Below are 55,586 nucleotides of genomic sequence, written 5' to 3' on the forward strand. Positions count from 1 at the left end.
ACCGCACACCGAAGCGGCGGTACTCGACGGCCACCGCGTTCGCGAACGCGACGACCGCCGCCTTGGCGGTGGCGTAGCCCGCCGCGCCGGGGAAGGGGGCGGTGGCGGCCCGGGCGGAGACGCAGACCACCGCGCCGCCACCGGCCTCCACCAGGTGCGGCAACGCCGCCCGGGTGACCAGGTACGTCGGGCGCAGGTTGACGGTGAGCATCCGCTCGAAGTCCTCGACCGGCGTCTCGTGCACCAGTCCGCCGCTGGCGTAGCCGCCGACCAGGTTGACCACCGCGCGCAGGGGCGCGGCGGGATCGTCCGTGGCGGCCGCGACCGCCCGTGCCGCGCCGTCGGGGTCGGTGAGGTCCGCCACCACCCGCCGTACGTCGCCGGCCGCCGGCTCCGCGCCGGGCCGGTCCTCCCGCGCGGGTACGACCACCCGCCAACCCGCCTCGACGAAGGCGGCGGTGACCGCCCCACCCAGGCCGCCCGTTCCGCCGGTGACCAGCACACTGCGTCCCACCATGGGCCACACGCTAGCGCCGCGCCGGTCCGGCCGTCGCTCCGGTGCCCGGGTCGGTGACGCCGGTACGTCCGATCCCGGTCTGCCGGACCGGACGGCGTTCGACGCCGTACGGTTGGACGGGGCCGGATGCCCGGGCCCCGGGCCGACGCGGGGGGCGGCAGGGCCGACCCGGCGGCTGACGCGGCGAAGCGGTGGGGGATGGCAGGCTGTCCCGGACGGCCCCCCGGGGGGCCGGGCGTACTTCCCCTAACACGCGCAGTCATGGTTGACGCTCACGCCTCATGAAAGTAAGTTTCATCCGTGGCGAAGAGTCCGAAGATTTCTGCGAGTCACGAGCCCGGTGGGCTGATCGTCCACATCAGTGGCTTGCTCCCGTCGCTGTCGCCGGCCGAACAGCGGGTCGCCCGACTGGTCGTCGCCGACCCGGCCGACGCCGCGCGCCGGACGATCACGGATCTCGCCACCGCAGCCGAGACCTCAGAGGCGACAGTCATCCGGTTCTGCCGCTCGGTGGGCATGGACGGCTACCCCCAGTTGCGCATCCGGCTCGCCGCCGAGGCCGCCCGCCGGGTCGAGCCGCCCGACGCCCGGGTGGTCGGCGGTGACATCCCGCCCGGCGCCGACCTGGCCCAGATCATCGCGACCATTGCCTTCAACGACGCGCGCGCGGTCGAGGAGACCGCCGAGCAGCTCGACCCGGCCGTCTGCGAGCAGGTCGTCGACGCGATCGCCGGCGCCGGCCGGATCGACGTCTACGGCGCCGGCGCCAGCGGCTTCGTGGCCTCCGACTTCCAGCAGAAGCTGCACCGGATCGGCCGCACCGCGTTCTACTTCCCCGACGTGCACACCGCGCTGACCTCGGCTGCGCTGCTCGGCCGCGGCGACGTGGCGGTGGGCATCTCGCACACCGGCACCACCTCGGACGTGATCGAGGTGTTGGAGCAGGCGCGGGCCCGCGGGGCCGCCACCGTCGCGCTCACCAACTTCCCGCGCTCGCCGATCACCGAGGTTGCCGACTTCGTGCTCACCACGGCGGCCCGGGAGACGACCTACCGGTCCGGCGCGATGGCCAGCCGCCTGGCCCAGCTCACCGTGGTCGACTGCCTCTTCGTGGGCGTGGCCGCGCGCAACCGGGCCCGGGCGAAGAAGGCCCTCGAGGTGACCGCCGACGCCGTCCAGTCCCACCGGGTGGGCGGCGGACGGAGGCGGGCATGACGGCCGGCGCCGTGGAGCCGGATGAGGTGTCGTCGCCCGCCGAGCCCCGCCCGGTCGTCCGGGTGGGCGCCCCCACCGAACGCCGCAACCCGCTCAGCGCCGACCTGGACCTGATGTCCACCCGGGACGTGCTGACCGTGATCAACGAGGCCGACCACCGGGTGCCGGGGGCGGTCGCCGACGTCCTCGACGAGATCGCGGTCGCGGTCGATATGGCCGTGGCGGCGCTGCGCGCCGGGCACCGCGTGCACTACTTCGGGGCCGGCACCTCGGGCCGCCTCGGGGTGCTCGACGCCGCCGAGCTCGCCCCCACCTTCAACTCCCCGCAGGGCTGGTTCTGCGCCCACATCGCGGGCGGCCCCGACGCGATGTGGCAGGCCGTGGAGGACGCCGAGGACGACGATCGGGGCGGGGCGGCCGAGGCGGCCGACTGCGTACGCGCCGGTGACCTGGTGGTCGGTCTGGCCGCCAGCGGACGCACCCCGTACGTCCTGGGTGCGCTCGCCGCGTCCCGGGCCAAGGGCGCCTCCACCGTCCTGGTGTGCGCCAATCCGGAGGCGGAGGCGGCCGGGTCGGTCGACGTCTTCATCGGGGTGGATACCGGACCCGAGGTGGTCACCGGGTCGACCCGGATGAAGGCGGGCACCGCGCAGAAGCTGGTGCTCAACACGTTCTCGACCGCCGTGATGGTCCGTCTGGGCCGGGTCTACTCGAACCTCATGATCCATATGGTGGCGACCAACGCGAAGCTCCGCGGACGGATGATCTCAATCCTCATGGAGGCCACCGGCTGCTCCGAGGAGGTGTCCCGGCGGGCGCTCACCGAGGCCGACGGCGATCTCAAGATCGCGCTGGTCTCGCTGGTCTCGGGCGCCGGGATCTCCGCCGCCCGCGCGGCGCTGGCGCGCTCGGCGGACCAGGTGCGTGGCGCGCTCGCCCTGCTCGCCTCCTGACCTGCGCGAGCGCGCAAGGATCACCACCGTCACACCCGCCCGGAGGGTCGTTGCCCGGGCCCGTGGCCCCGTTCGGGAAGGGCGGGCATAGAACGGGGCTCCGGATTGTTCGATCTGGCGCGGGGTATTACCAACCTCGTGGATGAACCGACCCGTCCACCGGTGCGTATTCGGCAGTGACCAGGATCGCACCGCTGGTGGTGACCGGGGTCGCTGCTCTCTCCGACGCGCGGTGCTGCCATTGGAGGGGCGGACGGCGACCGTCGTGCCACCCACCCGCACGTGGTGCCCATCGGCGAGCCACCCGGCGGGGTGCTGACAGCAAACATGGACCGCGCTTTCAGCTACTACTCAGGCATTCGTGACAGTTTCGACTCACGACATGGAATCCCCGACACGTCTCATCTGTTGTGTAGGTGTCAGCACCGACGGGCACAGCGGAAGTTACGGGGGAGGGCTGATGGACGTGGGGATGGCAAGGAACCGGGCAACCGGCGCGAGCGAGGGGACCGTGGGCAACGTGGACAAGAACATCGGCATGCGTACCGACGAGGTTGCCGAGGAGCGCGACCTGGTCGGCGTCTACCTGCACGAGATCTCCCGGACGCCACTGCTGGACGCCGCCAAGGAGGTCGAGCTCTCCAAGGCCATCGAGGCCGGGCTCTACGCCGAGCACCTGCTCGACGAGGACCGTGTCCCCGCGGGCGTCGAGCGCGACGAGCTGGAGCGGCTGGTCGTCGAGGGTGAGCGGGCCAAGGACCTGTTCATCCGCGCCAACCTCCGCCTGGTGGTGTCGATCGCCCGCCGTTACGTGCGCTCGGGCATGCCCATGCTGGACCTGATCCAGGAGGGCAACACCGGTCTGGTCCGGGCCGTCGAGAAGTTCGACTACGAGCGTGGCTACAAGTTCTCCACCTACGCGACCTGGTGGATCCGCCAGGCGATCAGCCGGGCGATCGCCCAGCAGGAGCGCACCGTCCGACTGCCGGTGCACCTGGTGGAGGACGTCAACCGGATGCGCAACGTGGCCCGTCAGCTCACCCGTGAGCTGGGCACCGACCCCGAGCCGGAGCAGATCGCGAAGGCCCTCGGCGTCACCGTCGAGCGGGTCAACGAGCTGGTCCGCTGGTCGCAGGACACCGTGTCCCTGGACACCCCGGTCGGTGACGACGGCGACACCAACCTCGGTGACCTGGTCGCCGACAGCGACGCGCCGTCGCCGGAGGACATCGTCCTGACCGGGCTGGAGCGGCAGCGCATCGAGGGCCTGCTCAACCACCTGGACGACCGCTCGGCCGGCATCATGCGGGCCCGCTACGGGCTGGAGGACGGCCGTGAGCACTCCCTCACCGAGGTCGCGTCGCGGTTCTCGCTCTCCCGGGAGCGGATCCGGCAGCTGGAGATCCAGGCTCTCGGCCGGCTCCGCGAGCTGGCCCGGGCGGAGGGTCTGCAGGCGGCCTGACCTGCCGACATCGACAACGAACGGCCGGCGTCCGACAGGGGGACGCCGGCCGTTCGTCGTCGAAGCGCGTCAGCGCACCCGACCGTAGCCGTGGATCGGCATCATGTTCATCCCGCGCTTGAGCACGTTGCGTCCGGCGCTCGGCGCGTCGATCACCTGCCCGTCGCCCACGTAGAGGGCGACGTGCCCGAGCCCGCGGTAGAAGACCAGGTCGCCGGGGCGCAGGTCGCCGCTGCTGATGTGGGAGACCGCGCCCCACTGCATCCGGGCGTTGTGCGGCAGGGACCTCCCGGCCGCCCGCCAGGCCGCCGAGGTGAGGCCCGAGCAGTCGTAGCCGTGGGGGCCGGAGCCGCCCCAGACGTACGGCTTCCCGATCGCCCCGTACGCGTACCGCACCGCGACACCGGCCTGGCCGGAGACCGCCGGAGCCTCGCGGGCCGCGGTGGCCGCCGGCCGCGCCGCGGGTGCCTCCGTCGCCCGGCCGTACGCCTGACGGCGCAGGTCGTAGAGGCGGGCCAGGTCCCGCTCGATGCGCTGCTTGGCCGTGGCCAGCGCACGGGCCTGGGCGTCCTGCCGGGCGAGGACCGTGTTGAGCCGGCTCTTCTCGTCGAGCAGCCGACGCTGGCTGGCGGTGAAGCCGGAGATCTGCTCCTGCCGCTGCCGGGTCAGCTGGTCGATGGTGCCCAGTCGGTCGAGCACCGCGGCCGAACCGCCGGGGCGCAGCAGCGCGTCCGCGGTCCGCAGGCCACCGGTCTTGTACGCGGTGACGGCGATCTCGCCCACGTCGGCCCGGCTCTGCTCGGCCTGCCGTTCCAGCGGGCCGATGCGGGCCTGTAATCGGTCCACGGCGGCCTTGTTCGCCTTCATGTCCTCCCGGAGCTTGTTGTAGGACTCGACGACCCGCTCCAGCTCCGCCGACGAGCGTTCGATCCGGCGGGTGAGGTCGGCGGGGGACGGCTCGGCGAGGGCCGCCGTCGCCGGGGCGACCAACGCGGCCGACAGGCCGGTGATCGTCAGGGTGCGCAGCAGGTTTCTCAGGGATGGCAAGAGCGGATGGCTCCTCTCCCACTGCCGCCGGCGGGTGCTGACGCCCCCGGCGGCACCGGTCCGGGGCCCTCCGGTTGGCGGGCACTGGGCCGGGCCGGCTCGCCCAAACTAACCCGGGACGGGAGTGATCCGCAGTGGAAGTCGGGACGAATGTTGGCAAAGTAGCGGCAAGTGTCGGCTGCTACAGGTGACTCACCGTGATCATTAACGAGGTCTCCACGCGGAGGACGCGCCTGGGTTGCGGCATTTAGCCGGACAACGACATTCGTCGTTCTCAGCGAATGCCGCCGGATAACAGCCGGCCATACCCGATAAAGACGGAAATGGATTCCCATTCCCGGCGATGTCCCTTGCCGGGCCCCGCGCCGCTGTCCGGAAAACGGCCGTCCGGGCTGGCAGGGCGGCAACACAATGAGACCGCGGAGCCGGGATTCCCGTCGACCGGCATTGATGCCTCCACCCTCGACGGGGGCCGACCCGGCGGACCGCCGCGGGAGGAGACCGTGAATCCTGAAGGTGCGACCACCCGAGCGCCCGGATCACCGAGGGTGACCGGCGGGAAGAACACTCTGCTCTACGCCCGCCCGGGCATCATCGTGACCATCGACCGCTTCACGGTCGGCCGCAACACGTACCAGGTCGCCCACCTCACCCACCTGCGCAGCACCCGCGGGCCGCACGACCGGATCGCCGTACGGGCCGTGGCGACGAGTGGGGCGATGATCGGCGGGATCGGCCTGCTGCTCGGCTTCTCCGGCGGGCTGCAACGGCTCACCGCCGGCGCGTACCTGATCCTCGGGGCCGTCCTGCTCGTCCCGGCCCTGCTGGGGCTGGCCGGCGACCGCTGGCGGCCACCGGCGTACGAGCTGTGGGGGATCTACCGGGGCGAGCAGGTGCTGTTGTTCAGCAGCGACGACGAGCGGCAGTTCGGCCAGGTCACCCGGGCGCTGGTACGCGCCCGGGAGATGAACCGGTACGGCGGCTTCAACGAGCCGCTCGCCTCGGTCGACCCCTGGCGACCGAGCCGCTGACCGGTCGGCGCCGGCCCGGCCGACCCCGGCCGGCGCCGGCCGGCAGTGCGACGGCTCAGCCGGCGACCGGCTCCGGGGTGCGCTCGGCGGGCCGGTGCACCCACGAGGTCACCCGGCGCTCGGCGTAGAACGAGACGAACGGCACGGTGCCGGCCAGCATCACGGCGAGCATCCGCTTCAGCGGCCAGTCGGCCCGGCGGGCCAGGTCGAAGGCGGCCACCAGGTAGACCATGTAGAGGAAACCGTGCGCCGGGCCGACGGTCTCCACCACGACCGCGTTGTCGAACCCGTACTTCAGCGGCATGCCGATCACGACCAGCACGATCAGGACCACACCCACGATCCACGCGATCGCGCGGTACCGGGTCAGCGCTCCGCCCACCTCTGCCGTCCTTCCGAGCCCGGGCTCAGCCGGGATAGTCACCGGGCCGTGCGCCCGGATTCGCGTTCAACCATGACAGGTAGCGGTTGTAGGCAGCCAGGTCGGCGTCGTCCTCCACGCCGTCCACCGCCGCCGGCACCCGGGACACCCGGACCGGCCGGCGCACCACCGGCCGCGTCGCGGCGCCGTCGACCCCGCCGGTGGCCGGCGCCGCGGATTCGTCGCGGTCCGCGACTACCGGCTCGCCGCCGCGCAGGGTGTGCCGTGCCTCACGCCACCAGACGAAGACCACGAACCCCGCGAAGATCGGCCACTCGAAGGCGTACGCCCAGCTGAGGGTGTTGCCCCCGGCGGCCCGGCTGATCTGCCACCAGCCGAGGGCGAGGAACCCGACGACGAGCACGACCGCGGCCACGTGACGCGCGATCCACGCCGGGGTCCAGAGCCGCTTCATGGCATCGAGGGTACCGGGGCGGTCCCCGCTCTCCGACATGGTGTCGTAGTTGTCGCGGGTGGGGATGGTTTGGTGCCACCCGGTTTGGGCATCCGTCTAGACGCCAGCCCAAACGAGACCAGGGGGGCGCGATGAGACAGGACAGCTACCCACAGGGCGCCAGCCCGGAGCAGCGGGTCATCGAGTGGAGCGGCGACCATCTGGCCGACCCCACCACGCTCGGCCCGGACCCGGACGGCGAGCTGGGTGTCGATCCCGCCGAGCTGACCGACGAGGACCTGATCCGGGAGATGCACAGCCTGCACCGCACCCGGCTGGACACGCTGCGGCACGCGGCCGACTCCGCACTGGCCCACCACCTGCGACGCACGGCGGAGCTGGAGACCGAGTACCTGGCGCGGTACCCGGGCCGGGAGATCGACCCGAGCCGGCTGCGGGACGAGTGATGGCGCACGCCGAGCGCGGCATGTCCGCGCCCCCGGAGGTCGTCTTCAACACCGCGACCGATCCGGACCGGGCCTCGGCGTGGCTGCCCGGCCCGCTGCGCACCGACGGGGCGCCCAGCCCGGAGATCGAGGGGGAGGAGCTGTGCGCCCGCTGGCGCGCCCCGTCCCCGGCCGATCTCACCGCCGAGATCCGGGTGGATCCGGAGGACTCCGGCGGCGCCCGGATCCGGTTCGACATCGGTGGCCAGACCGCCGGACAGGACGCCGACCGGCTGGCCGCGGAGGCGTTGGACAGCCTGGCGCGCGAGGTGTCAGACAACCTCCAGGCCAGCTGAGTGGCGGCCGGCGGAACGGCCGGCCGGTCCAGTGGCGCGGGACATGAGATCGAGGAGACCGGGTGACCCCGAACGGCTTGAAGCAGAAGGTGACGCGGTTGCGCCAGGCGTACGCGCCGCACGAGCACCGCCCGCTGGGCGGCTACCTGGCGGCGATGGGCACGTACGCGGGAGTGACGGCCGCGCTCGCGGGCGTCGTACGGCTGACCGGCCGGCCGGTGCCCGAACGTCCCGCCCCCGCCGACGTGGTGCTGCTCTCCATCGCCACGCACAAGCTGAGCCGGCTGCTGTCGAAGGACGCGATCACCAGCCCGCTCCGCGCGCCGTTCACCCGCTACGACCGGCCGATCGGCAGCGGCGAGGTGATGGAGCAGGTCCGCGACTCCGGCAGCTCTACCCGGCACGCCATCGGGGAGCTGCTCAGCTGCCCGTTCTGCCTCGCCGTCTGGGTCGCCACCGGCCTCACCGGCGGCCTGGTGCTGGCCCCGCGGCTGACCCGCCTGGTGGCCACGGCGCTGACCGCGGTGGCCGCCTCCGACTTCCTCCAGATGGGGTACGCGGTCGCGCAGCAGGCCGCGGAGTCGGGCGGCCACGACGAGGACTAGACCACGGACACGAGGAAGGGCCGGCGATCCGCGCCGGCCCTTCCTCGTCGTGTGCGGGTCCTCGTCGTGTACGGGTCCGGTCAGGTGGGCGTGGTGCCGTGGTCCTCGCCGGCCCACCCGCGGGACGCCTCGGGCTCGCGGTCACCCTCGTCCGCGCCGGTGATCACCCGCTTGTCCACCGCGGTTTGGTCGTGCTCGCCGGCGAAGTCGGGGTCGGGCAGGGTGTCCACGCCCTCCGGGGGCTGCCCCAGCGCCGGACGCTTCTCGTGGTGTTCCTCGTGGTGGGACATCTGGCTCTCCTCTCACCGGGGGTCCCGACGATCGCCCGCCCGCTCAGGTGACCGAGCCGCCCAGCAGGTCGGCCGCCTCGTCGACCGCGTACTCCCCCTCGGGCAGCGCGGCGATCCGGGTGAGCCACTGCGCGGGAAGCTCCGCGGCGACCGCCCGGCGGTAGATGTCCGCCTGGCTGATCCGTTCCTGGCCGTGGTACAGGTCCTCGAGCAGGTCGTCGAGGCGCCGAGTGTCCGGCTCGTCGGTCACGGGTGCGTCATCGGTCACGACGATCAGCTACCCGTGCCGGATTCGGTCAAACGTCACCCCTGCCCGCCCGACCGGAGACGACAGCGGCCTCCGGAGACGACAGCGGCGCCCCGGCCGGATGGCCGGGGCGCCGCTGGTGCCGGTGTGCAGGTCGCCTCTCGGCGAGTGGCTCGACGCGGCTCCAGCCGGACGGTATTCCGCGAAGGCAATTGGGTGAGGCCCGGGGACACTGGACACACCGACACTCCACTCAACGGCGGGACCCCCGCCGGTCTTCCGCCCCGCCCTGTGTCCCGCGCCACATCCCGCGTCCGCCTCCGGGTGCCGCGCGGCGGGAGCGGGTCAGGCGGGGGCAGGCAGGGCGGCGCGACGGGCGCGCACGGCGGCGGCCAGCTGGTCGAGGACGTCCGCCGTGGTGTCCCACCCCATGCACGCGTCGGTGATCGACTTGCCGTACTCCAGCTCCCGCGTCGGGTCCAGGTCCTGCCGGCCGGGTTCGAGGAACGACTCCAGCATGATGCCGACGATCCCGCGCTGCCCGGCGGCGAGCTGACCCGCCACGTCGGCGACGACCACCGGCTGGTTGCGGTGGTCCTTGCCGCTGTTGGCGTGGCTGGCGTCGACCACCACACGCTCCGGCAGGCCGGCCGCCCGCAGCAGGTCGAGCGCCCCCGCCACCGACTCCGCGTCGTAGTTGGGCCGGCCACCGCCCCCGCGCAGCACCAGGTGCCCGTCGGCGTTGCCCCGGGTGTGCATGATCGCCGGGGTGCCCGAGAAGTCGATGCCGGGGAAGACGTGCGGCACACCGGCCGCCCGGATCGCGTCCACCGCCGTGCCGATGCTGCCGTCCGGGCGGTTCTTCATGCCGATCGGCATCGAGAGCCCGGACGCGAGCTGCCGGTGCACCTGGCTCTCGACCGTACGGGCGCCGATGGCGCCCCAGGCCACCGTGTCCGCGATGTACTGCGGAGTGATGGGGTCGAGGAACTCGCAGCCCACCGGCAGCCCCAGACGCAGCACGTCCAGCAGCAGCGCGCGGGCCAGCCGCAGGCCGGTGTTCACGTCGCCGGAGCCGTCCAGGTGCGGGTCGTTGATCAGGCCCTTCCAGCCCACGGTGGAGCGAGGCTTCTCGAAGTAGACCCGCATCACGACCAACAGGTCGTCGGCGAGCCGGTCGGCCGCCTCGCGCAGCCGCCGGGCGTAGTCCAGCGCCGCGGCCGGGTCGTGCACCGAGCACGGGCCCACCACCACCAGCAACCGGTCGTCGGCGCGGTCGAGCACGCCGCCGACCGCGCGCCGACCGGCCAGCACGGCCGAGGCGAGCGGTTCGTCCAGGGGGAGCTCGTGGTGGAGCAGGGCGGGGGTGGTCAGCGGCACGACGCGGTCGATCCGCTGGTCGCTGACCCGATCGGTCTCCGGGGTCGTCACGGTGGGCTTCCTTCCGCCGACCGCGCCCGGGTGCCGGTGCCCGGGGTCGAGCCGGCTGCTCGTACACGAAAGGGCAGGACCGTGAGGCCCTGCCCAGCCGGCTCGAAGAGAGGTGACGTCAGATCATGGTGAAGTCACCGGCTCCTCCAGCCGGCTGCCTAAACCATCGATACGACCGCGTCACGTGGGCCAGCGTACCCGACGGAGCGGGCGTCGTTCACCCGGACGCCGGTGCCGGCGGTCACGGGCGTGCCGGCGGCGGGGCCGGGGTATGGGGGACGGCATGAGCGACGAGCAGAGCGAACAGGACCGGGTCGAGGCCCGTGCCCACCTGCTGCCGGAGGAGACGGCGGTGGGCAGCGACGACCCGGAGGCCCAGGCCGAGGCGATCCTCGACGAGTCCGACGCCCGCGAGGACCGGAACGTGGCGCCCGACACGCTGCTGGAGCACCGGACCTCCGATCAGACGGTGGCCCCCAGCGAGCCGCCCGACTGAACCCCCACCCCGCGCGCCTGCCGCGAGCCCCGGTAGGTCTGCGCCCGAAGCCAGGCCAGCACCCCGACCGTGCGCAGGCCGGGCGGCAGGTTGCCGATCGGGTCGAACGCCAGCGCGGCGTCCTGGCGGGCGCTGAGCTGCGTGCCGATGCTCACCTGACCGAACGGGCGCCACGGCCCCGCGGCGGAGGCCGTCGCGAGCACCAGGCGCGGTTCGTCGGTGCGGGTCGCGGCGGCCGCCTCGGCCAGGCTCCGGCCCAGGTCGACCGACTCCGGGTCGGCCAGCGCGGCCAGCCAGAGCCGGCGCCGGCCGGCCCGCAAGGGCACGATGCTGCTGTACGTCCCGGCGAAGGCGCGCCGGGGCACCGGCATCGCCCGCAGCAGCGGCGGCGCGGCGCTGGAGCTGGCCAACAGGTCGTACGGCCGGGCCGCCTCGGTGTGCACCCGCACCGCCAGGCCGAGCACGTCCGGCCAGCTCCCCGGCGTGGACGTGCCCTTGGAGAGGCGGATCGTCGCCGGATAGCGGGCCGGCTCGTCGAGGAACGCGACGCCGGTCGGCGGGCCGGGCGTACCCCAGATCGTCACCTCGCCGGCGAACGACCGGCCCGCCGGATGGAACAGCCGGGCCCGCCGCAGCCGGGTCAGGGCGGCGGCGGCCCGGCACAGGGCGTCGCCGGCGCGGGCCGAGACGGCGGGCAGGTGGGCGGTGGGCGCGGCCATGACTCCCCGGTACCCGGGCCCGGCCGGTAGATGCCCCCCGCCGCCCGCAGGCCGGTCCGGTCCCGGCTGATGGCGGCGCGTCACCTTTCCGCCCGCGAGATCGGATAGCGTCGTCCCATGCCCGACAGCGGTTACCCCTGGCCCATCGAGACGACCCGACTGGACAACGGCCTGCGCGTGGTGGTGAGCGAGGACCGCACCGCGCCGGCGGTCGCCGTGAACCTCTGGTACGACGTCGGTTCCCGGCACGAGCCCCAGGGGCAGACCGGGTTCGCGCACCTCTTCGAGCACCTGATGTTCGAGGGCTCGGTGAACGTCGCGAAGACCGAGCACATGCGGCTCGTCCAGGGCGCCGGCGGCTCGCTGAACGCCACCACCAACCCGGACCGGACGAACTACTTCGAGACCGTCCCGGCCGAGCACCTGGAGCTGGCGCTGTGGCTGGAGGCCGACCGGATGGGCGGCCTCGTCCCGGCGCTGACCCAGGAGACGCTGGACAACCAGCGTGACGTGGTCAAGAACGAGCGCCGGCAGCGCTACGAGAACGTGCCGTACGGCGACGCGTGGCTGCGGCTGCTGCCGCTGCTCTATCCGCCGGGGCACCCGTACCACCACGCGACGATCGGCTCGATGGCCGACCTGAACGCCGCCGACCTGGCCACCTTCCAGGCGTTCCACCGGACCTACTACGCGCCCAACAACGCGGTGCTCACCGTGGTCGGCGACGCCTCCGCCGCGGAGGTGTTCGCGCTGGCCGAGAAGTACTTCGGTGCCATCGCGCCGCGCGCGGAGATCCCGTCCGCCCCGGACGGCCGGACGGTGCCCGCCGCCGGGCGACCGGTCACCGAGGCGGTCACCGCCGACGTGCCGGCCCCGCGGGTGTACATCGCGCACCGCACCCACCCGTTCGGCACCCCCGGCTACGACGTGATCACCGTGCTGGCCGCCGTCCTCGGCAGTGGCCGGGGCAGCCGGCTCTACCAGCGGCTGGCCGACGGTGAGCGGATCGCCCAGCCGGACCTGGTCGGCGCGTACGGGGTGGACCTGGCGCACGCCCCGGCGCCACTGATCGCGACCGCCACCGCCCGCCCCGGCGTCGGCGCCGACCGGCTCGCCGACGGGCTGCACGCCGTGATGGACGAGCTGGCCACCGTGCCGGTCACCGCCACCGAGCTGGACCGCGCGAAGGCGCTGCTCAGCACCGCCTGGTGGCGACAGATGTCCACCGTGGACGGACGGGCGGACACGCTGGGCCGCTACGCCACCCAGTTCGGTGACCCGGCCCGGGCCGCCGACCGCCTGCCGGCGTGGCTCGCGGTCACCGCCGAGCAGATCGCGGAGGCCGCCGCGGCGGTGCTCGCCGCCGACGACCGGGTGACCCTGACCTACCTCTGCGAGGAGAAGCCATGACCCTGATCACCGCCCGCCCCGGGCCGGGCGCCGCCCGCCCGTACCGGTTCCCGTCGGTGGTCCGTCGCAGCGTCGCCGGCGGTCAGGTCGTCGCCGCGCACCTGCCCGGGCAGAACCTCGCCGTCGCGATGCTGCTGCTGGAGGCCGGCGCCGAGCGGGAACCGCTCGGCAAGGAAGGGCTGGGCGGAGTGCTCGCCAAGGCGCTGGAGGAGGGCACCGCGCAGCGGGACGCGGCGGCGTACGCGCTCGCCGTCGAAGGGCTCGGCACCGAGCTGGTGACCGGGCTGGACTGGGACTCGTTCCAGATCAGCGTGCAGGTGCCGGTCGACCGGCTGACCGCCGCCGTCGAGCTGCTCGCCGAGGCGGTGCGTACGCCCCGGCTCGACCCCGCGGACGTGGCGCGGGTCCGCGACGACGAGGCGACCGCGCTGCGGATGGACTGGGCCAACCCCGGGCCGCGGGCGGAGTCGGCCCTGCGCGCCGACATCTTCGGCGCGGAGAACCGCTGGGGCCGGCCGATGTATGGCGACCCGGACTCCGTGGCCGGCCTCGACGTCGAGGACGTGCGGGTCTTCCACTCGGAGTGGTTCCTCCGCCCCGGCACCCTGATCGTCGCCGGTGACCTGGAGCGGACCGACCTGGACGCGCTCGGCGCCGCGGCCTTCGCCGGCAGCGGCGGCGGTCCCGTGGAGCGGGGCGGCCCCGTCGAGGTGCCGACTCGGGCGGGACGCCGCATCATCCTCGTCGACCGGCCCGGTTCGGTGCAGTCGACGCTGCGGCTCGGGCACCCGGCCCCGCACCGCGCCCACCCCGACCACGTGCCGATGACACTGGCCGGGACGGTGCTCGGCGGCGCCTTCACGTCGCGGCTCAACCACCTGATCCGCGAGGTACGCGGCTACACGTACGGGATCCGCGGCGACTTCGCCTCGTCCCGCCGCTTCGGCCGCTTCGCGGTCAGCTCCGGCGTCCAGACCGCGGTCACCGCGCCCGCGCTGGTGGAGGCGGTCGGCGAGATCGCCCGTACGGCCAGCGGCGGTGTCACCGAGGAGGAGCTGGCCGTGGCCCGCTCGTGGCGCGCCGGGCAGCTCTCGGTCGAGTTGCAGAGCCCTCGGGCCATCGCGTCGGCGCTGACCACCCTCGTGGTGCACGACCTGCCGGACGACTACCACGCCCGGCTGCGCGAGGCGTTGCTCGCCGCCGACGTCGACCAGGTGAGCGCCGCGGCGGCCACGCACCTGCGACCGGAATCGCTCACCCTCGTGGTGGAGGGCGACGCGGCGGTGATCCGCGACGAGCTCGTCGTCACCGGCCTGGGGGAGGTGGTGGACGCCGCGCGGTGAGCGCGTGCCGACTCCGATCGGTCATGTTCGGGTGTGACGTGCGTCGCGTCGCCGCGTCGCCCGGTGCGGATCCGATCCCGGGCGCACGGCGACGAGGCCCGGCAATGCTCCGGCCGGGGGCGGCGCGGTGCGCCGGATCTTTCCGTGACGCGCGGACTTCCGCGGCGACGTTGCGGTGGCGGCGGTCCCGTTCGCGGCGGGTGAGCGGTGTGACGCCGAGCGCGGTCGGTGGGAAAGGGTTCCCGCCCGGGGTGCCACGCTGGGTAGCCTCGCGGGCATGAGGATCGGCATTGTGGGGGCCACCGGGCAGGTCGGTGGCGTGATGCGGCAGGTGCTGGCGGAACGGGAGTTCCCGGCGGAGCAGATGCGGTTGTTCGCCTCGGCGCGGTCCGCCGGCCGCGCGCTGCCCTGGCGGGGCAGCGAGATCACCGTGGAGGACGCGGCAACCGCGGACTACTCCGGGCTGGACGTCGTGCTGTTCTCCGCCGGCAAGGGCACGGCGAAGGAACTCGCGCCGCGGGTCGCCGAGGCCGGCGCCGTGGTGATCGACAACTCCTCGGCGTTCCGGATGGACCCGGACGTGCCGCTGGTCGTCGCCGAGGTCAACCCCCACGCCGCCGCCGTACGGCCCAAGGGCATCATCGCCAACCCCAACTGCACCACCATGGCCGCCATGCCGGTGCTGCGTCCGCTGCACGCCGAGGCGGAGTTGGTCGGCCTGGTCGTCTCGACCTACCAGGCGGTCTCGGGCGCCGGCCTGGCCGGCGTGGCCGAGCTGGACGAGCAGGTTCGCAAGGTCGCCGAGCACGCCTCCGGGCTCGCCTTCGACGGGGCCGCCGTGGAGTTCCCCGAGCCCCGCTCGTTCGCCGCGCCGGTCGCGTTCAACGTGCTCCCGCTCGCCGGCGCGCTCGTCGACGACGGCTCCTTCGAGACCGAGGAGGAGCAGAAGCTGCGCAACGAGAGCCGCAAGATCCTTGAAATCCCCGGGCTGCGGGTCTCCGGCACCTGCGTCCGCGTGCCCGTCTTCACCGGCCACTCGCTGCAGATCAACGCCCGCTTCGCGCGGGCGATCACCCCGCAGCGCGCCAAGGAACTGCTCGACGGCGCTCCCGGCGTGACGCTGACCGACGTGCCGACCCCGCTGCGCGCGGCCGGCCGGGACCCGGTCTACGTGGGGCGGATCCGGGCCGACGAGACCGTCGACCACGGCCTGGCGCTGTTCTGCTCGAACGACAACCTGCGCAAGGGCGCGGCGCTCAACGCGGTGCAGATCGCCGAGCTGGTCGCCGCCGAGGGCCGCTGAGCCGTCGAGGGTCGCTGAGCCGTCGAGGGTCGCTGAGCCGCCGCCGGCAGGCCGCGATCGGACCTCCGGCGTCGACCGGGCCGTTCCACGATCCGCGCACCATGACGCGCGGGGGCGTCCCCGTGTGCCGGAGGCGACACCGTTTCCGGACGTTGGGTGGATCGTGGCCGGGCGGGCCGTGCTTGGATGGAGAGCGACCGGGCGAGGTGGAGGTAACCGTGGCGGACGAGCGTACGCAGAGGGCGTTGACCGACCTGATCGCCGGCCGCCGGCTGGGCGTGCTGGCGACCATCAAGCGGGACGGTCGTCCGCAGCTGTCCAGCGTGACCTACTCCTTCGACCGGGAGGCGGCCCTGATCCGCGTCTCGGTGACCGACGACCGGGCCAAGACCGCCAACCTGCGCCGCGACCCGCGGGCCACCTTCCACGTGAGCAGTGAGGACGGCTGGGCGTACGCGGTGGTGGACGCGCGTGCCGAGCTGACCCCGGTCGCGCGTGACCCGGAGGACGCCACCGTCGAGGAGCTGGTGGCGCTCTACCGGTCGATCCAGGGCGAGCACCCGGACTGGGCCGACTACCGGCGCGCGATGGTCGCCGACGGCCGGTTGGTGCTGCGCCTGCACGTGGAACGCCTCTACGGTCTCCCGCCCCGGAGCTGACCCGGTCGCCCGCCCAACGGTGCCCGACCGGCCGGAACGGGCGCCGGAACGCGTCGCGGGGCGGCGTTACCCCGCCCACGGCGACGGGTAGACGGCCGGTGCCGACACCGAGAGGGGGCACCATGACAACGGTCGGAGAATTCATGACGACCCGGCTGGTGACGATGGACGGCAGCGACACGCTCACCGCGGCGGCGCAGGAGATGCGCGACATGGCGATCGGCGACGTGGTGGTGACCGATGGCGACAGCGTGGTCGGCATCGTGACGGACCGGGACATCACGGTCCGAGCCGTGGCGGAGAACATGAATCCCGCCACCACCCGGCTCAACGAGATCACCACGAAGGACGTGATCACCGTGAGCCAGCACGACGACGCGGTCGCGGCCGCGGACCTGATGCGTACCTACGCCGTGCGACGGCTGCCGGTGGTCGAGGACGGGCGCCTCATCGGCCTCGTCTCGATGGGTGACCTCGCCGTGGAGCGTGAGCCCCAGTCGGTGCTCGCCGACATCAGCGCCGACGATCCCAACAACTGACCGTCCGCCGCGGGCGTCCGCCGGCTTCCCCGGTTCGGGGGAGCCGGCGCGTCACGTCCGCCCCCGGATCGGCCCTCACCCCAAGCGGGCGAGGTTGACGGCGTGCCGTGCGGGGACCCGTGCACCGACGCCGAGCGGCCGCCCGGACGACCCACGGACCACCGACCGGGCGGAGACCGGGACGCGACCGGGGAGGAGGGGAGCCTTGGAGGCCATCACGAAGTTCTTCGAGGAGGTCGACCGACGGGGGTACGAGCCGCGGCTGGCCAAGACGGCCGGCACCATTCGCATCGACCTCCAGGAGGGGCCGCAGACCACGCACTGGCTGCTGCGCATCGACCACGGCCGGGTCGAGGTGAGCCAGGAGAACCAGCAGGCCGACACCGTGATCGGGACCAGCCCCGGGCTCTTCGAGGACATCGCGGCCGGTCGCGAGCACGGGATCGCCGCGATCCTGCGCGGCGACATGACGGTGTCCGGCGACCCGCGGCTGCTGGTGCAGGTGGAACGAATCTTCCCCGGTGACCCGGACTCGCGCGGGCCTCGCCGGCGGTTCCAGCGGGAGGTGCGCTGATGGCATCGAGCGGCACGATCCGGATCCTGGACGGCAACACCTTCGTGGTCTCCGAGGACACGGGGGACATCGAGGCGACGCCGAGTGAGCCGACGGGGCTCTTCTCCCTCGACACCCGTTTCCTGTCCAGGTGGGTGATGACCGTCAACGGTGAGCGCCTCAACGCGCTCTCGTACGACGACCTCCAGTACTACGAGGCCCGGTTCTTCCTGGTGCCCGGCATGGCGACCCACTACATCGACGCCAAGCTGTCGATCATCCGCGAGCGCGCGGTAGGCGGCAGCTTCTGGGAGCAGATCACGGTCCTGAACCACGACGAGAAGCCGGTGGACCTGGAGATCCGGATCGAGGCCGGCTCGGACTTCGCCGACCTGTTCCAGGTGAAGGACGAGATCCTGAACAAGAAGGGTGAGATCTACACCGAGGTCGAGAGCGACCGGCTGCGGCTGGGCTACCGGCGCGGCAACTTCATCCGCGAGACGGTCATCTCCTCCTCCGCACCGGCCCGCTACGACCGGAACGGCCTCGCGTACACCATCCACCTGGAACCGAACGAACAGTGGATCACGCGGATCGACGTGGAGACGCTGGCGGTGGGGCCGGGCGGGCGGGACCTGCGGCTCGGCGTGCAGGCACACGGCCGGGAGCGGCTCGCCCTCCAGCACGACCTGGAGAAGTGGATCAGGGACGCGCCCAAGCTCAACAGCCAGCACGAGGCGCTCGGCAGGACGTACCGACGAAGCCTCATCGACCTGGCCGCGCTGCGCTTCTCGCCGATCTCGCTCGGCGGGGCGACCCTGCCGGCGGCCGGCCTGCCCTGGTTCATGACCATGTTCGGCCGGGACAGCATCCTGACCTGCCTTCAGACGCTGCCGTTCACGCCAGCGCTGTCCAAGACGACGCTGCGGATCCTGGCGTCCCTGCAGGGAACCCGGTTCGACGACTTCCGGGACGAGGATCCCGGCCGGATCCTGCACGAGATGCGCTACGGGGAGACCGCGGCGTTCGAGGAGCAGCCGCACTCGCCGTACTACGGCTCCGTCGACGCCACCCCCCTCTTCGTGATCCTGCTCGACGAGTACGAGCGGTGGACCGGGGACGCCGCGCTGGTCAAGGAGCTGGAGCAGGAGTCGCGGGCGGCGCTGCGGTGGATCGACGACTACGCGGACCTGGTCGGTAACGGCTACATCTGGTACGAGCGGCGCAACACCGACACCGGTCTGGAGAACCAGTGCTGGAAGGACTCGTGGGACTCGATCTCCTACTCGGACGGCACTCTGCCGCCGTTCCCGCGCGCCACCTGTGAGCTACAGGGGTACGCGTACGACGCGAAGATGCGCGCCGCGCGGCTGGCCCGCGAGTTCTGGGACGACCCGGCGTACGCCGAGCAGTTGGAGCGCGAGGCCGCGGACCTGAAGCAACGCTTCAACCGCGACTGGTGGGTCGAGGACGGTGAGTTCTTCGCCCTCGGGCTCGACCCCGACGGACGCCAGTGCGACGTGCTGAGTTCTAACATCGGCCACCTGTTGTGGAGCGGCATCGTGGACCACGACCGGGCCGAGAAGCTCGCCCGGCACCTGGTCGGCCCCCGACTCTTCTCCGGCTGGGGCGTGCGGACGCTCGCCGAGGGCGAGATCCGCTACAACCCGATCGGCTACCACAACGGCACGATCTGGCCGTTCGACAACTCCTTCATCGCCTGGGGCCTGCGCCGCTACGGCTTCGCGGAGGAGGCGGCGACCATCGCCAGCGGCATCCTCGACGCGGCGAGCTATTTCGACGGCCGGCTGCCCGAGGCGTTCGGCGGCTACCAGCGGGAGCTGACCAAATTCCCGGTGGAGTATCCGACCGCGTGCAGCCCGCAGGCGTGGTCGACCGGCACCCCGCTGCTGCTGCTGCGCACCATGCTGGGCCTGGAGCCGCACGAGGGGCACCTGTCCGCCGACCCGCAGCTGCCGATCGGCATGGGTCGGATCGAGGTGCTGGACATCCCGGGCCGGTGGGGTCGGGTGGACGCGTTCGCCCGGGGCCGGATGGACCTGCACCGGCCGGTCGAGTGACGCCGACGCGCCCGCTCGCCGGCCGGGCCGGCAGGCGGGCGCGGCCGGTCAGCCGAGGACGGTGTCGAGGAAGGCCGCGGTGACCGCGTGCAGGTCGACCCGGTCCAGTGGCAGGGCGTGACCGCCGTGGGTGAGCCAGCTGTGCACCGGGTGGCCGGCGGCCAGCAACGCGGCGGTGAGCCCGACCGCCTGGCTGGCCGGAACCGACCGGTCGTCGACGCCCTGGACCAGCAGCACCGGCACCCGGTTGCCGACGTGGGCGGCGACCGTGGCGTCGACCGTGGCCGGGTCGTCGGCGGCCGGCGGGTGACCGAGCAGGTCCGCCCACGGGTCGTCGCCGGCCCGCAGCCGCTTCCAGTCCGCACCCAGCGGGTCGACGGGCGGCCAGTACGCCAGCACGCCCGCCACGTCGTCCGGACCGTCGATCCCGCGCAGCGCGAGGTGCAGGGCGAGCATCGCGCCGGCCGAGTCACCGGCGACCAGCAGCGGCCGGCCGGCCGCCTCGGCCCGGGCGCGTCGGGCCGCGGCCCGCACGTCGTCGAGCTGCGCCGGCCAGCGTGCCTCGGACACGAACCGGTAGCGGGCCGGAACCACCCGTAGCCCGTGTGCCGCCAGCGCGGCGCCGTCCTCGTCGGCGCGGGCACGCCACCCGCCGCCGTGGATCCAGAGCGTCACCGCGCGTTCGGTCATGCGGCCCATGCTGCCGCCGCCGGCCGCCACCACCAAGTTCCTTCGCCGAGGGCAGAAGATCCGTCCCACCGGGCGGGCCGGCGCCGACAGGTTCACAGGTTGAATTCAGGCTCGGTGGGTAGAGTCCGCGGATGCCGGAACTCGTGTACCCGCCCGTGATCGCGTTCGCCAAGACGATGTTCCGGGTCCTCGATCTCAGGATCACGGTGGAGGGCTCCCACCATGTGCCTCGCACCGGCGGTGCGGTGTTGGCCAGCAACCACGTGAGCTACCTGGACTTCATCTTCTGCGGGCTGGGAGCCCACGAGTCACGCCGGCTGGTGCGCTTCATGGCGAAGGAATCGGTGTTCACCCACCGGGTCTCCGGCCCCCTGATGCGGGGCATGCGGCACATCCCGGTCGACCGGGCCGCCGGCGCCGAATCGTACGCGGCGGCCGTCGACGCGCTGCGCCGCGGCGAGGTGGTGGGGGTGTTTCCCGAGGCGACGATCAGCCGGTCGTTCACCGTCAAGGAGTTGAAGAGCGGGGCGGCCCGGATGGCCCGCGAGGCGGGAGTGCCGCTGCTGCCGGTCGCGCTCTGGGGCACCCAGCGGCTCTGGACGAAGGGCCGGCCGCGCGCCCTCACCCGCCGGCACACTCCGATCACGATCCTGGTCGGCGAGCCGATGGACCCGACTGGCTGGCCGGACGCCAGCGCGACGACCGACGCCCTACGGGAGCGGCTCGCCGCCCTGGTGGACCGGGCGCAGCGGAGCTACCCGGAGGCTCCGGCCGGCCCCGCCGAGCAGTGGTGGCAGCCCGCGCACCTGGGCGGCACGGCGCCGACGCCCGAGGAGGCCGCCGCCCTCGACGCGGCACCGCGCCACCCCTCCTCCGCCTGACTCGAGCGCGGGGTCCCGCGCCTTCTGGCCTGACCCGCACACGCACCGGCGACGTGCGTGGCCAGATCGTTCCGCATCCGGGCATGATGGTGTCTGCCCTCCCGGCTCGCGCCGAGCCAGGATTCTCGTCATGAGCAGAGGAGCACTCGTCGTCATCGACGTCCAGGAGTCCTTCCGCCAGCGCCCGATCTGGGCGTACGGCTCGAACCCCGACATCGTGGGGCAGGTCGGCCGGCTGGTGGCCGCCGCCCGCGAGCGGGGCGACCTGGTGATCTGGGTCCTGCACGCCGAGCCCGGCACCGGCGGGGTCTTCGACCCGGCCCTGGGGCACGTCCGGCTCATCGCCGGGCTGGCGCCCGCCGCGGGGGAGCCGACCCTCGTCAAGACGGCGCACAACGCGTTCACCACCACCAACCTCCAGCAGATCCTCACCCTCGCCGGGATCCTCGACGTCACCGTCTGCGGCATCCGCACCGAGCAGTGCGTGGAGACCACGACCCGGGTCGGCGCCGACCTCGGCTACCGGATGACCTTCGTGACCGACGCGACCATGACCTTCCCGATCCCGCACCGCGACCTGCCCGGGACCGCCGACGTGGCGGAGATCCTCGCCGACCCCCGCACCCTGTCGAACGAGGAGATCATCCGCCGCACCGAGTACGCCCTGGCCGGTCGCTTCGCCACCGTACGGACGGTGGACGAGGTGACCGGCGCGACCCTCGCCGGCACGCGGGGCTGAACCGTGGCCCGGGTCGTCTTCCTGCTCGTCCCGCAGCTGCACCTGCTGGACCTCGCGGGGCCGGCCCAGGTCTTCTCCACCGCCGCCGACCTCGGCCACGACTACCGGCTGCACTACGTGGCGGAGCGGGCGCAGGTGCCCACCGTGCAGGGCGTACCCGTGGTGGCGGGCACCGGATGGCCCGACCTCACCCCGGAGGACCTGGTGGTGGTGCCGGGCTGGCGGCCGGCCGCGCACCCGTCGGCCTGCCCGGTGGGCGCCGACGACCTGCGCCGGCTCGCCGCCCACCACGCGGCGGGTGGCACCGTGGCCAGCGTCTGCGCCGGGGCGTACGCCCTCGGCGGGGCCGGGTTGCTGGACGGCCGGCGCTGCACCACCCACCACGACGTGCAGGACGACCTGGCCCGCCGGCATCCCGCCGCCCGGGTGGTCCGGGACGTCCTCTACGTGGTCGACGGGCGGGTGGTCACCTCGGCCGGCATCGCCAGCGGCATCGACGTGGCGCTGCACCTGGTGGCCGTCCGGCACGGCCCGGCCGTCGCCGCCGCCGTGGCCCGCGAACTGGTGGTGTACGCCCGCCGCAACGGGCACGAACAGCAGGCGAGCGTGATGCTGCGGTACCGCTCGCACCTCTCCGACGCCGTGCACCGGGTGCAGGACCTGATCGACAGCCGGTTCGCCGAGCCGCTGCCGCTGGCGCGGCTCGCCGCCGCCGGTGGGGTCGCCGAGCGTACGCTGACCCGGCTCTTCCGCCAGGCGACGGGCCTCACGCCGCTCGGCTACCAGCAGCTGATCCGGGTCGAGCGGGCCGAGCACCTCGTCGGGCACGGCGCGACCGTCGAGTCGGCCGCGCGCACCGTGGGTTTCAGCGATGCCCGGATGCTGCGCCGCCTGCGTGCCCGGGCCAACCGGGTTCCCGGTCCACGGTCCGGCGGTAGTAGTCGTCCCGCGACCGGAACTCCACCGGCAGCGACCCCGGCAGGGTGACCCGCCCGTCGCGGACCACGCGCCCGGACGACCGCAGCACGAGCACGTCCCGCTCCTGGGCAGACAGGTCGACCAGGTGCGGCCGGGTCAACCGGAAGGCGGCCACGGCCCGGCAGACCTCCCGGGCCAGCTCGGTCACCTGATCCCCCGGGCCGCCGAAGGCGAGCGCGGGCTGCTGGATGGTGCGCAGCGCGTCACACACGATGAGCAGGTGGGCCACCTGGTCCGGCCCGGCCGGCACCAGCTCCAACCGGGACGGCCACTGCCAGCGGATCTGCCCGCTGACCAGGCCGGGCAGCCGGACGGGCGGGCGGTGCCGGGCGGTGCCCTCGGCCCGACCGCCCGGCACGACGGCCAGCTGCGAGCCGCCGCCCACCCAGACGATCCGTTGATCGGTGACGGTGACCGATACCGGGTCGGGCAGCGTCCACGCCCGCCGGGTCGCGCTCGGCCCGAGCAGGTGGCCGCCGACCCGCAACCGGTGTCGCCGGAGCACCTGCTCGCCCCCGGCCGGCACCAGTTCGTACCGGCGGTCGAGCAGCGGTCCCACCTCATCGTCCGGGGCGTCGAAGCGGTGCGGACCGATGAAGAAGGGGGACGCGTCACTGTGCATCGTCACGACCTTCCGGAGAGCTCACCCTTGCCGTCGAGCGTCGCGTATCCGCAGACCAGGTGTCATGACACCCGTTAGGGGGTCGGCCGGTCGTACCTCGCCTGCGACCGGTAGATGCCGATCTCTTCCGGCCGGATGAGCCCGTCCTCGATCGCACGGGCGAGCAACGCCGCCTTCGTGGCCGCCGGGCGGCCCGCTCGGGTGTATTTGATGCGCGCGCGGTCGACGTACTGCTTGACCGTGTGTTCGCTGATCTGCATCCGACGGGCCACCGACGCCTTCGACATCGACTGGAACCACAGCAGCAGCGCCTCGCGTTCCTTGTCGGAGAGGAGCGGGCGGTCCGGCCGTGGGTCACCGACCATCGCGCCGGCGAGCGCCGGCGGCACGTACGGGCGGTCGCTCGCCGCGGCGAGCACGGTGGCCACGCAGTGTTCCCGCCCCTCGTGCTTGGCGAGGAACGCCACCGCCCCCGCGTCCAGCGCGGCGAGCATCGTCTCCGGGTCGGTGTGCTCCGAGTAGACCACCACCCGGCGTCCGGCGGTGCTCAGCTCGGCGAGCTTGTCCAGCGCCATCCGACCGTGCAGACGCAGATCGAGCAGGACGACGTCCGCCTCCGGCGCCACCCGCAGCACCTCGTCCGGGTCGTCCCCGGACGCCAGCACCGTCAACCGCGGCTCGGTGGCCAGCCACGCCCGGACGCCGTCGACCACCACCGGGTGGTCGTCCACGATGACCACCCCGACCGGCCGCTCACCGCTCATCTCCGCCACCGGGTCTGCGCCCACCTGATCTCCCCGTCTCGCTCGTAGAGCCGATCGACCCGACCGTCTTCCGGGTCCGCGTCCCCGACCTCCGGCGCGCCGGTCGCGTCCGGGCCGCCCCGGTCCGGGGTGACCAGACTGACCACCACCTCGTCGGGACCGGAGACCACGGTCATCCGGGCCCAGCCCTGCGCGTCGGCCAGCGTGGCGGCGAGCGGGTCGGCGAGCTGGCGGCGGACCCGCACCGGCAGCGGCGGCGGTGTGCCGATGGTCACCAGGTCGATCGGCAGGCCGTTGCGTTCGGCGAGGTCGGCGGCGGCGCGCAGCTCGTGCAGCAGCGGGTTGGGCACGTCGTCGGACTCGGCGATCAGGCGCCGCAACCGGGCCGCCGCGAGCACGGCGCGTCGTTGCACACCGGCGTCCGCCGGGTCGGCCCGGCCCTCCGCCAGCTCCGCGAGCACCGCCTCGGCGGCGCCGCTGACCAGCGCCAGCCGCTCCAACCGGTCGCGCCGGGCCCGCTCGGCGGCGACCCCTTCGGCCGTCATGGCGTGCGTCGCCGCCGCGGTGGCGGCCCGCTCCCGGGCCAGCGCGGCGATCGCCGCAGCGCCGGCGAAGACCGCCAGCGGCAACGAGGCCGTGCCGTAGACGTACATCGTGAAGCGGGCCAGGTCGGCGGGCGCGGTCGCGCCGTAGCCGAGGACCGCCACCAGCGCGATGAACGAGTGCGCGGCGAGGAGGACGACCAGACCCACCACCCGCCGCCCCCAGAGGGCCAGCACGAAGAACCAGCCCAGCGTGCTCCACACCCAGTTGGCCGCGGTGAAGAGCTGCCGTTCACCGACGGCGGCGAAGACCGTGGCGTCCACCGCCAGCAGCAGCGCGGCCAGCGGCCACGCCGGCAGCGGCGTGTGCCGCAGCAGCCGGATCCCGGTCAGCACCCCGATCGCCGCGACGGCCACCCAGGCGGTGAGCACCACGGTGGGAGCGGCCAACTCGGCCCGGCCGGTCAGGACCGCCGGCAGGCCGATGGCGGTGTGCCACGCCAGGGCGATGACGATCGCCGCGATCCGCGCGCCCCGGTCGGAGGCTTGGGCGACCGCGGCCGCGACCTGGCCCGCCACCCGGGCCGGCGGCCCGTCGACGGCACGCGCGTCACCGGCGGCCGACGGCGTCAGCGCGCCGATCAGGGCAGCGGCGCCGGGCATCCGCCGCACCGCGCGGACCGGGGAGGGGGCAGCGGCGTCGAGTTCAGCCGACACCGGGCCACTCCAGCCGGATCCGGGTGCCGGCGCCGGGAGCGGAGTCGATCCGGGCGCTGCCGCCGACCGCCGCCATGCGCCCGCGGACCGATTCGCGCAGCCCGTACCGGTGCGGCAGGACGGTGGCCGGGTCGAAACCGGGACCGTCGTCCACCACCTCGACCAGGACACCGCCGCCGGCCCGCGCCAGGCGGAGCGCGGCGGCCGATCCCGGCGCGTGCCGGACCACGTTGGACAGCGCGGCGTAGACGCTCTGCGCGACCGCGTCGGCCACCGCCGCGGGCACCGCGCACCGCGCGAGGTCGAGCGCCACGGTCAGCTCCGGCAGCCGGTCGCGCACCGACCGCAACCGGTCGTCCAGCGGCACCGGACCGTCGGCGGGCACCGCCCGCGCGTCGGAGAGGGCGGCGAGGGTACGCAGGTCGGCCTCGCAGCGGCGGCGCAACGCCACCGACTGGCCGGGGACCGCCCCGAGGCCGACCATGGTCAGCGTGCCGAGCACGGTGTCGTGCAGGTCCCGGTTCTGCCTCCGCTCGGACTCACGGGCGGTACGCGCCACGAGCGTCTCCCGGACCAGCCGCTGGTGCTCGGCGAACACCCGGTCGGCGCGCGCGATCCGGCGGCGCATCACCCGGGCCATCATCGTGGTGCAACCGATCTGCACCAGCAGGGCCGCGGTGTGGGCGGCGGCCTCCCGTGGGTCGCCGGCCGCCCGCGCGCCGATCGCGTAGCCCACCGCGACCAGCAGGCCGGCGGGAATCGACCAGCGCGCCGGGGCGGTGACCTGCGCGTTGATGACCGTGGTGCTGGCCAGCACCGCGATCCAGCTGCCCTCACCGGGCAGTACCTCGGGCGCCACCAGCCGCGGGAGGAGCAGGCAGGCGGCCGTGGTGAGCGCCACGTCGCCGACCACCAGTGCGGGGGTGGCGCCGCCGCGCAGGATGCGGGCCGCGTACCAGACCGACCAGGCGGTCAGCACCGCGACGGCGGGGAAGAGCAGAGCCGGCTGCACGGGCGACGTTCGCACGGAGACGGCCACGGCCGCGCCGACCAACCCGCAGCTCAACCGGAGCAGGGCCGGGGTCGTGGTGAAGATGAGGCTCAGCGCGCCACCGGCCGGGCTTTCCAGCACGGCGGGCGGCACGGTCCGAACGGGAGCGGCCGGCATCGGCAGAAGGGTCCTTCCGGCGACGACCCGACCCGGGGCCGCGCGGCATAAATCGACAGCGAAGAATAACACGGCCGACAACGCATCGTCACACACGGTGTGCGACGAGCCGCCGTTCCGTCCACACTGCGCCGTACGGACTGGTCAGTGGCCCGGCCGTCAGGCGGGAACCGGTTACCGCCCGTTATCTTCGGCCTGCCGTGGTGTGCGCGCCCGTCACCCGATCGGCAGGACCGCCGGCCCGCCCCCGGCGATCGACCGGGTCATCGGTCCACCCCCGGACCAGAAGAAGCACCGTACGCCCCGGTCGCCGCGGGCCCACGCCTCCTCCGACGGGAAGCGGTACGCGGTTCCGGTGCGGTAGCGGAGCATCCCGTCCGCCGGCACCTTCGCGTAGTGCGCCACGACCCTGCGGCAGCCGTTGTGGAGGGTCTCCTCGTCCCCCTGAGCGACCTCGTACGACCGGTCCGGCGCGGTCCAGACGCCCGCGTACTCGTACTGGTGCGGGGTGGTGCAGTCGGTGGTGAGCAGCCGCCGCCACACGTCCTCGGTCATGCAGCCCAGCCGCAGCGGCGACCCGCTGCGCAACGCGCCACGAAGACTGCCGGCCCGGCTGACGGGGGCGTCGTCCTCACCGTTGGCGCCGGTCACCGCGTTGAGTTCGAAGATGTCGCAGCGGAACCAGCGGGCGCCCGCCCGCCAGCCCGGCGCCGAGACGGGCACCGCCCGCACCGACAGCCGGGCCCCCCGCCATTCGCCGCCCACGAACTCCCGGGCCCCCGCGTCGCACTCGGCGAAGGCCGACCGCATGACGGCCGAGCCGTCCGGGGGCGGCACCGGCCGCCGGGCCGCGTCCCCGGTGAACGCCCCGACCCGGAACGTCTCGACGAGGTGGACGGCGCCGCAGTCCACCGGCTCGTGACCGCTCGCCGTCCCGGCCGTACCGGTGACCGGATGGCACTCGCCGGCCTGCGGCGCCGAGCGGTGCGCCTCACCGGTCGGTCGCCAGTCGTCGGTCAGGTCACCGTCGGTGCCGCCCGACACCCCGCACGCCGCCAGGGCGGCGGTGACGAGCGCAGCGCACACCGCCGCGCGCCAACGGCGTCGCATGTCACCCTCCCGCAGGTCCCCCGTGACACGGCGGAGCATAGGGCAGCCGGGGGTAAATGCGTTGAGCCGCCCCGGATCGAGGGGCATGGTGGGCGGCATGCTGCAGGCCGACATCTGGGACGCCGACGTCGCCGAACGGTACGACACGCCGGGGACCGGCATGTTCGCGCCGGAGGTGCTCGGGCCGACCGTCGACCGTCTCGTCGCGCTGGCCGCCGGTGGCCCGGCCCTCGAGTTCGCCATCGGCACCGGTCGGGTGGCCGTCCCGCTCGCCGAGCGCGGGGTACCCGTCACCGGCATCGAGCTGTCCCGCCCGATGATCGAGCGGCTGCGGACCAAGGTGGACGAGGACACCATCCCCGTGATCGTGGGCGACATGGCGACCACCGTCGCCCCGGGGGAGTACGCGCTCGTCTACCTGGTCTTCAACACGATCTCCAACCTGCTCAGCCAGGAGGAGCAGGTCCGGTGCTTCCGCAACGCCGCCCGGCACCTCGCCCCCGGCGGCCGGTTCGTCGTCGAACTCTGGGTGCCGGAGCTGCGTAAACTCCCTCCCGGCCAGCAGGCGGTGGTCTGGCACTGCGAGCCCGGCTACCTCGGGTTGGACACCTACGACGTGCTCCGGCAACACGTCGTGTCGCACCACGTCACCTTCGACGAGAGCCGCGAGGCCCGGCTGACCCGCAGCCCCCACCGCTACATCTGGCCGGCCGAGCTGGATCTCATGGCCCAGTTGGCCGGGTTCGAGCTGGAGACCCGGCACGCGGACTGGACGGGCGCGGAGTTCACCGCCGAGTCGCGCTCCCACGTCTCCGTCTACCGCCTCCCACCGCCGGCGCCCACTCCCCGCTGATCCGCCCCGGCGCTCGCCGGGGTGTCGTCCCCGGTGATCAAGGCCGTTCGCGTTCCGCGGAGCCGTCCGTCGGCGCGAAGCTCCTGACCGCCGGAGACGACCTCCTGAGGCGGTCGATCCGCCGCACGTGTCACCGGATTCCGCCGGTGAGCTGCTCCCGCAGGATGTCCGCGTGCCCGCAGTGCTGGGCGAGCTCGCGCAGCACGTGGAGATACACCCACCGCAGCGGAAGCGGGCCGCGCCGGTGCCCGTGAAGGATGTCGTCCAGGCCCAGCGACGACGTCGCGCGGCGTGATGCTTCGCAGGCTTCGCGGTGTGCGCGCTGGACGGTGGCGATCGTGTCGTCGCCGTCGAGGATGAACGAATCCTCTGACGCGGCAGGGATGCCGATCTCCGCGCGCGAGCGACCCGTGACGGCTTCGTCGAACCAGACCTTCTCCACGAAGGTCGCGTGCTTCACCAGACCCAGCAGCGTGGTCCGGGAGGCCACCAACGACCGGCGCGCCTGTTCCTCCGTCAGCCCGTCCAAGCAGCCGTTGAGCGCCTCGCGGTGCTCGTCGAGGAACGCCTCGAACTGGGCACGGGCTGGTAGTGCGATCACCTGGTCGGCGAAGGTCGGCGGGTAGTCAGGCATGGGCGAAGCATCCCAACCGTCGGCCGGGAAGAACAACCTCACCGGTGGGCCGCACCCGTGGCGGCGGCAACTGGACGAACGGCCGGCGCAGAGGGCCGGCGTCCCTCCGGCCTCCGGTCAGTGCGTACGCCAGTCCAGCGCGTAGGCGCGATCTCCCGTTCCATGTTCTTGAACGGGACGCTCTTTGCCGTTTGGTCGATGTTGCGAGGGTGCGCCCGGCAGGATTCGAACCTGCGGCCTTGGGATTAGAAGTCCCCTGCTCTATCCGCTGAGCTACGGGCGCGTGGCGTGGTGTCGCGCCAAGAGGGTACCGTCCGCCCTCCGGCTGGCGGACGTAACGGTCGTGGCGCCGTACGCCGACCAGGTTCGCACGGCTCCGCGATGCCGGGCATCGGGTTTCCGGGCCAGTACCACCCGGTCGCCCACCGTGAGCGGGACCACATCGACCCGGTCCCCGCTGGATCCGAGCCTCGCGGAGGGGAGGGCCACGCCGGGCACCACGTACCCTCGGCGACGTGCTGCTTGATCCCGACATCGAGAACACCGTCGCCTACGAGCTCTGCCAGCTCGTCGGCCGCGCGATCCTGCCGTACCACCGCACCGACGAGGTCGACGGACCCGGCCCCGACGGGACGGCCTTCTTCTTCCAGGACGCCGACCGCGAGTACCTGCTGACCGCCGACGCGGTGACCGGGAGCACGGGCGACCTCGGCCTTCGGGCGAGCCTCAGCGAGCCCGTCGGCGCCGCCCCGCCGACGCTGCCCGTCGACGGCTGGGCACGGCACCCGGAGATCGGCCTCGCGGTGCTGTCGATGCGCGGCCTGCACCGGGAGGCGGAGAAGGCGGGCTGGACGTGGCGCACCCAGCCGGTGGTGGACGTGGTGGCGGCCGACGCGGCGGTGGTCGGCCGGATCGACGCCGCGCCGGGCTCGGCGTTCGTCCTGGCCCATGGTGTGCGGGACGACGGCGAACGCCCGCTGGAGGTGGCGATCGAACGGGTGGCCCGGGTCGACGACGTGGTCCGGATCCTGACCGACCTGCCGGCCGGCTACCTCGGGGCGCCCGTCTTCGGCGTCGAGGCGGGTGCCGACGGTGGGTTGGCCCTGCACTGCCTCGGCCTGGTCCTGCCCGGCAGGGACGGGCACCCGGTGGCCACGTTCGACCGGATCCGGGCCGCGCTCGTGACCGGAGGCTGATCGACCTCAGCCGCCCGGTGCGCTCGCCCCGGCCGCATCGGCGGGTTGCCGGCTGGCCGGCGCCGTCCGATCGTCGCCGGCGACCTGGGTCTCCGTCGTTCCGGCAGCTTCGGCCGAGGCCGCCCGCTGGGCTCCGTCGGCCCGAACCGTCGTGCCCGCCGATTCCACACCGGCGACCTGGACGGCCGCGTCCGTCACCTCGGCGCTTCGCCCGGCGCCCGCCGGCTCGGCGCCGTCCGGGAGGCCCGCCGGATCGGCGCTGCCCGCGGGGGCCGTCGGGCCGGCGCCGAGGAACGCCTCGGCCCACCGGCCGACCTCGGTGAGGACCTTTTCGCGTACGGCGGGGCCGGAGAGGGTGAGGTCGTGCATCCCGCCGTCGAACCGGGCCACGGTCACGTGGCGGCCGAGGCGCGGGGCGTATCTGATCATGTGCTCGACGTCCAGGACGGAGTCGGCCAGCCCCGCTGACTCGTGCCACCGCTTCCCCCGGAACGACCGCGTCGAGCAGGCCAGCAGCACCGGTGCGGGGATCTCGAGCCCGGCGCGGAGCTGCCGTTGGGCGGTGCGGATGGCGCCCAGCCAGCCGGCCCGGACCGGGAACCCGGCGAGCGGCTTCCACGTCAGGTCGTAGCTCCACTCGCCCCGGTGGTCGGCGTGGATGCTCTCGCCGTACACCGTGCCGAGCCCGAAGGGGAGAATGCGGTGCGGCGCCCGACGGCCCAGGCGGGAAACGGCGGCCGCGAGGGGTCGCCGCACCACCCAGGGTGCGTTGATGTCGAAGAACGGGCTGTTGAGCACGATCCCGTCGACCACACCGGCGGCACGTCGGGCGTGCGCCCAGAGCGAGATGATCAGGCCGCCGGTGGAGTGGCCCATGGCCAGCAGGATGTCGTGCCCGTCGTCGTCTCGGATGATCTTGGCGGCGGCGTCCAGCTCCGGGTGGTACTCGCTGAGGTCCCGGCAGAAGTTCGGGGTCTGGTGGGTAAGCAGACTGCGGCCGTACTTGCGCAGGTCGAGCGCGTAGAAGTCCCAGCCCCGCTCGGCGAAGAAGTCGGCCAGGTGGGTCTGGAAGAAGTAGTCCACGAACCCGTGCACGTAGAGGACGGCCCGTCGGGTCGGCCGGTCGGCGCGACGCCGGACCAGGGTCGCGACCACCGGTCCCTCGTCGTCGGTGCCCAGGTCGATCGTCTGCCGCTCGTAGGGCGGGCCCAACACGTCCGGTTCCACGAATGCGACGGTACGCCGGCAGGCTACCGGACGGTAGCCCCGGAACGGCTGCGGTGGATCGGCCCGCCGGGGCCTCCTCCGCGCGCCCTTGCCTAGCAGACGGCAGCTTGATCAGGGCGTTGTCCACAGGCGGTCGCGTCATCCACAGCACGGACACCCGTGGTGGCGCGGCGGGACCGGCCCGCGCAGGCTCGGGACGAGTCGACTCGCGATGGCACCCCCGATTCCCTGGAGGGACGATGTTCGACACCTACGTCACGATCGTCGGTAATGTGCTGACCGCCCCCGAGTGGCGACGCACCACGCAGTCCAACACCCTGGTGGCCAACTTCAAGGTCGCCTCGACGGCTCGGCGGCTCGACCGGGACAGCGGTCGGTGGGTCGACGGCAACAGCCTGCGCGTCCGCGTGAACTGCTGGCGGAAGCTCGCCGAGGGCGTGGCCGCATCGGTGATGGTGGGCGACCCGGTGGTGGTCTGCGGCCGGCTCTACACGCGGGACTGGACCGACGACGCCGGTAACCACCGCACCCTCTACGAGCTGGAGGCGGTGGCGGTGGGTCACGACCTGTCCCGCGGTCGGGCCCGCTTCCTGCGCAACCGCCCGAGCATGACCACCAGCACCGTCGAGGACGCGGAGGCCGAGAGCCGGGTCCACGGTGAGCCGACCGAGCCGGTGCCCGACGGGCAGGCACCGGCGCTGCCCGACCGCCGGCAGCTCGACGACGACGTCGAACTACCGGACTTCTCCACCCCGCGTGACGGTCGTGACGTGTTCAGTGGCATCACGTCCGCCGCCGTCGCCGAGCCGGCGGATCCCTTCGCGGCCCCGGGTGCGGACGCGTTCGGCCGTCAGGCCGACGGCGGCGAGGCGTCGATGGAGGGTGACGACGACGAGCTTGCGCCGCCGGCCGACGAGCCCGGCGACGGCGACCTGGCCCCGGTTCCCGACGAGCCGGCGGCCGCGGCCGGGTCGCCCCGTCGCGGTCGCCGTGGACGGGTGCCCCAGCCTGCGTGACCGGCGGGCGTCCGGCGCGACGGGGGCGGGGTGCCGGCGGAGGTCGTCACCCCGCGCGCCGGGAGCGCCGCCGCCGGGAGCGCCCGCGCCAGGAGCGCCCGCGCCGGGAGCGCCGCCGCCGGCGTGCGGCGCGCGAGCCGGTCGGCTCAGGGTGCTCGTCTAGGCTGGCCGGCCGGAGGTGATGCGCGTGCGGCAGGTGACGCCGATGGCGAACGCGGCCGGGCTGGTGGCGGGGTACGCCCTGGACAGGCTGGTCGGCGACCCGCGTCGCTGGCACCCGGTGGCCGGGTTCGGCCGTGCGGCGGCGGCGCTCGAGCGGCGGATCTACCGCCCCGAACGGAGCGCGGGGGCGGCGTTCACCGCCCTGGCCGTCGGGGTGCCGGTGCTGCTGGGCGCGGCCGCCACGGTGGCGACCCGGCGTCGGCCGATCGCCCGTGCGGCACTCGTCGCGGCCGGCACCTGGACGGTGCTGGGCGGCCGGACGCTGCGGCACGAGGCCGAGGTGATGGGCCGCAACCTCCGCAACGGCGACCTGCCGGCCGCGCGGCAGCGGCTCGGCCACCTCTGCGGGCGCGACCCGTCGACGCTCGACGAGCCGGAGCTGGCCCGAGCAACAGTGGAGTCGGTGGCGGAGAACACCTCCGACGCCGTGGTCGCGCCCCTGCTCTGGGGTGCGGTAGCCGGTCTGCCCGGCCTCCTCGGATACCGGGCCGCCAACACCCTCGACGCGATGGTCGGGCACCGCTCGCCGCGGTACGCCCGCTTCGGCACCCCGGCCGCCCGCCTCGACGACCTGCTCAACCTGGCCCCGGCGCGCCTGACCGGCCTGCTCACCGTCGCGGTGGCCCCGATCGCCGACGGCGACCGGGAGCACGCCTGGCGGGTCTGGCGGCGCGACCGCAACGACCACCCCAGCCCGAACGCCGGCCAGTGCGAGGCGGCGATGGCCGGAGCGCTCGGCGTGCGGCTCGGGGGGCGCAACGTCTACTTCGGCCGGTCCGAGGTGCGGCCGTTCCTCGGTGACGGCCCGCGTCCCGAGGCGCGGCACCTCGCCCGGGCCGCCCGCATCTCCGGCGCGGTCGGGTTGGCCGCCCTGGCCGTGACGGCCGCCTATCCGGTGACCGTCGGGCGTCTGGTGGCCGCCGCCGGCCGCCGCGCCCTGCGGGCGGCGCTGCCCCGGCCCGCCCTCCGCCCCGACGCGCGGAGCCCGCGCGGCGCGGTCACGGAGTCGGCGATGAGTGGGCGGGGGCGCCGGTGAGCGGCGGGCTGCTGGTTGCGGGCACCACCTCCGACGCCGGCAAGAGCGTCCTCACCGCGGGGATCTGTCGCTGGTTGCACCGGCAGGGCGTGAAGGTGGCCCCGTTCAAGGCGCAGAACATGTCGAACAACTCGGCGGTGGTGGTCGGGCCCGACGGGCGCGGCGGCGAGATCGGCCGGGCGCAGGCGATGCAGGCGGCCGCCTGCGGGCTCGCCCCCGACCTGCGCTTCAACCCGGTGCTGCTCAAGCCGGGCAGCGATCTGGCCAGTCAGGTGGTGCTGCTCGGCGAGGCCGTCGACACGGTCACCGCCGGCAACTTCCGTGCGCTGCGCCCCCGGCTGGCGCAGACGGCGTACGCGGCACTCGCCGAGCTGCGGGCGACGTACGACGTGGTGATCTGCGAGGGCGCCGGCAGCCCGGCCGAGATCAACCTGCGCGCGGGCGACTACGTCAACATGGGCCTGGCCCGGCACGCCGGCCTGCCCACGATCGTCGTCGGGGACATCGACCGGGGCGGGGTCTTCGCGTCCATGTTCGGCACGGTGGCGCTGCTCGACCCGGCCGACCAGGCGCTGGTCGCCGGCTTCGTGATCAACAAGTTCCGGGGTGACCTCGGCCTGCTCCAGCCGGGGCTGGACATGCTGCGCGGGGTCACCGGCCGCCCGACGTACGGGGTGTTGCCCTGGTCGCTCGACCTGTGGCTGGACGCCGAGGACTCGCTCGCGTACGGGCGGGTGCTCGGCCGCCCGGCCGCTCCGCACGGCACCGAGTGGCTGGACGTGGCCGTCGTCCGGCTGCCGCGGATCAGCAACGCCACCGACGTCGAGGCGCTCGCGACAGAGCCGGGAGTCCGCGTACGGCTCACCGTGGAGCCGGCCGAGCTGGCCTCGGCCGACCTCGTCGTCCTGCCCGGCTCGAAGTCGACGGTCGCCGACCTCGCCTGGCTGCGGGAGACCGGTCTCGCCGACGCGGTCCTCGCCCACGCGGCGGCCGGCAAGCCGCTGCTCGGCATCTGCGGCGGCTTCCAGATGTTGGCCCGCGCCATCCATGACCCGGTGGAGAGCCGCAGGGGCAGCGTCCCCGGGCTCGGGCTGCTGCCCATCGAGATCACCTTCGACCCGCGCAAGACCGTCCGGCAGTCAGTGGGCACCGCCGCAGGGGGCGCGCCGGTCTCCGGCTACGAGATCCACCACGGGTACGTCTCCGCGGCCGATCCGGGGCTCACCCCGCTGATCAGCCCGGACGACGGCGAGGGCGAGGGGGGCATCGTCGGCGCGGTGCACGGCACGCACTGGCACGGCGCGTTCGAGTCTGACGAGTTCCGCCGCCGGTTCCTCACCGAGGCGGCCCGCCTGGCCGGGCGGCACGGGTTCCGGGTCGCGCCGGACAACGCGTTCGCCGCAGCCCGGGAGCGCTCGCTCGACCTGCTCGGCGACCTCGTGGAGGAACACCTGGACACCGACGCCCTCTGGCGTCTCATCGAGACCGGCCCCCCGCCCGGCCTCCCGTTCGTCCCGCCCGGCGCCCCACCCGTCTGACAGGCGACACCACAGCCGCGCCCCGAACCGCCCGCACCTGGAGCCGCCCGCGCCCCGAACCGCCCGCGCCCCGAACCGCCCGTGCCCTGAACCGTTCGGGTGTGTCAGGGGCGGAGGTCGGCGGGCTGGTCGGAGAGGGGCAGGCCGGCGGTGATCCAGTCCTGGACGCCGCCGATCATGTCGGTCGCCCGGCGCAGCCCCAGCGCCTGGAGGCTCGCCGCCGCCAGACTGGAGCTGTAGCCGTGCCGGCACACCACCACGATCTCCCGGTCGTACCCGGTGGCCTCGGGGATGCGCCACGGGCTCGCCGGGTCGAGCCGCCACTCCAGCACCGTACGGTCGATGACGATCGCACCGGGGAGATTGCCCTGCTCGCCACGGTGCCGGTCGGAACGGATGTCGATCAGCAGCGCGCCGCCGCGGACCGCCTCGACGGTCTCGTGCGGGGTCAACCGGTGCAGCCCGGAGCGGGCCTGTTCCAGCAGGGCCTCGATGCCGGGGCTCATCACGTCACGGAGCACGTCCTGATCATGCCCAGCCACCCGCTGCCCTGCCTCGGGAACGGTCCGGCGCCAACCAGTGGGTGACGTGATTCCCCCGGACGTGGGCGGGACGGCGTCCGTCCCGTACCCCGAACGGGCCCGGTAGCCGCGACGCCCGGCACGCGGGTCCGGCAGCAGCGCTACCGCCCACGGTGGCCCCGGCATACTGGCGCGGTGTCGACCACCGCCCGCACCGCCGGTCCTCCGGCGGGCGCCCTCGCGCCGAGCCCGCGCCGGCCACGGGGGACCGTGCGTCCCCGGCAGCGGCGGGAACGGGCGACGGCCGGTCCGTCGGCGGGTGCGCAAGGGTGAGCCGCGACGGCACCGCGCCGGCTCCGGCGCCGCGCCCGGTCGCGGTCGTCGAGGCGTACGTCGAACTGGCCCGCGGGGTGCTCGCCGGCCCGCCGCGGTTGGGGCGCACCCGGTTGGTGGCCGTGGACGGGCCGAGCGGCGCGGGCAAGAGTCGCTTCGCGACGCACCTCGCGGAGGCGCTCGCCGGGCTTCTCGGCGGTGCCCGGCCGCCCGTGGTGCACACCGACGACCTGCTCGACGGCTGGGACGACCACCTCACCTTCTGGCCGCGGCTGGAGGAGCGGGTGCTGGGGCCGGTGCGCGCGGGCCGAGCGGGGGCGTACCAGCGGTACAGCTGGGTGCGGCGGCGCTTCCTCCCCGACGCGGTGCCGGTGCCGGTCGGCCCGGTGCTCGTGCTCGAAGGGGTGAGTGCGGCCCGCGCCGCGGTGCGACCGGAGCTGAGCCTCGCCGTGTTCGTGACCGCCCCGGCGCCGCTGCGGCTCGCCCGCGCGGTCGCCCGGGACGGGCCGGAGATCCTTCCCGAGCTGCGCCGCTGGCACCGGGGGGAGGCGGCGCACTTCACCGCCGACCGTACGGCCGCGCACGCGGACCTGGTGGTCGACGGCGCGCCGGGTCTGCCGCACGACCGCGGCCGGTACTACGTGCGCCGGGGGGACGACGGTGGCGCGGCGTGCCGGGATCACGACGGCGCCGACGACGCACGCTGACCCGCGACTTCCCGACCGGGCAGGCCGACTGCGGTAAGGCCGGCATACGATGCCGGTCATGACCACACCGATCATGTCCGAGTCCGAGGTACGGGCCGCCGTCGAGCGGGAACTGCCCGGTGTCCGTGCCGACCTGGAGCGCCTCGTCCGCATCCCCGGCATCGCCTTCGACGGTTTCGACCACTCGCACGTGGAGCGTTCGGCCGAGGCGGTGGCGGAGCTGCTGCGCGGCTGCGACCTGGACGTCAGGATCGTGCGCTCCGGTGGTCAGCCCGCCGTGATCGGCAAGAAGGCCGCCCCGCCCGGTGCGCCGACGGTGCTGCTCTACGCCCACCACGACGTGCAGCCGGTCGGCGACCTGTCGCTGTGGGAGTCCGACCCGTTCGAGCCGGTCGAGCGGGACGGCCGCCTCTACGGCCGGGGCGCGGCCGACGACAAGGCCGGCATCATGGCGCACGTGGCGGCGCTGCGGGCGTACGGTGACCGGCTTCCGGTCGGCGTGGTGCTGTTCATCGAGGGTGAGGAGGAGTACGGCTCCGACTCGCTGGAGCGGCTGCTCGCCGAGCACCGCGACGAGATCGCCTCGGACGTCATCGTGATCGCCGACTCCGGCAACTGGGACATCGGGGTACCGGCGCTGACCACCTCGCTGCGCGGCATCGTGAACTGCTTCGTCGAGGTCCGCACGCTCGGCCAGGCCGTGCACAGCGGCATGTTCGGCGGCGCGGTGCCGGACGCGCTCACCACGTTGGTGCGACTGCTCTCCACCCTGCACACCGACGCCGGTGACGTGGCGGTCGAGGGCCTGGTCAGCCGGGAGGGCGCGGAGGTCGACTACCCCGAGGACCGGATCCGGGCCGAGGCCGGGCTGGCCGAGGGCGTGCAGTTCATCGGCACCGGCCGACTCACCGACCGGCTCTGGACCAAGCCGGCCCTGTCGGTGCTCGGCGTCGACGCGCCGCCCACCGGGGAGGCGCCGAACGCCCTGGTCCCGTCCGCGAAGGCCAAGCTCAGCGTCCGGCTCGCGCCGGGCGACGACCGGAAGCGGGCGTACGAGGTGCTGCGCGCCCACCTGGAGAAGCACGCGCCCTGGGGCGCCCAGGTGACGGTCACCTTCGAGCACGACGGGGACCCGTGCGTGATCGACGCGACCGGCCCGATGTTCGACGCCGCCCGCTCGGCGTTCCGCACCGCCTGGGACGGCACCGACCCGGTCGACATCGGCGTCGGCGGCTCGATCCCGTTCATCGCCACGTTCCAGGAGATGTTCCCGCAGGCCGCGATCCTGGTGACCGGTGTGGAGGACCCGTACGCCAAGGCGCACGGACCGAACGAGAGCCTGCACCTGGGCGAGTTCGCCCGGGTCTGCCTGGCCGAGGCGCTGCTGCTCGCCAAGGTGGCCGAGGCGGGCCGGAGCTAGATGTCGAAACCATAACGCCCCGGTCGATTCTGGACTTTGCGGCGTGTCGTACGGGCGGCTGGTATAGCCTTTCGAACATGAGTACGAACGAGGTGATGGCCCGGTTGCAGGCCGCCGTCAGCGCTCTGGGGGACGTCGACGTCTCCGCGTGGCCCGAGGACACGCTCAAGGAACAGCTCGGTGAGCTCTCCGCCGCCCTGGTCGCGCTCGACTCGATGCTCACCCGCGTCGCCGACGAGGTCCGCGGCCGAGGGCTGCGAATCGAGGAGCCGGTCTCGGCCTGACCAGCGGGCCCGGCCGGCCGCGGCTGGGCGTCTCGCCGGGCTCGGGCTGATCGACGCCGTTGGTCGACGCGGTCTCGGCGAGGTGGCGGGTTCGGTCGTACCAGGACCGCCACATCGCCGATCCACCGGCCGTGACGGGCCGGTCGGGGCACGGGCGGCGAGGGCTGCGACCGAGGCCGCCCCGCGGCCCCTCCGGCTCGGCGACGGCGCAGGCCAATCCCGAACTCCCGGGCACGGCAATGCCCGGGTGGTGTCGGAGGTGGCTGGCAGGATGAACCCGTGCGGTTCCTCGATCTGGCAGCCACCTCCGCCGCCGTGGCCGCCACCAGCGGCCGGCGCGCCAAGGTGGAGTTGCTGGCCGGCGCGCTGCGGGCGCTGGACCCGGCCGAGGTGCCGGCGGGCGCCGGGTGGCTGGCCGGTGAGCTGCGCCAGCGCCAGACCGGCGTGGGCTACGCGAGCCTGCGCGACCTGCCACCGCCGGCCACCGAGCCGACGTTGACCGTCGCCGGGGTCGACGCCGCGATCGACGGGATCGCCGCGGTGCACGGGCCCGGTTCGCAGGCACGGCGGCGGGCGCTGCTCGGCGCGCTCTACGCCGCGGCGACCGCCGAGGAGCAGCGGCTGCTGACCGGCCTGTTCAGCGGCGAGCTGCGCCAGGGCGCCCAGGCAGGGCTGCTCGCCGACGCGATCGCGAAGGCCGCCGAGGTGCCGGTGGCGGCCGTGCGCCGGGCGCTGCTGCTCGCCGGTGACCTGCGTGCGGTCGCGGCGGCCGCGCTCGACGGGGGCACCGCCGCGCTGGCCGCGTTCCGCCTCCAGGTGGGGCGGCCGCTGGCCCCGATGCTGGCGCAGAGCGCGCCCTCGGTCGACGAGGCGCTCGCCGCGACCGGCACCCCGGCGGTGGTCGACGTCAAGCTCGACGGCATCCGGATCCAGGTGCACCGCTCCGGGCAGGACATCGCGGTCTTCACCCGCAGCCTCGACGAGATCACCGGCCGGGTGCCGGAGGTGGTGGCCGCGGTGCGCGCGCTGCCCGGCCGGGAGCTGGTGCTCGACGGCGAGGCGATCGGGCTGGACGAGACCGGCCGCCCGCTGCCGTTCCAGCAGACGTCGAGCCGGGCGGCCCGCCGCACCACGCCGAGCACCGCCGGCCGCTCGCCGGTCGCCCCGGCGGTGATCGCGGCCGCCGAGACGACGGGCCAGGCGGTGCTGACGCCGTACTTCTTCGACCTGCTGCACCTCGACGGCGAGGATCTGATCGATCTGCCCGGCCGCGAACGGTGGGCGGCGTTGGCCGCCGCCGTCGACGAGTCCCTGCTGGTGGGCCGGGTGGAGGTCGACGACGCCGAGCAGGCGGGCGCGGCGTTCGCCGCGGCGATCGACGCCGGCCAGGAGGGAGTCGTGGTTAAGGCGCCCGACGCGCCCTACGACGCGGGCCGGCGCGGCGCCGCCTGGGTGAAGGTGAAGCCCCGGCACACGCTCGACCTGGTGGTGCTCGCCGTGGAGTGGGGCAGCGGCCGGCGGCGTGGCTGGCTCTCCAACCTCCACCTCGGCGCCCGTGATCCACGCACCGGCGACTTCGTGATGCTCGGCAAGACGTTCAAGGGCCTCACCGACGAGGTGCTGCGCTGGCAGACGGAGCGGTTCCTGGAGCTCGCCGTGGAGAAGGGCGACTGGGTGGTCCGCGTGCGACCGGAGCAGGTCGTCGAGATCGCCTTCGACGGGGTGCAGACCAGCTCCCGCTACCCGGGCGGGATGGCGCTGCGCTTCGCGCGGGTGGTCCGCTACCGCACCGACAAGACGGCCGCCGAGGCGGACACCATCGACGCCGTCCGGGCCATCCACGCCGGTCGCCTCACCGGCTGACCACCGCGCACCCGAGCCCCGCAGGCAGGGGTGCTCGCGGCGCGGGTCACGCCGACCGGCTCGGCTCCGGCTCGGCGGCGAGGTCGACGGGGCGGGTGTCGGGGCCGGCGGCGCGGCGCGCCTCCCGGCGGGCCGCCCAGCCGTAGCCGACCAGCGTCATACCGGCGAAGAGCCACCACTGCACGACGTACCCGAAGTTCTGCCAGTTGTTGGTGTGCCCCACGGGCACCGCCGTGAAGGCCGGGTCGGCCGCCGGGGTCTGCTCGTCCAGCAGCACGTAGGCGCCGTAGATCGGGTAGGGCAGTTCGCGGGCCAGTCGCGGCACGGCGATCCGGCGGGTCTCCAGCCGGCCGTCGCGCCGCTCCACCGCGTCGGCGCGGCTCTCGCTCTCGTGCACCCGGCCGACGACCGTCACCTCGCCGGTGGGGGCGGCGGGCACCTCCGGTCGGGCCGTCGCACCGCCCGGTGCCGGCGGGATCCAGCCCCGGTCCACGAGCACCGCGCTGCCGTCGGGCAGCACCAGCGGGGTGAGCACCTCGAAACCGACCCGGCTGTCGACCGTACGGCTGCGGACCAGGACGGTGTTCGTGGCGTCGTACCGGCCGGTGACCGTCACCCGGGTCCAGACCTTCTCCTCGGCCGGGGCCGGGCCGGCGGTGCCCGCGCCACCGGTCGGGGCCGGCAGCGCGTCGCGCAGCGGCGCCGGGGTCATCCGCTCGCCGGCGTCGATCCGCTCGTTGATCTCGGTGCGCCCGCGGTAGCGGTCCAGCTGCCAGTTGCCGAGGAAGACCATCACCGTGGCGGCGACCAGCGTCAACGCCAGGATGCCGAGCCAGCGCGGGGTCAGCAGGAACCGGTACACGCCCACGAGGCTACTCGTATGACGAGGACCACTGCCCGCGACGGTCCGGCTGCGGCCCGCGACAGGTCGTTGCGTGTCACTCACTTATCGGTGTGGACCGGTATGGTCACCGGGCGGACCGCTGGTCCCGCAGCCGCGTACCCCCGCACGCGAGGAGTCGATGATGACCGTCGTGCCGCGCCTGGTGCTCAGCGCGCCGTCCTCCGGGCACGGCAAGAACACGCTGGCGATCGGGTTGCTCGCCGCGTTCGCCGAGCGCGAGGTCGAGGTCGCCGGGTTCAAGATCGGACCGGACCGGATCGACGCCGCCTACCTCGGGCTCGCCGCCGGCCGCCCCGGGCGCACCCTCGACCCCCGGCTGGTCGGCGCCGATCGGCTCGCGCCCCTGCTCGCCCACGGCGCCGCCGGTGCCGGGCTCGCCCTGGTCCAGGGCAGCATGGGGCTGTACGACAGCGTCACCGGCCGGCCCGAGGACGACTCGACGGCGGCGGCCGCGATCGCGCTGCGCAGCCCGGTGGTGCTGGTGGTCGACGTCGCGGCGATGGGTCAGTCGGTGGCGGCGCTGGTGCACGGCTTCCGGTCGTACGACGAACAGCTGTGGCTGGGCGGGGTGATCCTCACCCGCGTGGCGTCGTCCCGGCACGAGGCGATGCTGCGCGAGGCGCTGGAGGACCTCGGGGTGCCGGTCTACGGTGCGCTGCGCCGGCAGGACCTCCCCGCGGTGCTGCCGAGCCGCCGGCACGGCGTGCTGCCGGCGATCGACGGTTCCAGCGAGGCGAAGCGGGTGGTGGGCCGGCTCGGGGAGGCGGTCGCCGGGACCGTCGACCTGGACCGGCTGCTCGGGTTGGCCCGCTCCGCCCCGCCGCTGCCCGCGACCGCCTGGTCGCCGGCGGAGGCGCTGGGCGCGGTGGAGGCTCCCGCGCGGCGTCCGGTGGTGGCGCTCGCGGGCGCGCCGGGCGGCAGTTACAGCACGCCGGAGACCGCCGAGCTGCTCCGGGCCGCCGGCGCCGAGGTGGTGACGGTCGACCCGCTGCGCGACGAGGCGCTGCCGCCGGAGACCCGCGCGCTGGTCATCGGCGGGGCCCTCCCCGAGGCGTACGCCGAGCAGCTCTCCGCCAACCGGCGGCTCTGCATCGCGGTCGCCGAGCTGGCCCGCACCGGCCGGCCGGTGATCGCGGAGGGCGCCGGCCTGCTGTGGCTCGCGCGGGAGCTGGACGGGCTGCCGATGTGCGGGGTGCTGGACGCGGTGGGCGCCAGCCGCGACGGCATGGTGATCGGTTACCGGGAGGCGACGGCCCGCACCACGAGCGTGGTCGCCCCGGAGGGCGCCGTGCTGGTCGGGCACAAGGAGCACCGGGCGGTGCTCGATCCGCGGGCCGGGCAGCGGCCGGCCTGGAGCTGGGAGGGCGGCGCGCCGGAGGGCTTCGTCTGGCGCAACGTGCACGCCTCCCAGCTCGCCCTGCACTGGGCCGGCTACCCGGAGATCGCCTCGCGGCTGGTGGCCGCGGCGGTGGCCGAGCCGGCCCCCGAGCCGGTGCCGGCCGGGCCCGGTGGGGCGAGCGCGTGATCGGTCAGGTGGCGGTCCGCCGCTTCCCGACGTTGATCGTCTCCACCCCGCGCACGGAGGTGCGGCAGCTCGTGGCCGCGGACGCGCCGCTCGTCGGGGAGATCCTCGCCGACAAGCTGACCCGCCGGTGGTTGCCGCTGGCCGACGACTCGGGCCCGATCGACGGGCACGCCTGGTGCACCGACCTGGCCCGCCAGCGGCGGGACAGCGGCGACGGCGACCACTACGGGGTGATCCGTCGGGAGGACGCGCGGCTGGTGGGGTGCCTCTGGACGCGGCGCACCGACTGGGGCGCCCGGCTCACCGAGATCTCGTACGCGGTCGCCCCGCACGCCCGTGGCTTCGGGCTGGCCGCCGAGGCGGTGGACGCGGTGGCGATCGCGCTGATCCTGGAGCACGGCTTCCAGCGGGTCGAGCTGCGGGTGGCGCCCGGCAACACCGCCTCCCGACGGGTGGCCGAGAAGGCCGGGTTCAGCTACGAGGGCCTGTTGCGCAACGCCGGCTACGTCCGCGGCGCCCGCACCGACCTGGAACTCTGGTCGTTCGTGGCCGCCGACCTCCGCTGACCCCTGGCGTGGACGAGGTTCGCCGCTGGCGGGTGGGCTGGGCAAGCGCGCCCGGCCGGGCGGTCCGGCCGGGCGCGCGGTGGTCAGCCGACCATGGCGTCGGAGGGTGGGGTGAACTGGCGGGTGGGCTTGCCCTTCAGGCCGTCCCGCAGGGTCTCCGCCACCGCGGCGATCGGGATCTGGGACTGCCCGTCGCCGACCGCGTTGAACGGGTTGTCCGGGTCGGAGATGAAGCTCGCCGCGGCCAACTCCGGGGTGTAGCCCACGAACCAGGCGGACCGGGTGCTGTCGGTCGTACCCGTCTTGCCGGCCACCGGCCGGCCGACCGTGCCGCGGACGCTGTCCGCCGTCGACCAGCCGCCGCAGCCGCCCCGCGCCGGCGTGTCCCCCGTGGGGCAGCGGGCCGCGTCGGTGGCCGCCCGCGCCGCGTCGGCGCTCACGACCTGCCGGCAGCGCGGCTTGGCGACCTCGCGGGTGATCCCGGAGGCGGTGGTGTAGGTGGCCGGTGTGCCGTCCCGGTTGAAGATGCCCTGCACCGGCATCGCCTCGCAGTACCGGCCGTCGGCGGCGATGGCCGCGTACGCGTTGGCCATCTCGAGCGGGGTGGCGTCGGAGACGCCGAGCGTGAACGCGCCCCACTTCTTCACCTTCTCCGGGGAGGCCTGGTCGCGGTCGACGTCGGTGCGCCAGCGCAGCCCGAGCTGCTCCGCGAGCCGGACGCCCGCCTCGGCGCCGATCTGCTCCTCCAGCCAGACGAAGTACGTGTTGACCGATTTGCCGAAGCCGGACCACATGGTCTGCTGGCCGCTCATCGCCCCGCTGGCGTTGGACGGCGCCCAGCCGTCGAAGACCTTCGACTGGTAGCGGTAGGGCGCGTTGAAGGAGGTGGAGAGGGGCATGCCGGAGTTGAGCGCGGCGAGCATCGGGAACATCTTGAACGTCGACCCGGCCTGGTAGCCCGGCAGGTCACCGCCGCCGAGCAGGGGCGCCACCGTGTTCGGGTAGTTCGCCTTGACCTTGGGCCCGGCCTCCGGGTTCGAGCTCTGCGGGTTCTCGCTGAGGTCCAGCGAGTACGTCCGGTTCACCGCCATCGCCTTGACCCGGCCGGTCCCGGGCTCGCTGACGACGATGCCGTTGGCGAACGGGCTGCCGGTCCCGGCCCCGAGGTTCTTCTCCGCGGCCTCCTGGATCTTCGGGTCGATGCTGAGCACGATCCGGTAGCCGCCGCGGCGCAGCTTGTCCATCCGCTCCAGCCGGTTGTCGCCGAACGCCGGCTGCGCGCTCCACCAGTTCTTCACGTAGTCGCACATGAAGCCCCAGCTGTTGTACTTCTGCGGGATGGCGGTGCAGTCGTTCGGCGGGTAGCTCAGCTTGAGTCGGATCGGTTCGGACTTGGCCGACGCGACGGCGTCCGGGGAGAGGTACCCGAGCTGGCCCATCCGGTCCAGGACGTAGTTGCGCCGCGCGGTGGCGTCCTTCTGGTCCGAGGTCGCCGGGTCGTACTCGCTCGGCGATTTGACCAGCCCGGCGAGGGTCGCCGCCTCGACCGGGGTGAGGTCCTTCGGCGTCTTCGAGAAGAAGATCTCGCTGGCCGCGTAGATGCCGTACGCCCGGTGGCCGAAGTACGCGGAGTTCAGGTAGCGCTCGAGGATGTCCTCCTTGCTCAGCTCCTTCTCCAGGTCCAGCGCCAGCCGCATCTCCTTGATCTTGCGCAGGCTGGTCTGCTGGGTGGCCTCCTGGACCTCCTTGGGCGTCGTCGCGCTGTCCCGCAACGCCATGCGGACGTACTGCATGGTGAGTGTGGACGCGCCCTGGGACACCCCGCTCGACCGGGCGTTGGCCACGAAGGCCCGGACGACGCCCTTCGGGTCGACGCCCCGGTGCTGGTAGAAGCGCGAGTCCTCGGCGGCCACGATGGCCTGCTGGATGTTCGGCGACATGTCCGACAGCTTCGTGTACTGCCGGTACTCCTCGTAGAACATCGTCAGCATCGTCTTACCGTCCGGCGCGTAGAGGTACGAGGTCTCCGCGGGCAGGGCGGTGGTCAGCAGTTTGGTCTTGTGCTCCGTGGCGTGCGCGGTGGCCTTGGCGCCGAGACCCGTGAAGGCGACCACGGGGTACGCGACAGCGGCGATCACGATGCCGGCGATCAGCCCGGCGCGGAGGAGAGGAACGGCACGACCAGCGGTGGCAAGGGGTCGGTTGCTCACAGGGCCAAGCTATGACATTTCCGATTCGGAAATGAGAAGAATTCATAAACGGGCGGAGGTTCGGCGGTGGTGACGGGACCCACGCCGTGATCGGCTGTCCCGCGCGCCGGCTTCCCGGCAGGATCGCGGGCATGCGTCATCTGCCGGGCGGGACATCGCCGGAGGTCGGGGAGCGGCCCGCCGCGGCCGAGCCGGACCTCGGTCACCACGGCGACGCGGAGGTGGCCGAAGGGCTGGTCGACCTCGCGGTCAACGTGCGCCGGGCACCGCTGCCGCCGTGGCTGTCCGGGCCCATCACCGCCTCGCTGACCGACCTCGCCCGGTACCCCGACCCGGCGCCGGCCCGCGCCGCGGTCGCCGCCCGGCACCGCCGCCCCCCGGAGGAGGTGCTGCTCACCGCCGGCGCCGCCGAGGGGTTCGTGCTCATCGCCCAGGCGCTGCGCGGCGTACGCCGGCCGGTCGTGGTGCACCCGCAGTTCACCGAGCCCGAGGCGGCGCTGCGGGCGGCGGGTCACCGGGTGGAACGGGTCCTGCTCGACGCCGCCGACGGGTTCCGCCTCGATCCGGCCCGGATCCCCGCCGACGCCGACCTGGTCATGATCGGCAACCCCACGAACCCGACCTCGGTGCTGCACCCGGCCGCGACCCTCGCCGCGCTGGCCCGTCCCGGCCGGGTGCTGGTGGTCGACGAGGCGTTCGCCGACACCACCGCCGCGCCCGGTCGCCCGGGTGAACCGGAATCCCTCGCGAGCCGCCGGGACCTGCCCGGCCTGCTCGTGGTGCGCAGCCTCACCAAGACCTGGGGGCTGGCCGGGCTGCGGATCGGCTACCTCCTCGGCGAGCCCGACCTGCTGGCGAGGCTGGCCGCCGTGCAGCCGCTCTGGGCGGTCTCCACGCCCGCGCTCGCGGCGGCCGCCGCCTGCGCCGGCCCGCTCGCGGTCGAGGCCGAGCGCGCCATCGCCGCCCGGCTCGCCGCCGACCGCGACCACCTGGTGGCCCGTCTCGGTGACCTGCCGGGCGTACGCGTCGCCGGCCGGCCCGCGAGCGCGTTCGTGCTGATCCACCTCCCCGGCGCCGCCGCGGTGCGCGTCGCGCTGCGCGAACGCGGGTGGGCCGTACGCCGGGGCGACACCTTCCCCGGCCTCGGGCCGGACTGGCTCCGGGTGGCGGTGCGGGATCATGCCACCACCGACGCGTTCACCCGGGTACTGGGCGAGATCCTGGAGGCATGATGCTGGAGACCACCATCGCGGCGATCCGGCCGCTGGACGAGGCCGCGATGGCGGCGGCCCGGGAGTTGCAGGGGCGGCTCACCAAGCCCGCCGGTTCGCTCGGCGCCCTGGAGGAGCTCTCGGTACGCCTCGCCGGGCTCGCCGGGGCCTGCCCACCCCCGCTGCCGGAGCCGGCCGCCGTCGCGATCTTCGCCGGTGACCACGGCGTGCACGCCCAGGGAGTGAGCCCCTGGCCGCAGGAGGTCACGGCACAGATGATCGCCAACTTCCTCGGCGGCGGCGCGGTGGTCAACGCGTTCGCCCGGCAGGCCGGCGCCTCGGTCACCGTGGTCGACGTCGGTGTGGCCACGCCGATCCCCGGCGCCGAGTCACCCGTCCCCGGTGACGTACGCGGGCCGCGGCTGGTCAGCGCCACCGTGCGGCCCGGCACGCGGGACCTCACGGTGACCGCGGCGCTCACCCGCGACGAGGCCCGGGCGGCGGTGGAGACCGGACTCCGGGTCGCCCACGAGCTGATCGACGGCGGGGCCCGGATCCTGCTCACCGGTGACATGGGCATCGGCAACACCACGCCCGCCGCCGCGCTGATCGCGGCCTTCACCGGCGCCGACGCGGCCGACGCGACGGGGCGCGGCACGGGCGTGGACGACCCGACGTACCGCCGGAAGGTCGAGGTGGTGCGGACGGCGCTCGACCGGCACCGGCCGGACCCGGCCGATCCGCTGGGCGTGCTGGCCGCGATCGGCGGCCTCGAACACGCGGCGCTGGCCGGGCTGATCCTCGGTGCCGCCGCGCGGCGGGTCCCGGTGCTGCTGGACGGGGTGATCGCGGGCTCGGCCGCTCTCGCCGCCGCGGCCTTCGCCCCGGACGCCGTGGGCGCCATGGTCGCCGGTCACCGCTCGGCCGAGCCGGGCGCCGCCCTCGCGTTGCGGCGGCTCGGCCTCGAACCGCTGATCGACCTGGGCCTGCGCCTCGGCGAGGGTACGGGCGCGCTGCTGGCGCTGCCGGTGGTCACCGGAGCGGTCCGGGTGCTGCACGAGGTCGCCACGTTCGACTCGGCCGGGGTGGTGGAGAAGTGAGGGCGCCCGCAGGACGATGCGCGCGGGCCGGCCGGCCCGGCGACGAGGTGACGGTGTGAGCGAGCGGGACACCCCGCCGGGAGGCGGCTCCCCGTACCCACTCGGTCTGCGCCTCGGGGGGCGGCGGGTGGTGGTGGTCGGTGGCGGCGCGGTGGCCACCCGGCGGGTGCCGGCGTTGCTGGACGCGGGTGCGGACGTCCTGCTGGTGGCCCCGGAGCTGACGCCCGCCCTGCGCGCGCACGCCGACGCCGGCCGGCTGCGCTGGGCGGCACGCCGGTTCACGCCCGCCGACCTGGACGGGGCCTGGCTGGTGCAGGTGGCGGTGGACGACCCGGTGGCTGCCTCGGCGGTCAGCGCGGCGGCCGAGGACCGGCGCGTCTTCTGCGTACGCGCCGACGACCGGCTCGCCGCGACGGCGTGGACGCCCGCCGTCACCCGGCACGGCCCGGTGACCGTGGCGGTGCTGGGCGGGGGCGACCCTCGCCGGGCGATGAGCGTCCGGGACGCCGTTCGTGACCTGCTGGCCGCGCGCGGCGGCCCGCTGTCGGCCGACCCGGCGGAAGGGGATCGTCCCGGCGGCCGGGTGGCCCTGGTCGGGGCCGGGCCGGGCGACCCCGAGCTGATCACGGTGAAGGGGTGGCGGTTGCTCACCCGGGCGGACGTCGTGGTCGCCGACCGGCTGGTGCCGGGGCTGCTCCTCGACGAGCTGCGCGCCGACGTGGAGCTGGTGGACGCCTCGAAGATCCCGTACGGGCCGTCCCGCGCCCAGGAGGAGATCAACCGGATCCTGGTCGACCGTGCCCGGGCGGGCCGGTTCGTGGTGCGGCTCAAGGGCGGCGACCCGTACGTCTTCGGCCGGGGCGGTGAGGAGCTGCTGGCCTGCGCGGCCGCCGGGGTGCCGGTGACCGTCGTTCCCGGGGTGACCAGCGCCGTCGCCGTGCCCGCGGTGGCCGGCATCCCGGTCACCCACCGGGCGGTGGCCCACGAGTTCACCGTGGTCTCCGGGCACGTGGCGCCCGACTCGCCGGCCTCGCTGGTGCGCTGGGACGCGCTCGCCGCGCTGCGCGGCACCCTGGTGGTCCTCATGGGGCTGAAGAACCTGGCCGCGATCGCCGCCACCCTGGTCGCGCACGGCCGGCCCGCGCAGACCCCGGCGGCCGTGGTGCAGGAGGGGACGACGGGCGGCCAGCGCGTGCTCCGCTCGACCCTCGGCACGGTGGCCGCCGACGTCGCGGCCGCCGACCTGCGCCCACCCGCGATCGTGGTGGTCGGCGACGTGGTGACGACCCTGTCACCGCCCGCCCCCTGACGCGGCGCGGCCCCGGGCGCCCGTGGGGGAGCCCGGGGCCGCCGGTCGCGGTCACTGCTTGAGCATGTTGTCCAGCAGCAGCGCGCAGCGGATCAGGCCGAGGTGGCTGTAGGCCTGCGGGTGGTTGCCCAGCCCGCGCTCGGCGAGCGGGTCGTACTGCTCGGGGAGCAGGCCGGTCGGCCCCGCGGTGTCGATCATCTGGGCGAACAGCTCCTCGGCGTCACCGCGCCGGCCGGTGCGGAGGTACGCCTCGATGAGCCACGCCGTGCAGATGTGGAAGCCGCCCTCGCGGCCGGGCAGGCCGTCGTCCCAGTGGTAGCGGTAGACGACCGGGCCGCTGCGCAGGTCCGCCTCGATCTTGAGCACGGTCGAGAGGAAGCGCGGGTCGTCGCCCGGGAGCAGGCCGGAGAGGCCGATCCAGAGCGAGGAGGCGTCCATGTCCTCGTCGCCGTACGCGACGCTGTACGCCTCGGCGTGCTCGTGCCAGCCGTACTCGAGCACGTTGGCGGCGATCCGGTCGCGCAGGTCCACCCACTCCGGCCGGTCCTCGCCGCCGTGCTGGCGGACGACGTGCAGCGCCCGGTCCACGGTCATCCAGCACATGACCTTGGAGAAGATGTGGTGCCGAGGCGGGAGACGCGCCTCCCAGATGCCGTGGTCGGGCTCGTGCCAGCGGCGGGAGACCGCCTCGACCATCGACTCCAGCACCCGCCACTCGGTCTCGCGTACCGAGCCGCGCAGGTCGGCCACGGCGGCGATCAGGTCGGCGACCGGACCGAACACGTCCAGCTGGAGCTGGTGGTTGGCCAGGTTGCCCACCCGCACCGGCCGGGAGCCGGCGTAGCCGGGCAGGGTGTCGATGACCGCCTCGGCGCCGAGCTCGTACCCGTCGACCGTGTAGAGCGGGTGCAGCCGCTCCGGGTGGCCGCCGGTGCGCTCGACGACCCCGTCGATCCACCGCAGCAGCCCCTCGGCCTCCTCGGTGGAGCCGAGGTCGACAAGCGACCGGGCGGTCAGCGCGGCGTCGCGCAGCCAGCAGTAGCGGTAGTCCCAGTTGCGGACGCCGCCCAGCTCCTCCGGCAGCGACGTGGTCGCGGCGGCGAGGATCGAGCCGGTGGCCTCGTGACAGAGCCCGCGCAGCGTGAGGGCGCTGCGGACGACCAGGTCGCGAGCGGTGTTGGGCAGCCGGAGCGAGGCCACCCAGTCCTTCCACGGCTGCTCGGCCGCGGCCTGGCGCTCGTGCACCGTGAGCCGGTGGTGCTCCAGGCTGTGCGTGCCGAAGCGCAGCTCCAGCACGATCTGGCCGCCGGCGGCCCGGAGGTCGACGACGGCCCGGGCGCTCTCGTAGTTGCCGTCGCTGGTGACCTCCCACTCCACGCCCGGGGAGTAGAGCGCGACGGGTTCGTTGGAGCCGAGCACCAGCAGGCCGTCGTCGAGGGGCTGCAGCTGCACGGCGACCTGGCCGAACTCGGGCCGGGGCGCGAACTCGATGCGGGCCCGCCCGGTGCCGGTGAGCACCCGGACCAGGGTCGAGTCGAACGTGACGACGGCCGGGCCGTCGGGGGTGGTCTCCTTGGCCGGCTTGTCGAGCCAGTCGGTGACGGTGAGGCCGGACCAGCGCGTCTCCACGGTCATGGTGCCGGAGCGGTAGCGCTGGCCCAGTGGGATGCCACCGCGCTCCGGCGAGACGCTGAAGTGCCCGGCGGGGCTGCCACCGACCAGGTCGGCGAAGATCGCCGCCGAGTCCGGCTTCGGGTGGCAGAGCCAGGTGACCTTGGCCTCCGGCGTGAGCAGCGCGACGGTCCGCCCGTTGGCCAGCATCGAGTGCCGCTCGATGGGCACGGCCCGCTCGCCGAAGAGCCAGTGCCGCCGGGTCTCCAGCAGCAGACCGAGGGCGCGGGCGGCCTCGATCGGCTCGGCGACCCGGTAGCCGGCCTGGGTGTCACCAGGGCCGATCTTGATGCCCACGTCCGGACCGTGCAGGTTGCCGAAGGCGTTCTCGTCGGTGACGTCGTCGCCGATGAAGAGCACCGCGCTGGCGGAGAGCTGGGTGCGCAGCTGGTCGACCGCGGTGCCCTTGTGGGTGGCGACCACCGACAGCTCGATGACCTCCTTGCCCTGGGTGACGGTGACGCCGTCCCAGGTGGCCGGGCCGCTGCGCACCGCCTCGATGGCGGCGGCGGCGACCTGCGGGTCGACGCCGCGGGTGTGCACGGCGACGCTCGCCGGCTTGCGCTCCAGCCGGATGCCCGGGTGGGCGGCGGCGATCTCGCGCAGCGCGTCCCGCAGCCGGGTGCGGATCGCGATCAGCTCGGGGGAGAGGCGCTCGACGAAACCGATGTCGAACTCGGAGCCGTGGCTGCCCACCAGGTGCACCTCACTGGGCAGCCGGGAGAGGGCGGCGAGGTCGCGCAGCGCCCGGCCGGAGACCACCGCCACGGTGGTCTGGGGGAGCGCGGCCAGCGCCCGGACCGCCGCCACCGCCTCGGGCAGCGGGACGGCCTTGCTCGGGTCCTCGACGATCGGCGCCAGGGTGCCGTCGTAGTCGCACGCGACCAGGAGCTGGGGTACGCGGGCGATGCGGCCGATGGCGGCGCGCAGCTCGCGGTCCATGACGTCGGTGGCGACGACGGCGCCACCGGGAACGGGGGTGGTCACGCGGCCTCCGCCTCCGGGGCGCCGAGTTCGGTGAGGAACGACTGGGCCCAGTGGCCGACGTCGTTGGTACGTAGATGGCGTTGCATTGTCCGCATGCGGCGGCGCGCCTCCGGCTTCTCGACGTGCACGGCCCGCAGCAGGGCGTCCTTGACCGCGTCCGGGTCGTGCGGGTTGCACAGGAACGCCTGGCGCAGCTCGGTGGCGGCGCCGGCGAACTCACTGAGCACGAGCGCGCCACCCTGGTCGGCGCGCGATGCCACGTACTCCTTGGCCACCAGATTCATCCCGTCTCGCAGCGGGGTCACCATCATCACGTCGGCAGCGACGTACATCGCGGCGAGTTCGCTGCGGCTGTACGACTGATGCAGATAATGCACCGCCGGCACCCCGACCCTGCCGAATTCGCCATTTATCCGACCAACTTCGCGTTCCACCTTGACGCGCAGCGCCTGGTAGTGCTCGACGCGCTCGCGGCTGGGCGTGGCGACCTGCACCATGACCGCGTCCGGGACGCTCAGTTTGCCGTCGGCCAGCAGCTCGCGGAAGGCCTTGAGACGCAGTTCGATGCCCTTGGTGTAGTCGAGCCGGTCCACGCCCAGGATGATCGTGCGCGGGTTGCCCAGCTCCTCCCGGATCTCCTTGGCCCGGGCCTGCACCGCCGGGTCGGCGGCCATCCGCTCCATCTCCTTCGTGTCGATGGAGATGGGGAACGCGCCGGCCTTCACCTGCCGGCCGTCGACCTGGATCATCTGGCCCTCGTACCGGAGCCCGAGCAGGTGCCGGGCCAGCCGGACGAAGTTCTGCGCGGCCAGCCGCTGCTGGAACCCGACCAGGTCGGCGCCGAGGAGACCCCGGAGGATCTCGGTGCGGAACGGCATCTGCATGAACAGCTCGATCGGCGGGAACGGGATGTGCAGGAAGAAGCCGATGCGCAGGTCCGGCCGCAGCTCACGGAGCATCGCCGGCACCAGCTGGAGCTGGTAGTCCTGCACCCAGACCGTCGCGCCCTCGGCCGCGACGTCCGCGGCGGCCTCCGCGAAGCGGGCGTTGACCAGGCGGTACGTCTCCCGCCAGCGCCGCTTGTAGACCGGCGTCTCCACGGCGTCGTGGTAGAGCGGCCAGATCGTCGCGTTCGACTGCCCCTCGTAGTAGCGCTCCAGCTCCTCGGCGCTCAGCGGCACCGGGTGCAGGTGGATGCCCTCCAGGTCGAACGGCTCGGGCGCCGCGCCGGTGCCACCGGCCCACCCGACCCACGTGCCCTGGTGCTCGGCGAGGACGGGGTGCAGCGCGGTCACCAGCCCACCCGGGCTGCGGCGCCACTGCCGTCCCTCTGGTGTGCTCACCTCGTCGACAGGCAGGCGGTTCGCCACTACGACAAAGGAGCTGCGGACGGTCACGTTCGGCCACCTCCGGTGCTGACGGGTCAACCGCATGAGCGTACTGAGCGTAGCTGCGGCGTCTGGGCCCCTGTGCCGGAGTTCCCTACCCGTCCCACGCTCGACGAATCCCCCCGGTGATCTTGTCAACACCCGCTCCGCCGTCCGCCGCCGGGGGCGGCCGGCCCGACGGGCCGCGACGCGGGCGTACGCCCTCGGGCGGGGTGATGTGGGCGAGGCGCCGCTCACCTGTCAGGATTGACGACGGCGTGCGTGCGGCCGGCCCCCCGGTCGGCGGCCGCGGGAGCATCCGCCGCCCGCGCCCTCGCCCGCCGGCTCCCAGTCGAAACCTACGGAGGTAGCCCGCACCGTGGCCCAGTTCATCTACGTCCTGGAAAAGGCGCGCAAGGCGCACGGCGACAAGGTCGTGCTGGACAACGTGACGCTGAACTTCCTGCCGGGGGCCAAGATCGGTGTGGTCGGTCCGAACGGCGCCGGTAAGTCCAGCCTCCTCAAGATCATGGCAGGGCTGGACCGGCCGAGTAACGGCGAGGCCCGGCTCATGCCCGGCTACACCGTCGGCCTGCTCGCCCAGGAGCCTCCGCTCAACGACGCCAAGACCGTCCTCGGCAACGTCGAGGAGGCGGTCGCCGAGACCAAGGCGAAGCTGGAGCGGTTCAACAAGATCGCCGAGCAGATGGCGACCGACTACTCCGACGAGCTGATGGAGGAGATGGGCCGGCTCCAGGAGGAGCTGGACAACGCCGACGCGTGGGACATCGACTCCAAGCTCGAACTGGCCATGGACGCGCTGCGCTGCCCGCCGCCGGACGCCGACGTCACCAAGCTCTCCGGCGGTGAGCGCCGCCGGGTCGCGCTCTGCAAGCTGCTGCTGGAGGCGCCCGACCTGCTGCTGCTCGACGAGCCGACCAACCACCTGGACGCGGAGAGCGTGCAGTGGCTGGAGCAGCACCTGGCCAAGTACGCCGGCACCGTACTGGCGATCACCCACGACCGCTACTTCCTCGACAACGTGGCCGGCTGGATCCTGGAGCTGGACCGGGGCCGGGCCATCGGCTACGAGGGCAACTACTCCACCTACCTGGAGAAGAAGGCCGCCCGGCTCTCCGTGGAGGGCCGGCGCGACGCCAAGATGAAGAAGCGCCTCTCCGAGGAGCTCGAGTGGGTGCGCTCCAACGCGAAGGCCCGACAGACCAAGTCGAAGGCCCGTCTCGACCGCTACGACGAGATGGCCGCCGAGGCGGAGAAGACCCGCAAGCTGGACTTCGAGGAGATCCAGATCCCGCCGGGCCCGCGCCTGGGCAACACGGTCATCGAGGCCAACAACCTCACCAAGGCCTTCGGCGACCGGGTGCTGATCGACAACCTCTCCTTCTCGCTGCCGCGCAACGGCATCGTCGGCATCATCGGCCCGAACGGCGTCGGCAAGACCACCCTGTTCAAGACCATCGTCGGGCTCGAGCAGCCGACCAGCGGCGAGGTCCGGGTCGGCGAGACCGTCTCCCTGTCGTACGTCGACCAGAACCGGCAGGGCCTGGCCGGCGACAAGACGGTCTGGGAGACCGTCTCCGACGGGCTGGACCACCTGATGGTGGGCAAGGTCGAGATGCCGTCCCGGGCGTACATCGCGGCGTTCGGCTTCAAGGGGCCGGACCAGCAGAAGCCGACCAAGGTGCTCTCCGGCGGCGAGCGGAACCGGCTCAACCTCGCGCTGACGCTGAAGATCGGCGGCAACGTGATCCTGCTCGACGAGCCGACCAACGACCTGGACGTGGAGACCCTCTCCAGCCTGGAGAACGCGCTGCTGGAGTTCCCCGGCTGCGCCGTGGTGATCTCCCACGACCGGATGTTCCTGGACCGGGTCGCGACGCACATCCTGGCCTGGGAGGGCGACGACCAGAACCCGGCGAAGTGGTTCTGGTTCGAGGGCAACTTCGAGTCGTACGAGAAGAACAAGGTCGACCGTCTCGGGGCCGAGGCCGCCCGCCCGCACCGGGTGACGTACCGCAAGCTGACCCGTGACTGAGAGCCGCCGACCGGTACCGGACCATGAGTGACCGCTTCGTCTACCACTGCACACTGCGGTGGTCCGACCTGGACGCCTACGGTCACGTCAACAACTCGCGC

General features: G+C 73.9%; 52 protein-coding genes, 1 tRNA gene and 3 pseudogenes (2 of these 56 cut by a window edge). 34 read left to right on the top strand and 22 right to left on the bottom strand.

Annotated features, from left to right (window positions below; genetic code table 11):
* On the bottom strand, window positions 1-517 hold the 5' portion of the coding sequence (locus tag SM573_RS11315; protein WP_474614306.1) for an SDR family NAD(P)-dependent oxidoreductase. 176 nt of this gene lie to the left of the window's left edge; 517 of the gene's 693 nt are visible here — the first part of the coding sequence; it begins with the start codon at window positions 515-517; the stop codon falls past the left edge of the window.
* Window positions 518-817: 300 nt separating this feature from the next.
* Between SM573_RS11315 and SM573_RS11320 the strand changes: the two genes are divergently transcribed.
* The 3 genes from SM573_RS11320 (at window position 818) to SM573_RS11330 (ending at window position 4,147) form a co-directional block, all read left to right on the top strand.
* Entirely contained in the window at window positions 818-1,732 is a 915-nt protein-coding gene (locus tag SM573_RS11320; protein WP_474614305.1) for a MurR/RpiR family transcriptional regulator, read from the top strand.
* Window positions 1,729-2,685, top strand: a complete 957-nt coding sequence (locus SM573_RS11325; protein WP_474614304.1) for an N-acetylmuramic acid 6-phosphate etherase — start codon at window positions 1,729-1,731, stop codon at window positions 2,683-2,685. The genes SM573_RS11320 and SM573_RS11325 overlap by 4 nt, the downstream gene beginning before the upstream one ends.
* 472 nt (window positions 2,686-3,157) lie before the next feature.
* Window positions 3,158-4,147 carry a sigma-70 family RNA polymerase sigma factor gene (locus tag SM573_RS11330; RefSeq protein WP_474614303.1) on the top strand — a complete coding sequence of 330 codons (990 nt, stop codon included), beginning with the start codon at window positions 3,158-3,160 and terminating at the stop codon, window positions 4,145-4,147.
* A gap of 69 nt (window positions 4,148-4,216) precedes the next feature.
* On the opposite strand, the gene SM573_RS11335 is transcribed toward SM573_RS11330, so the two are convergent.
* A complete protein-coding gene (locus SM573_RS11335) occupies window positions 4,217-5,194 on the bottom strand; it encodes a C40 family peptidase (RefSeq protein WP_474614302.1) in 978 nt (325 codons plus the stop codon).
* 548 nt (window positions 5,195-5,742) lie between these two features.
* Here SM573_RS11335 and SM573_RS11340 point away from each other — a divergent pair.
* The gene (locus SM573_RS11340) at window positions 5,743-6,225 is read left to right on the top strand and encodes a DUF6232 family protein (protein ID WP_474614301.1); all 483 of its coding nucleotides are present in this window, start codon (window positions 5,743-5,745) and stop codon (window positions 6,223-6,225) included.
* Between the two features lie 55 nt (window positions 6,226-6,280).
* Here SM573_RS11340 and SM573_RS11345 read toward each other — a convergent pair whose 3' ends face one another.
* Both SM573_RS11345 and SM573_RS11350 read right to left on the bottom strand, forming a co-directional pair.
* Window positions 6,281-6,607, bottom strand: a complete 327-nt coding sequence (locus SM573_RS11345) for a DUF3817 domain-containing protein (protein WP_474614300.1) — start codon at window positions 6,605-6,607, stop codon at window positions 6,281-6,283.
* A 25-nt stretch (window positions 6,608-6,632) separates the two neighbouring features.
* Window positions 6,633-7,061 (bottom strand): hypothetical protein, encoded by a 429-nt coding sequence (locus tag SM573_RS11350; RefSeq protein ID WP_474614299.1) that lies wholly within the window; start codon window positions 7,059-7,061, stop codon window positions 6,633-6,635.
* 131 nt (window positions 7,062-7,192) lie between these two features.
* Between SM573_RS11350 and SM573_RS11355 the strand changes: the two genes are divergently transcribed.
* The 3 genes from SM573_RS11355 to SM573_RS11365 all read left to right on the top strand — a co-directional run bounded on the left by SM573_RS11355 (window position 7,193) and on the right by SM573_RS11365 (window position 8,447).
* Window positions 7,193-7,507 carry a DUF6158 family protein gene (locus SM573_RS11355; RefSeq protein ID WP_474614298.1) on the top strand — a complete coding sequence of 105 codons (315 nt, stop codon included), beginning with the start codon at window positions 7,193-7,195 and terminating at the stop codon, window positions 7,505-7,507.
* Entirely contained in the window at window positions 7,507-7,842 is a 336-nt protein-coding gene (locus SM573_RS11360) for an SRPBCC family protein (protein WP_474616012.1), read from the top strand. Before SM573_RS11355 ends, SM573_RS11360 begins: the two co-directional genes overlap by 1 nt.
* A gap of 62 nt (window positions 7,843-7,904) precedes the next feature.
* Window positions 7,905-8,447, top strand: coding sequence for a DUF1360 domain-containing protein (locus SM573_RS11365; protein WP_474614296.1), 543 nt, complete (start codon window positions 7,905-7,907; stop codon window positions 8,445-8,447).
* Between the two features lie 80 nt (window positions 8,448-8,527).
* On the opposite strand, the gene SM573_RS11370 is transcribed toward SM573_RS11365, so the two are convergent.
* From SM573_RS11370 to SM573_RS11380, 3 genes are all read right to left on the bottom strand, one after another.
* Window positions 8,528-8,737: a hypothetical protein gene (locus tag SM573_RS11370; protein ID WP_474614295.1), complete on the bottom strand. Its 210-nt coding sequence runs from the start codon at window positions 8,735-8,737 to the stop codon at window positions 8,528-8,530.
* A 43-nt stretch (window positions 8,738-8,780) separates the two neighbouring features.
* Entirely contained in the window at window positions 8,781-9,014 is a 234-nt protein-coding gene (locus SM573_RS11375) for a hypothetical protein (protein WP_474614369.1), read from the bottom strand.
* 315 nt (window positions 9,015-9,329) lie between these two features.
* Window positions 9,330-10,415 (bottom strand): 3-deoxy-7-phosphoheptulonate synthase, encoded by a 1,086-nt coding sequence (locus SM573_RS11380; RefSeq protein WP_474614294.1) that lies wholly within the window; start codon window positions 10,413-10,415, stop codon window positions 9,330-9,332.
* A gap of 283 nt (window positions 10,416-10,698) precedes the next feature.
* Here SM573_RS11380 and SM573_RS11385 point away from each other — a divergent pair, with 283 nt between their 5' ends.
* Window positions 10,699-10,911, top strand: coding sequence for a hypothetical protein (locus SM573_RS11385; protein ID WP_474614293.1), 213 nt, complete (start codon window positions 10,699-10,701; stop codon window positions 10,909-10,911).
* On the opposite strand, the gene SM573_RS11390 is transcribed toward SM573_RS11385, so the two are convergent.
* Complete coding sequence (locus SM573_RS11390; protein WP_474616013.1) at window positions 10,878-11,630, bottom strand: phosphodiesterase; 753 nt, start codon at window positions 11,628-11,630, stop codon at window positions 10,878-10,880. The two genes, SM573_RS11385 and SM573_RS11390, sit on opposite strands and share 34 nt — an antisense overlap.
* Window positions 11,631-11,747: 117 nt before the next feature.
* Between SM573_RS11390 and SM573_RS11395 the strand changes: the two genes are divergently transcribed.
* From SM573_RS11395 to SM573_RS11425, 7 genes are all read left to right on the top strand, one after another.
* Window positions 11,748-13,040: a M16 family metallopeptidase gene (locus tag SM573_RS11395; RefSeq protein WP_474616014.1), complete on the top strand. Its 1,293-nt coding sequence runs from the start codon at window positions 11,748-11,750 to the stop codon at window positions 13,038-13,040.
* Window positions 13,037-14,383, top strand: a complete 1,347-nt coding sequence (locus SM573_RS11400; RefSeq protein ID WP_474616015.1) for a M16 family metallopeptidase — start codon at window positions 13,037-13,039, stop codon at window positions 14,381-14,383. The genes SM573_RS11395 and SM573_RS11400 overlap by 4 nt, the downstream gene beginning before the upstream one ends.
* A 277-nt stretch (window positions 14,384-14,660) precedes the next feature.
* Window positions 14,661-15,686: an aspartate-semialdehyde dehydrogenase gene (locus SM573_RS11405; protein WP_474616016.1), complete on the top strand. Its 1,026-nt coding sequence runs from the start codon at window positions 14,661-14,663 to the stop codon at window positions 15,684-15,686.
* A 218-nt stretch (window positions 15,687-15,904) separates the two neighbouring features.
* Window positions 15,905-16,345: a PPOX class F420-dependent oxidoreductase gene (locus SM573_RS11410; protein ID WP_474614288.1), complete on the top strand. Its 441-nt coding sequence runs from the start codon at window positions 15,905-15,907 to the stop codon at window positions 16,343-16,345.
* 122 nt (window positions 16,346-16,467) lie between these two features.
* Window positions 16,468-16,884 carry a CBS domain-containing protein gene (locus SM573_RS11415; protein ID WP_474614287.1) on the top strand — a complete coding sequence of 139 codons (417 nt, stop codon included), beginning with the start codon at window positions 16,468-16,470 and terminating at the stop codon, window positions 16,882-16,884.
* Between the two features lie 205 nt (window positions 16,885-17,089).
* Window positions 17,090-17,458 carry an SCP2 sterol-binding domain-containing protein gene (locus SM573_RS11420; RefSeq protein ID WP_474614286.1) on the top strand — a complete coding sequence of 123 codons (369 nt, stop codon included), beginning with the start codon at window positions 17,090-17,092 and terminating at the stop codon, window positions 17,456-17,458.
* The gene (locus SM573_RS11425; RefSeq protein WP_474614285.1) at window positions 17,458-19,518 is read left to right on the top strand and encodes an amylo-alpha-1,6-glucosidase; all 2,061 of its coding nucleotides are present in this window, start codon (window positions 17,458-17,460) and stop codon (window positions 19,516-19,518) included. Before SM573_RS11420 ends, SM573_RS11425 begins: the two co-directional genes overlap by 1 nt.
* Before the next feature lie 48 nt (window positions 19,519-19,566).
* Here SM573_RS11425 and SM573_RS11430 read toward each other — a convergent pair whose 3' ends face one another.
* Window positions 19,567-20,208 carry an alpha/beta hydrolase gene (locus SM573_RS11430; protein ID WP_474616017.1) on the bottom strand — a complete coding sequence of 214 codons (642 nt, stop codon included), beginning with the start codon at window positions 20,206-20,208 and terminating at the stop codon, window positions 19,567-19,569.
* Between the two features lie 131 nt (window positions 20,209-20,339).
* Here SM573_RS11430 and SM573_RS11435 point away from each other — a divergent pair, with 131 nt between their 5' ends.
* From SM573_RS11435 to SM573_RS11445, 3 genes and pseudogenes are all read left to right on the top strand, one after another.
* Complete coding sequence (locus SM573_RS11435) at window positions 20,340-21,089, top strand: lysophospholipid acyltransferase family protein (protein ID WP_474614283.1); 750 nt, start codon at window positions 20,340-20,342, stop codon at window positions 21,087-21,089.
* A 130-nt stretch (window positions 21,090-21,219) separates the two neighbouring features.
* Complete coding sequence (locus tag SM573_RS11440; RefSeq protein WP_474616018.1) at window positions 21,220-21,828, top strand: isochorismatase family protein; 609 nt, start codon at window positions 21,220-21,222, stop codon at window positions 21,826-21,828.
* A gap of 3 nt (window positions 21,829-21,831) precedes the next feature.
* Window positions 21,832-22,662 (top strand): annotated as a pseudogene (locus SM573_RS11445) (GlxA family transcriptional regulator); the annotation flags it as partial.
* Between the two features lie 31 nt (window positions 22,663-22,693).
* Here the strand turns inward: SM573_RS11445 and SM573_RS11450 are convergent.
* The 5 genes from SM573_RS11450 to SM573_RS11470 form a co-directional block, all read right to left on the bottom strand.
* Window positions 22,694-23,428: a hypothetical protein gene (locus tag SM573_RS11450; protein ID WP_474614281.1), complete on the bottom strand. Its 735-nt coding sequence runs from the start codon at window positions 23,426-23,428 to the stop codon at window positions 22,694-22,696.
* Window positions 23,429-23,502: 74 nt separating this feature from the next.
* The gene (locus SM573_RS11455) at window positions 23,503-24,216 is read right to left on the bottom strand and encodes a response regulator (protein ID WP_474614280.1); all 714 of its coding nucleotides are present in this window, start codon (window positions 24,214-24,216) and stop codon (window positions 23,503-23,505) included.
* The gene (locus tag SM573_RS11460) at window positions 24,189-25,397 is read right to left on the bottom strand and encodes a hypothetical protein (RefSeq protein WP_474616063.1); all 1,209 of its coding nucleotides are present in this window, start codon (window positions 25,395-25,397) and stop codon (window positions 24,189-24,191) included. Before SM573_RS11460 ends, SM573_RS11455 begins: the two co-directional genes overlap by 28 nt.
* 43 nt (window positions 25,398-25,440) lie before the next feature.
* Window positions 25,441-26,619: a sensor histidine kinase gene (locus SM573_RS11465; RefSeq protein WP_474616019.1), complete on the bottom strand. Its 1,179-nt coding sequence runs from the start codon at window positions 26,617-26,619 to the stop codon at window positions 25,441-25,443.
* Between the two features lie 216 nt (window positions 26,620-26,835).
* A complete protein-coding gene (locus SM573_RS11470) occupies window positions 26,836-27,729 on the bottom strand; it encodes a septum formation family protein (RefSeq protein WP_474616020.1) in 894 nt (297 codons plus the stop codon).
* Window positions 27,730-27,826: 97 nt separating this feature from the next.
* Here SM573_RS11470 and SM573_RS11475 point away from each other — a divergent pair, with 97 nt between their 5' ends.
* Window positions 27,827-28,582, top strand: coding sequence for a class I SAM-dependent DNA methyltransferase (locus SM573_RS11475; RefSeq protein ID WP_474614277.1), 756 nt, complete (start codon window positions 27,827-27,829; stop codon window positions 28,580-28,582).
* Window positions 28,583-28,712: 130 nt separating this feature from the next.
* On the opposite strand, the gene SM573_RS11480 is transcribed toward SM573_RS11475, so the two are convergent.
* Together SM573_RS11480 and SM573_RS11485 are read right to left on the bottom strand one after the other, a co-directional pair.
* Window positions 28,713-29,216, bottom strand: a complete 504-nt coding sequence (locus SM573_RS11480) for a DinB family protein (RefSeq protein WP_474616021.1) — start codon at window positions 29,214-29,216, stop codon at window positions 28,713-28,715.
* Between the two features lie 210 nt (window positions 29,217-29,426).
* Window positions 29,427-29,499: transfer RNA gene (locus SM573_RS11485), tRNA-Arg, on the bottom strand.
* Between the two features lie 232 nt (window positions 29,500-29,731).
* Here SM573_RS11485 and SM573_RS11490 point away from each other — a divergent pair.
* Window positions 29,732-30,412: a hypothetical protein gene (locus SM573_RS11490; RefSeq protein WP_474614274.1), complete on the top strand. Its 681-nt coding sequence runs from the start codon at window positions 29,732-29,734 to the stop codon at window positions 30,410-30,412.
* 287 nt (window positions 30,413-30,699) lie between these two features.
* Here SM573_RS11490 and SM573_RS11495 read toward each other — a convergent pair.
* A pseudogene (locus SM573_RS11495) lies at window positions 30,700-31,639 on the bottom strand (alpha/beta hydrolase); the annotation flags it as partial.
* A 239-nt stretch (window positions 31,640-31,878) separates the two neighbouring features.
* Between SM573_RS11495 and SM573_RS11500 the strand changes: the two are divergent.
* From SM573_RS11500 to SM573_RS11510, 3 genes are all read left to right on the top strand, one after another.
* Window positions 31,879-32,655 (top strand): single-stranded DNA-binding protein, encoded by a 777-nt coding sequence (locus SM573_RS11500; protein WP_474614273.1) that lies wholly within the window; start codon window positions 31,879-31,881, stop codon window positions 32,653-32,655.
* 205 nt (window positions 32,656-32,860) lie between these two features.
* On the top strand, window positions 32,861-33,913 hold the full coding sequence (locus SM573_RS11505; protein ID WP_474614366.1) for a cobalamin biosynthesis protein: 1,053 nt from the start codon (window positions 32,861-32,863) through the stop codon (window positions 33,911-33,913).
* Window positions 33,910-35,451 (top strand): cobyric acid synthase, encoded by a 1,542-nt coding sequence (locus SM573_RS11510; protein WP_474616022.1) that lies wholly within the window; start codon window positions 33,910-33,912, stop codon window positions 35,449-35,451. Before SM573_RS11505 ends, SM573_RS11510 begins: the two co-directional genes overlap by 4 nt.
* Window positions 35,452-35,555: 104 nt before the next feature.
* Here SM573_RS11510 and SM573_RS11515 read toward each other — a convergent pair whose 3' ends face one another.
* Window positions 35,556-35,957 (bottom strand): rhodanese-like domain-containing protein, encoded by a 402-nt coding sequence (locus SM573_RS11515; protein ID WP_474614365.1) that lies wholly within the window; start codon window positions 35,955-35,957, stop codon window positions 35,556-35,558.
* A 188-nt stretch (window positions 35,958-36,145) separates the two neighbouring features.
* Between SM573_RS11515 and SM573_RS11520 the strand changes: the two are divergent.
* From SM573_RS11520 to SM573_RS11535, 4 genes and pseudogenes are all read left to right on the top strand, one after another.
* Window positions 36,146-37,093: pseudogene (locus tag SM573_RS11520) on the top strand (uridine kinase family protein); the annotation flags it as partial.
* Window positions 37,086-38,432, top strand: coding sequence for a M20/M25/M40 family metallo-hydrolase (locus SM573_RS11525; RefSeq protein ID WP_474616064.1), 1,347 nt, complete (start codon window positions 37,086-37,088; stop codon window positions 38,430-38,432). The pseudogene SM573_RS11520 and the gene SM573_RS11525, both read left to right, overlap by 8 nt.
* Before the next feature lie 77 nt (window positions 38,433-38,509).
* Window positions 38,510-38,716 (top strand): hypothetical protein, encoded by a 207-nt coding sequence (locus SM573_RS11530; protein WP_474614271.1) that lies wholly within the window; start codon window positions 38,510-38,512, stop codon window positions 38,714-38,716.
* 279 nt (window positions 38,717-38,995) lie between these two features.
* Window positions 38,996-40,579 (top strand): ATP-dependent DNA ligase, encoded by a 1,584-nt coding sequence (locus tag SM573_RS11535; RefSeq protein ID WP_474616023.1) that lies wholly within the window; start codon window positions 38,996-38,998, stop codon window positions 40,577-40,579.
* 46 nt (window positions 40,580-40,625) lie between these two features.
* On the opposite strand, the gene SM573_RS11540 is transcribed toward SM573_RS11535, so the two are convergent.
* On the bottom strand, window positions 40,626-41,447 hold the full coding sequence (locus SM573_RS11540) for an SURF1 family cytochrome oxidase biogenesis protein (RefSeq protein WP_474616024.1): 822 nt from the start codon (window positions 41,445-41,447) through the stop codon (window positions 40,626-40,628).
* Between the two features lie 157 nt (window positions 41,448-41,604).
* Here SM573_RS11540 and SM573_RS11545 point away from each other — a divergent pair, with 157 nt between their 5' ends.
* Together SM573_RS11545 and SM573_RS11550 are read left to right on the top strand one after the other, a co-directional pair.
* A complete protein-coding gene (locus SM573_RS11545) occupies window positions 41,605-43,008 on the top strand; it encodes a cobyrinate a,c-diamide synthase (RefSeq protein ID WP_474616025.1) in 1,404 nt (467 codons plus the stop codon).
* Window positions 43,005-43,574 (top strand): GNAT family N-acetyltransferase, encoded by a 570-nt coding sequence (locus SM573_RS11550; protein ID WP_474614267.1) that lies wholly within the window; start codon window positions 43,005-43,007, stop codon window positions 43,572-43,574. Before SM573_RS11545 ends, SM573_RS11550 begins: the two co-directional genes overlap by 4 nt.
* Before the next feature lie 83 nt (window positions 43,575-43,657).
* Here SM573_RS11550 and SM573_RS11555 read toward each other — a convergent pair whose 3' ends face one another.
* The gene (locus tag SM573_RS11555) at window positions 43,658-45,784 is read right to left on the bottom strand and encodes a transglycosylase domain-containing protein (protein ID WP_474616026.1); all 2,127 of its coding nucleotides are present in this window, start codon (window positions 45,782-45,784) and stop codon (window positions 43,658-43,660) included.
* Between the two features lie 131 nt (window positions 45,785-45,915).
* On the opposite strand from SM573_RS11555, the gene cobC reads away from it, so the two are divergent.
* The 3 genes from cobC to cobA are packed head-to-tail and all read left to right on the top strand — an operon-like array spanning window position 45,916 to window position 49,404.
* Complete coding sequence (gene cobC / locus SM573_RS11560) at window positions 45,916-47,016, top strand: Rv2231c family pyridoxal phosphate-dependent protein CobC (protein WP_474616027.1); 1,101 nt, start codon at window positions 45,916-45,918, stop codon at window positions 47,014-47,016.
* Complete coding sequence (gene cobT, locus SM573_RS11565) at window positions 47,016-48,095, top strand: nicotinate-nucleotide--dimethylbenzimidazole phosphoribosyltransferase (RefSeq protein ID WP_474616065.1); 1,080 nt, start codon at window positions 47,016-47,018, stop codon at window positions 48,093-48,095. Before cobC ends, cobT begins: the two co-directional genes overlap by 1 nt.
* A gap of 55 nt (window positions 48,096-48,150) precedes the next feature.
* On the top strand, window positions 48,151-49,404 hold the full coding sequence (gene cobA / locus SM573_RS11570) for a uroporphyrinogen-III C-methyltransferase (protein WP_474614264.1): 1,254 nt from the start codon (window positions 48,151-48,153) through the stop codon (window positions 49,402-49,404).
* Between the two features lie 51 nt (window positions 49,405-49,455).
* On the opposite strand, the gene otsB is transcribed toward cobA, so the two are convergent.
* Both otsB and SM573_RS11580 read right to left on the bottom strand, forming a co-directional pair.
* Window positions 49,456-52,017 carry a trehalose-phosphatase gene (otsB, locus tag SM573_RS11575; RefSeq protein WP_474614362.1) on the bottom strand — a complete coding sequence of 854 codons (2,562 nt, stop codon included), beginning with the start codon at window positions 52,015-52,017 and terminating at the stop codon, window positions 49,456-49,458.
* Between the two features lie 41 nt (window positions 52,018-52,058).
* Window positions 52,059-53,459 carry an alpha,alpha-trehalose-phosphate synthase (UDP-forming) gene (locus tag SM573_RS11580; RefSeq protein ID WP_474614263.1) on the bottom strand — a complete coding sequence of 467 codons (1,401 nt, stop codon included), beginning with the start codon at window positions 53,457-53,459 and terminating at the stop codon, window positions 52,059-52,061.
* A 349-nt stretch (window positions 53,460-53,808) separates the two neighbouring features.
* On the opposite strand from SM573_RS11580, the gene ettA reads away from it, so the two are divergent.
* The gene (gene ettA, locus SM573_RS11585) at window positions 53,809-55,485 is read left to right on the top strand and encodes an energy-dependent translational throttle protein EttA (protein ID WP_474614262.1); all 1,677 of its coding nucleotides are present in this window, start codon (window positions 53,809-53,811) and stop codon (window positions 55,483-55,485) included.
* Between the two features lie 23 nt (window positions 55,486-55,508).
* Window positions 55,509-55,586 carry the 5' end (the start) of an acyl-CoA thioesterase gene (locus tag SM573_RS11590; RefSeq protein WP_474614261.1) on the top strand. 369 nt of this gene lie beyond the right edge of the window, so only the first 78 of its 447 coding nucleotides appear in the window; the start codon lies at window positions 55,509-55,511; its stop codon lies beyond the right edge, outside the window.

This window comes from Micromonospora xinjiangensis, assembly GCF_056150165.1.

Excerpts from the sequence above, each read along its gene's own strand:
- SM573_RS11505 (WP_474614366.1), top strand. The coding sequence starts at position 32,861 with ATGGCGAACGCGGCCGGGCTGGTGGCGGGGTACGCCCTGGACAGGCTG.
- SM573_RS11400 (WP_474616015.1), top strand. The coding sequence starts at position 13,037 with ATGACCCTGATCACCGCCCGCCCCGGGCCGGGCGCCGCCCGCCCGTAC.
- SM573_RS11545 (WP_474616025.1), top strand. The coding sequence starts at position 41,605 with ATGACCGTCGTGCCGCGCCTGGTGCTCAGCGCGCCGTCCTCCGGGCAC.
- SM573_RS11525 (WP_474616064.1), top strand. The coding sequence starts at position 37,086 with ATGTCCGAGTCCGAGGTACGGGCCGCCGTCGAGCGGGAACTGCCCGGT.
- SM573_RS11370 (WP_474614295.1), bottom strand. The coding sequence starts at position 8,737 with ATGTCCCACCACGAGGAACACCACGAGAAGCGTCCGGCGCTGGGGCAG.
- cobT (WP_474616065.1), top strand. The coding sequence starts at position 47,016 with ATGCTGGAGACCACCATCGCGGCGATCCGGCCGCTGGACGAGGCCGCG.
- SM573_RS11405 (WP_474616016.1), top strand. The coding sequence starts at position 14,661 with ATGAGGATCGGCATTGTGGGGGCCACCGGGCAGGTCGGTGGCGTGATG.
- SM573_RS11475 (WP_474614277.1), top strand. The coding sequence starts at position 27,827 with ATGCTGCAGGCCGACATCTGGGACGCCGACGTCGCCGAACGGTACGAC.
- otsB (WP_474614362.1), bottom strand. The coding sequence starts at position 52,017 with ATGGACCGCGAGCTGCGCGCCGCCATCGGCCGCATCGCCCGCGTACCC.
- SM573_RS11360 (WP_474616012.1), top strand. The coding sequence starts at position 7,507 with ATGGCGCACGCCGAGCGCGGCATGTCCGCGCCCCCGGAGGTCGTCTTC.
- SM573_RS11425 (WP_474614285.1), top strand. The coding sequence starts at position 17,458 with ATGGCATCGAGCGGCACGATCCGGATCCTGGACGGCAACACCTTCGTG.
- SM573_RS11470 (WP_474616020.1), bottom strand. The coding sequence starts at position 27,729 with ATGCGACGCCGTTGGCGCGCGGCGGTGTGCGCTGCGCTCGTCACCGCC.
- SM573_RS11330 (WP_474614303.1), top strand. The coding sequence starts at position 3,158 with ATGGCAAGGAACCGGGCAACCGGCGCGAGCGAGGGGACCGTGGGCAAC.
- SM573_RS11325 (WP_474614304.1), top strand. The coding sequence starts at position 1,729 with ATGACGGCCGGCGCCGTGGAGCCGGATGAGGTGTCGTCGCCCGCCGAG.
- SM573_RS11390 (WP_474616013.1), bottom strand. The coding sequence starts at position 11,630 with ATGGCCGCGCCCACCGCCCACCTGCCCGCCGTCTCGGCCCGCGCCGGC.
- SM573_RS11450 (WP_474614281.1), bottom strand. The coding sequence starts at position 23,428 with ATGCACAGTGACGCGTCCCCCTTCTTCATCGGTCCGCACCGCTTCGAC.
- SM573_RS11415 (WP_474614287.1), top strand. The coding sequence starts at position 16,468 with ATGACAACGGTCGGAGAATTCATGACGACCCGGCTGGTGACGATGGAC.
- SM573_RS11465 (WP_474616019.1), bottom strand. The coding sequence starts at position 26,619 with ATGCCGGCCGCTCCCGTTCGGACCGTGCCGCCCGCCGTGCTGGAAAGC.
- SM573_RS11395 (WP_474616014.1), top strand. The coding sequence starts at position 11,748 with ATGCCCGACAGCGGTTACCCCTGGCCCATCGAGACGACCCGACTGGAC.
- SM573_RS11500 (WP_474614273.1), top strand. The coding sequence starts at position 31,879 with ATGTTCGACACCTACGTCACGATCGTCGGTAATGTGCTGACCGCCCCC.
- SM573_RS11480 (WP_474616021.1), bottom strand. The coding sequence starts at position 29,216 with ATGCCTGACTACCCGCCGACCTTCGCCGACCAGGTGATCGCACTACCA.
- SM573_RS11355 (WP_474614298.1), top strand. The coding sequence starts at position 7,193 with ATGAGACAGGACAGCTACCCACAGGGCGCCAGCCCGGAGCAGCGGGTC.
- SM573_RS11515 (WP_474614365.1), bottom strand. The coding sequence starts at position 35,957 with ATGAGCCCCGGCATCGAGGCCCTGCTGGAACAGGCCCGCTCCGGGCTG.
- SM573_RS11385 (WP_474614293.1), top strand. The coding sequence starts at position 10,699 with ATGAGCGACGAGCAGAGCGAACAGGACCGGGTCGAGGCCCGTGCCCAC.
- SM573_RS11530 (WP_474614271.1), top strand. The coding sequence starts at position 38,510 with ATGAGTACGAACGAGGTGATGGCCCGGTTGCAGGCCGCCGTCAGCGCT.
- SM573_RS11350 (WP_474614299.1), bottom strand. The coding sequence starts at position 7,061 with ATGAAGCGGCTCTGGACCCCGGCGTGGATCGCGCGTCACGTGGCCGCG.
- cobC (WP_474616027.1), top strand. The coding sequence starts at position 45,916 with ATGCGTCATCTGCCGGGCGGGACATCGCCGGAGGTCGGGGAGCGGCCC.
- SM573_RS11435 (WP_474614283.1), top strand. The coding sequence starts at position 20,340 with ATGCCGGAACTCGTGTACCCGCCCGTGATCGCGTTCGCCAAGACGATG.
- SM573_RS11430 (WP_474616017.1), bottom strand. The coding sequence starts at position 20,208 with ATGACCGAACGCGCGGTGACGCTCTGGATCCACGGCGGCGGGTGGCGT.
- SM573_RS11460 (WP_474616063.1), bottom strand. The coding sequence starts at position 25,397 with ATGCCCGGCGCCGCTGCCCTGATCGGCGCGCTGACGCCGTCGGCCGCC.
- SM573_RS11440 (WP_474616018.1), top strand. The coding sequence starts at position 21,220 with ATGAGCAGAGGAGCACTCGTCGTCATCGACGTCCAGGAGTCCTTCCGC.